The 52,273-nt window shown below is 47.6% G+C and carries 55 protein-coding genes and 1 pseudogene; 43 read left to right on the top strand and 13 right to left on the bottom strand.

Annotated elements, in window-relative coordinates; genetic code table 11:
• The first annotated feature begins 404 nt into the window (after positions 1-404).
• The 35 genes from PSI22_RS14420 (at position 405) to PSI22_RS14250 (ending at position 29,449) form a co-directional block, all read left to right on the top strand.
• Positions 405-701 (top strand): phage holin family protein, encoded by a 297-nt coding sequence (locus PSI22_RS14420; RefSeq protein ID WP_038256023.1) that lies wholly within the window; start codon positions 405-407, stop codon positions 699-701.
• Positions 698-1,132, top strand: coding sequence for a lysozyme (locus tag PSI22_RS14415; protein WP_273580346.1), 435 nt, complete (start codon positions 698-700; stop codon positions 1,130-1,132). Before PSI22_RS14420 ends, PSI22_RS14415 begins: the two co-directional genes overlap by 4 nt.
• Positions 1,129-1,593 (top strand): lysis protein, encoded by a 465-nt coding sequence (locus PSI22_RS14410; RefSeq protein ID WP_273580345.1) that lies wholly within the window; start codon positions 1,129-1,131, stop codon positions 1,591-1,593. Before PSI22_RS14415 ends, PSI22_RS14410 begins: the two co-directional genes overlap by 4 nt.
• Complete coding sequence (locus PSI22_RS14405) at positions 1,586-1,861, top strand: hypothetical protein (RefSeq protein WP_273580344.1); 276 nt, start codon at positions 1,586-1,588, stop codon at positions 1,859-1,861. The genes PSI22_RS14410 and PSI22_RS14405 overlap by 8 nt, the downstream gene beginning before the upstream one ends.
• Before the next feature lie 48 nt (positions 1,862-1,909).
• Positions 1,910-2,134: an Acb2/Tad1 domain-containing protein gene (locus tag PSI22_RS14400; RefSeq protein WP_273580343.1), complete on the top strand. Its 225-nt coding sequence runs from the start codon at positions 1,910-1,912 to the stop codon at positions 2,132-2,134.
• Between the two features lie 88 nt (positions 2,135-2,222).
• Entirely contained in the window at positions 2,223-2,792 is a 570-nt protein-coding gene (locus PSI22_RS14395; protein WP_273580342.1) for a terminase small subunit, read from the top strand.
• Positions 2,793-2,794: 2 nt separating this feature from the next.
• Entirely contained in the window at positions 2,795-4,414 is a 1,620-nt protein-coding gene (locus PSI22_RS14390) for a TerL protein (RefSeq protein WP_273580341.1), read from the top strand.
• Positions 4,414-6,093 carry a DUF1073 domain-containing protein gene (locus PSI22_RS14385; RefSeq protein ID WP_306310593.1) on the top strand — a complete coding sequence of 560 codons (1,680 nt, stop codon included), beginning with the start codon at positions 4,414-4,416 and terminating at the stop codon, positions 6,091-6,093. Before PSI22_RS14390 ends, PSI22_RS14385 begins: the two co-directional genes overlap by 1 nt.
• Positions 5,981-6,700: a phage head morphogenesis protein gene (locus PSI22_RS14380; RefSeq protein WP_370689034.1), complete on the top strand. Its 720-nt coding sequence runs from the start codon at positions 5,981-5,983 to the stop codon at positions 6,698-6,700. Before PSI22_RS14385 ends, PSI22_RS14380 begins: the two co-directional genes overlap by 113 nt.
• A 5-nt stretch (positions 6,701-6,705) precedes the next feature.
• Entirely contained in the window at positions 6,706-7,926 is a 1,221-nt protein-coding gene (locus tag PSI22_RS14375) for a DUF2213 domain-containing protein (protein ID WP_273580339.1), read from the top strand.
• A 4-nt stretch (positions 7,927-7,930) separates the two neighbouring features.
• Positions 7,931-8,422 (top strand): structural cement protein Gp24, encoded by a 492-nt coding sequence (locus PSI22_RS14370; RefSeq protein WP_273580338.1) that lies wholly within the window; start codon positions 7,931-7,933, stop codon positions 8,420-8,422.
• A gap of 8 nt (positions 8,423-8,430) precedes the next feature.
• Positions 8,431-9,369: a DUF2184 domain-containing protein gene (locus tag PSI22_RS14365; RefSeq protein WP_273580337.1), complete on the top strand. Its 939-nt coding sequence runs from the start codon at positions 8,431-8,433 to the stop codon at positions 9,367-9,369.
• Positions 9,370-9,780: an STY1053 family phage-associated protein gene (locus PSI22_RS14360; RefSeq protein WP_273580336.1), complete on the top strand. Its 411-nt coding sequence runs from the start codon at positions 9,370-9,372 to the stop codon at positions 9,778-9,780.
• On the top strand, positions 9,761-10,171 hold the full coding sequence (locus PSI22_RS14355) for a DUF4054 domain-containing protein (protein ID WP_273580335.1): 411 nt from the start codon (positions 9,761-9,763) through the stop codon (positions 10,169-10,171). The genes PSI22_RS14360 and PSI22_RS14355 overlap by 20 nt, the downstream gene beginning before the upstream one ends.
• Positions 10,168-10,659: a hypothetical protein gene (locus PSI22_RS14350; RefSeq protein WP_273580334.1), complete on the top strand. Its 492-nt coding sequence runs from the start codon at positions 10,168-10,170 to the stop codon at positions 10,657-10,659. Before PSI22_RS14355 ends, PSI22_RS14350 begins: the two co-directional genes overlap by 4 nt.
• A gap of 2 nt (positions 10,660-10,661) precedes the next feature.
• Complete coding sequence (locus PSI22_RS14345) at positions 10,662-11,042, top strand: head-tail adaptor (protein ID WP_273580333.1); 381 nt, start codon at positions 10,662-10,664, stop codon at positions 11,040-11,042.
• Positions 11,039-11,572 carry a phage neck terminator protein gene (locus PSI22_RS14340; protein WP_273580332.1) on the top strand — a complete coding sequence of 178 codons (534 nt, stop codon included), beginning with the start codon at positions 11,039-11,041 and terminating at the stop codon, positions 11,570-11,572. The genes PSI22_RS14345 and PSI22_RS14340 overlap by 4 nt, the downstream gene beginning before the upstream one ends.
• 5 nt (positions 11,573-11,577) lie before the next feature.
• The gene (locus PSI22_RS14335) at positions 11,578-13,044 is read left to right on the top strand and encodes a DUF3383 domain-containing protein (protein ID WP_273580331.1); all 1,467 of its coding nucleotides are present in this window, start codon (positions 11,578-11,580) and stop codon (positions 13,042-13,044) included.
• Positions 13,045-13,048: 4 nt separating this feature from the next.
• The gene (locus tag PSI22_RS14330; protein ID WP_038197873.1) at positions 13,049-13,489 is read left to right on the top strand and encodes a DUF3277 family protein; all 441 of its coding nucleotides are present in this window, start codon (positions 13,049-13,051) and stop codon (positions 13,487-13,489) included.
• Positions 13,489-13,932 carry a phage tail assembly chaperone gene (locus tag PSI22_RS14325; protein ID WP_273580330.1) on the top strand — a complete coding sequence of 148 codons (444 nt, stop codon included), beginning with the start codon at positions 13,489-13,491 and terminating at the stop codon, positions 13,930-13,932. Before PSI22_RS14330 ends, PSI22_RS14325 begins: the two co-directional genes overlap by 1 nt.
• 35 nt (positions 13,933-13,967) lie before the next feature.
• On the top strand, positions 13,968-14,114 hold the full coding sequence (locus PSI22_RS14320) for a DUF6889 family protein (RefSeq protein WP_230580775.1): 147 nt from the start codon (positions 13,968-13,970) through the stop codon (positions 14,112-14,114).
• Positions 14,104-16,299: a lytic transglycosylase gene (locus PSI22_RS14315; RefSeq protein ID WP_273580329.1), complete on the top strand. Its 2,196-nt coding sequence runs from the start codon at positions 14,104-14,106 to the stop codon at positions 16,297-16,299. The genes PSI22_RS14320 and PSI22_RS14315 overlap by 11 nt, the downstream gene beginning before the upstream one ends.
• Entirely contained in the window at positions 16,299-16,922 is a 624-nt protein-coding gene (locus PSI22_RS14310) for a phage baseplate protein (RefSeq protein ID WP_273580328.1), read from the top strand. Before PSI22_RS14315 ends, PSI22_RS14310 begins: the two co-directional genes overlap by 1 nt.
• Positions 16,919-17,218, top strand: coding sequence for a phage baseplate plug family protein (locus tag PSI22_RS14305; RefSeq protein ID WP_273580327.1), 300 nt, complete (start codon positions 16,919-16,921; stop codon positions 17,216-17,218). The genes PSI22_RS14310 and PSI22_RS14305 overlap by 4 nt, the downstream gene beginning before the upstream one ends.
• A 25-nt stretch (positions 17,219-17,243) precedes the next feature.
• On the top strand, positions 17,244-18,239 hold the full coding sequence (locus tag PSI22_RS14300; protein WP_273580326.1) for a hypothetical protein: 996 nt from the start codon (positions 17,244-17,246) through the stop codon (positions 18,237-18,239).
• A gap of 51 nt (positions 18,240-18,290) precedes the next feature.
• Positions 18,291-19,235: a phage protein gene (locus PSI22_RS14295; protein WP_273580325.1), complete on the top strand. Its 945-nt coding sequence runs from the start codon at positions 18,291-18,293 to the stop codon at positions 19,233-19,235.
• On the top strand, positions 19,232-19,987 hold the full coding sequence (locus PSI22_RS14290) for a Gp138 family membrane-puncturing spike protein (protein ID WP_273580324.1): 756 nt from the start codon (positions 19,232-19,234) through the stop codon (positions 19,985-19,987). Before PSI22_RS14295 ends, PSI22_RS14290 begins: the two co-directional genes overlap by 4 nt.
• Positions 19,987-20,334: a contractile injection system sheath initiator gene (locus PSI22_RS14285; RefSeq protein WP_273580323.1), complete on the top strand. Its 348-nt coding sequence runs from the start codon at positions 19,987-19,989 to the stop codon at positions 20,332-20,334. Before PSI22_RS14290 ends, PSI22_RS14285 begins: the two co-directional genes overlap by 1 nt.
• A gap of 3 nt (positions 20,335-20,337) precedes the next feature.
• A complete protein-coding gene (locus PSI22_RS14280; RefSeq protein WP_273580322.1) occupies positions 20,338-21,525 on the top strand; it encodes a baseplate J/gp47 family protein in 1,188 nt (395 codons plus the stop codon).
• Entirely contained in the window at positions 21,522-22,175 is a 654-nt protein-coding gene (locus PSI22_RS14275; RefSeq protein ID WP_273580321.1) for a DUF2612 domain-containing protein, read from the top strand. Before PSI22_RS14280 ends, PSI22_RS14275 begins: the two co-directional genes overlap by 4 nt.
• 7 nt (positions 22,176-22,182) lie before the next feature.
• Positions 22,183-23,475, top strand: a complete 1,293-nt coding sequence (locus PSI22_RS14270; RefSeq protein ID WP_273580320.1) for a tail fiber protein — start codon at positions 22,183-22,185, stop codon at positions 23,473-23,475.
• Positions 23,475-23,858, top strand: a complete 384-nt coding sequence (locus tag PSI22_RS14265; RefSeq protein ID WP_273580319.1) for a tail fiber assembly protein — start codon at positions 23,475-23,477, stop codon at positions 23,856-23,858. The genes PSI22_RS14270 and PSI22_RS14265 overlap by 1 nt, the downstream gene beginning before the upstream one ends.
• Positions 23,859-24,367: 509 nt before the next feature.
• Positions 24,368-25,630: a tyrosine-type recombinase/integrase gene (locus tag PSI22_RS14260; protein WP_273580318.1), complete on the top strand. Its 1,263-nt coding sequence runs from the start codon at positions 24,368-24,370 to the stop codon at positions 25,628-25,630.
• A gap of 319 nt (positions 25,631-25,949) precedes the next feature.
• Entirely contained in the window at positions 25,950-28,217 is a 2,268-nt protein-coding gene (locus PSI22_RS14255) for an AAA family ATPase (RefSeq protein ID WP_273580317.1), read from the top strand.
• 1,025 nt (positions 28,218-29,242) lie between these two features.
• The gene (locus PSI22_RS14250; protein WP_273580316.1) at positions 29,243-29,449 is read left to right on the top strand and encodes a helix-turn-helix transcriptional regulator; all 207 of its coding nucleotides are present in this window, start codon (positions 29,243-29,245) and stop codon (positions 29,447-29,449) included.
• Positions 29,450-29,593: 144 nt separating this feature from the next.
• Here the strand turns inward: PSI22_RS14250 and PSI22_RS14245 are convergent, their stop codons facing one another.
• Positions 29,594-29,767: a hypothetical protein gene (locus PSI22_RS14245; protein WP_169926620.1), complete on the bottom strand. Its 174-nt coding sequence runs from the start codon at positions 29,765-29,767 to the stop codon at positions 29,594-29,596.
• A 135-nt stretch (positions 29,768-29,902) separates the two neighbouring features.
• Here PSI22_RS14245 and PSI22_RS14240 point away from each other — a divergent pair, with 135 nt between their 5' ends.
• Positions 29,903-32,677: a DUF927 domain-containing protein gene (locus PSI22_RS14240; RefSeq protein ID WP_273580315.1), complete on the top strand. Its 2,775-nt coding sequence runs from the start codon at positions 29,903-29,905 to the stop codon at positions 32,675-32,677.
• A 452-nt stretch (positions 32,678-33,129) separates the two neighbouring features.
• On the opposite strand, the gene PSI22_RS14235 is transcribed toward PSI22_RS14240, so the two are convergent.
• The 7 genes from PSI22_RS14235 to PSI22_RS14205 form a co-directional block, all read right to left on the bottom strand.
• The gene (locus PSI22_RS14235; protein WP_099116254.1) at positions 33,130-33,393 is read right to left on the bottom strand and encodes a PAAR domain-containing protein; all 264 of its coding nucleotides are present in this window, start codon (positions 33,391-33,393) and stop codon (positions 33,130-33,132) included.
• A 120-nt stretch (positions 33,394-33,513) separates the two neighbouring features.
• Positions 33,514-34,308, bottom strand: a complete 795-nt coding sequence (locus PSI22_RS14230; RefSeq protein ID WP_273580314.1) for a hypothetical protein — start codon at positions 34,306-34,308, stop codon at positions 33,514-33,516.
• 22 nt (positions 34,309-34,330) lie between these two features.
• Positions 34,331-36,259, bottom strand: coding sequence for a lipase family protein (locus PSI22_RS14225; RefSeq protein WP_273580313.1), 1,929 nt, complete (start codon positions 36,257-36,259; stop codon positions 34,331-34,333).
• A complete protein-coding gene (locus PSI22_RS14220) occupies positions 36,259-37,059 on the bottom strand; it encodes a DUF4123 domain-containing protein (RefSeq protein WP_273580312.1) in 801 nt (266 codons plus the stop codon). Before PSI22_RS14220 ends, PSI22_RS14225 begins: the two co-directional genes overlap by 1 nt.
• A 5-nt stretch (positions 37,060-37,064) precedes the next feature.
• The gene (locus PSI22_RS14215; protein ID WP_273580311.1) at positions 37,065-39,065 is read right to left on the bottom strand and encodes a type VI secretion system Vgr family protein; all 2,001 of its coding nucleotides are present in this window, start codon (positions 39,063-39,065) and stop codon (positions 37,065-37,067) included.
• Between the two features lie 44 nt (positions 39,066-39,109).
• The gene (locus PSI22_RS14210) at positions 39,110-40,867 is read right to left on the bottom strand and encodes a type VI secretion system baseplate subunit TssF (RefSeq protein ID WP_273580310.1); all 1,758 of its coding nucleotides are present in this window, start codon (positions 40,865-40,867) and stop codon (positions 39,110-39,112) included.
• Positions 40,868-40,967: 100 nt separating this feature from the next.
• Positions 40,968-41,255: a hypothetical protein gene (locus PSI22_RS14205; RefSeq protein ID WP_273579405.1), complete on the bottom strand. Its 288-nt coding sequence runs from the start codon at positions 41,253-41,255 to the stop codon at positions 40,968-40,970.
• Positions 41,256-41,501: 246 nt separating this feature from the next.
• On the opposite strand from PSI22_RS14205, the gene PSI22_RS14200 reads away from it, so the two are divergent.
• From PSI22_RS14200 to qatD, 7 genes are all read left to right on the top strand, one after another.
• Positions 41,502-41,705, top strand: a complete 204-nt coding sequence (locus PSI22_RS14200) for a hypothetical protein (RefSeq protein ID WP_273580309.1) — start codon at positions 41,502-41,504, stop codon at positions 41,703-41,705.
• Positions 41,706-41,929: 224 nt separating this feature from the next.
• Positions 41,930-42,799 carry an integrase domain-containing protein gene (locus PSI22_RS14195; protein WP_273580308.1) on the top strand — a complete coding sequence of 290 codons (870 nt, stop codon included), beginning with the start codon at positions 41,930-41,932 and terminating at the stop codon, positions 42,797-42,799.
• A 256-nt stretch (positions 42,800-43,055) separates the two neighbouring features.
• Positions 43,056-43,322, top strand: a complete 267-nt coding sequence (locus tag PSI22_RS14190) for a helix-turn-helix domain-containing protein (protein ID WP_038222428.1) — start codon at positions 43,056-43,058, stop codon at positions 43,320-43,322.
• 477 nt (positions 43,323-43,799) lie between these two features.
• Entirely contained in the window at positions 43,800-45,728 is a 1,929-nt protein-coding gene (gene qatA / locus PSI22_RS14185) for a Qat anti-phage system ATPase QatA (protein WP_273580307.1), read from the top strand.
• A 2-nt stretch (positions 45,729-45,730) separates the two neighbouring features.
• Entirely contained in the window at positions 45,731-46,573 is an 843-nt protein-coding gene (gene qatB / locus PSI22_RS14180; protein WP_051862928.1) for a Qat anti-phage system associated protein QatB, read from the top strand.
• Positions 46,570-47,943, top strand: coding sequence for a Qat anti-phage system QueC-like protein QatC (gene qatC, locus PSI22_RS14175; protein ID WP_273580306.1), 1,374 nt, complete (start codon positions 46,570-46,572; stop codon positions 47,941-47,943). The genes qatB and qatC overlap by 4 nt, the downstream gene beginning before the upstream one ends.
• Complete coding sequence (gene qatD / locus PSI22_RS14170; protein WP_273580305.1) at positions 47,940-48,725, top strand: Qat anti-phage system TatD family nuclease QatD; 786 nt, start codon at positions 47,940-47,942, stop codon at positions 48,723-48,725. Before qatC ends, qatD begins: the two co-directional genes overlap by 4 nt.
• 884 nt (positions 48,726-49,609) lie before the next feature.
• On the opposite strand, the gene PSI22_RS14165 is transcribed toward qatD, so the two are convergent.
• The 5 genes and pseudogenes from PSI22_RS14165 to PSI22_RS14145 form a co-directional block, all read right to left on the bottom strand.
• Complete coding sequence (locus PSI22_RS14165) at positions 49,610-49,828, bottom strand: ogr/Delta-like zinc finger family protein (protein ID WP_038193906.1); 219 nt, start codon at positions 49,826-49,828, stop codon at positions 49,610-49,612.
• 175 nt (positions 49,829-50,003) lie between these two features.
• Complete coding sequence (locus tag PSI22_RS14160) at positions 50,004-50,186, bottom strand: hypothetical protein (protein WP_273580304.1); 183 nt, start codon at positions 50,184-50,186, stop codon at positions 50,004-50,006.
• Positions 50,187-50,406: 220 nt separating this feature from the next.
• Positions 50,407-51,510 (bottom strand): phage late control D family protein, encoded by a 1,104-nt coding sequence (locus PSI22_RS14155; protein ID WP_273580347.1) that lies wholly within the window; start codon positions 51,508-51,510, stop codon positions 50,407-50,409.
• 8 nt (positions 51,511-51,518) lie between these two features.
• Complete coding sequence (locus tag PSI22_RS14150; RefSeq protein ID WP_273580303.1) at positions 51,519-51,980, bottom strand: phage tail protein; 462 nt, start codon at positions 51,978-51,980, stop codon at positions 51,519-51,521.
• A gap of 2 nt (positions 51,981-51,982) precedes the next feature.
• Positions 51,983-52,273: pseudogene (locus PSI22_RS14145) on the bottom strand (phage tail tape measure protein); the annotation flags it as partial.

The raw sequence follows: 52,273 nt of genomic DNA, 5'->3' as shown, positions 1-52,273 counted from the left end.
TGGGCTAAATCCGTACAATTATCTATACCATTCGCTGACCGATCACAAACGTTAGAATCTCGCTAATACGGGGGTATATTGAGACGCAAACAGGGGTGATCGGTCAGCAAATGGTTTAGTACAGGTCACACTTCGGTGTGGCCTTTTTCATTTTAGGCTGCCAACTGCCGTGTAAGTGTTGGGTGGGTTGCTGGGTTACCTATTCCAGCCGACAGCAAACTCTCATAAATTGGCAGGATCACAATTTAACTCTTGAAAGCACGCAGGGTAATACCTGCTAAACGTTACGCATTGCGTATCTGCCGTCGCCAGTTCGGGGCGGCATTTCCTATTAACTCAACTCACAGGGGCGGCCATAGCTCACCCCACGGACGCCCATTGTTCAAATGGGGTGGAATATGAATATGCCAAACAAAGATCCGATTGAACTGTATCAATGGCTGATACTTCTGCTGCTTTCTGCATGGGGCGGAATAGTCCGCTACATCATCGATATAAAAACCAGCAACGCCCGTTGGAGTTGGATTGGGGCATTTGCCCAAGTAGTGGTTTCGGGATTTACCGGACTGATAGGCGGATTTATCAGTCTCGAAGCGGGGCTGAGTTTATACCTGATGTTCGTTAGTGCTGGCGTGTCCGGTGCAATGGGGAGCATCGCCCTAACCTATTTCTGGAACAGACTGACAGGTGAACAAAGATGAAAATCAGTAAAAACGGACTGGAATTCATTCAGCAATGGGAAGGCCTGAAACTGAAAGCCTATCCCGATCCCGCGACGGGTGGCATACCGTGGACGATTGGCTACGGGCATACACAAGGCGTTAAGAAAGGCGATGTGATTACTGATCAGCAGGCCGAAGCCTTCTTGCATGATGACCTCATACCTGCTTATGCCACACTGGAGCGATTAGTTAAAGTGCCACTGACTCAGGGCCAGTTTGACGCTCTGTGCTCCTTTATCTTCAATTGCGGCAGCGGTAATTTCTCCGGCTCTACTTTGTTGAAGAAAATCAATGCCGGTAATTATGCAGGTGCAGCGGCAGAGTTTCCCCGATGGAATAAAGCGGCTGGCAAGGTGATGAACGGTCTGACTCGGCGTAGGGCATCTGAGCAACAGATGTTTTTGTCATGAAACTCACATTAACCCACTACACGATCATGGCTCTGATAGTGATGACAGCGGTGGCCTATTATTACCGTTCTGAGTATGTGAAACAGAAAATCACCAACGACTATCAGTCCGATGAAATCCAGCAATTGACTGACCGTATCAACTACCAGAACACGCACATTGATATGCTGCATGAACTGGACACCAAACACACTCAGGAACTCGCCCATGCCAAGACTGAAATCGATACTCTTCGGGCTGATGTTGCCGCTGGTCGTCGCAAGTTGCGCATCAAAGCCGTCTGCCCCGTGTCTGAAACCGTTACCTCCCGCGGCATGGTCGATGCAACCACCGTCGAACTCTCTGGAGAAACTGGATCAACTGTTCTCGATATCCGAGAAGACATCATCAACGACCAGGCAAAATTAAGCTACTTGCAGGGTTATATGAATACCGAGTGTGGGAGAAAGAATAATGGCTAAGTTTCGAAAAAAACCAGTAGTTATTGAGGCATTTGAATTTAGGGGTGAGAGTAATTTAAACCCCAGCGTACCTGTATGGTTTGTTGATGCCGTTCTAAATGGTGAAATAAAGGCTGAGCCTGACCACATAATCATTCGCACATTGGAAGGTAATCATCGTGCTGACATTGGGGACTGGATTATCCAAGGGATAAAAGGAGAGTTATACCCGTGCAAGCCCGAGATCTTCGAGTTGACCTATGAGGCTATAGCACCGCAGAGCAAGTGATTCTGGGGTGGCAGGATTACATCAAAACGCAGTGTAAATGAGGTAAATATGTCACAAACATTTGGACAAAAAGCAGTGGGCTTATCTTTCAACCCATCAAACGATGATGCTGTCAGCCAGTGTAAGCAGATTTTTGCTGATGCTATAGATCAACTGGATGATTTGCGTAGCAGCACAGAATCAGCAGAAGTAAGACGATTGGCATCAATTGCGATTACAAAAGCGCAGGATGCACAGATGTGGTCAGTGAAAGCGATTACTTGGAAAGACTGATAATAAAGCCCCTACAACCCAGTAACTACAACAACACCCCATGCCATCAGTTAACGCTGGTGGCATTTTCTTTTTAAGGAACCTACCCATGACCAGAGAAAAAATGACGACAAAACAAAAAACGTTTTGTCGTGAATATCTGGTCGATTTAAACGCAACGCAGGCGGCAATCAGAGCAGGATACAGTGTTAAACGTGCCAGTGAGCTGGGCTATCAGTTGATGCAGAAAGCCCACGTGGTCGCGCTGATTGATGAGCTGAAACAGGCGCGCAACACGCAACTGGGCATTGATGCACACTATGTCCTCATGCGCCTCGTTGAAATCGATCAGATGGATGTGGCTGACATTCTGGAAGAAGACCTGAGCATCAAACCGCTCTCCAAATGGCCGGAATCATGGCGCCGTTACTTAAGCGGGTTCAATCTGGCTGAGATGTTCGAGGGTAGAGGAGACGAGCGCGACATGGTCGGCATTCTCAAGAAGATCAAATGGCCGGACAAAGTCAAGAACTTGGAATTGCTGGGCAAACACGTATCGGTGCAGGCATTCCGCGAGAATGTGAAGAACGAGCACACGGGAGCTGAAGGTGGGCCGATTGAGGTCGCCGGTCTGACAGCAGAACAGGCCGCCGACGCCTACAAGAAAATGATGAGGTGATCATGCCTGTTCCATTTCCGTTTGATTTTCGTAATCCCGATTACAACGCGGTGTTTGAATGGCGAATGGAGCGGTTACAACGCATTCGCCAGAATCCCTCGGTACTGCCCACTATGAGAGCATTTTATCGTGACAATCCCGGCCAGTTTATCATTGACTGGGGGATGACCGTAGACCCGCGTAACGTGGAGCGCGGTTTACCTTCTCGAATCCCGTTTATCCTGTTCCCCCGCCAAGAGGAATGGATAGCGTGGTTTATGGAGTGCTGGCGAACTCAAGAGCCGGGCATTACCGAGAAGACCCGTGACATGGGCATAAGCTGGCTGACTATCGGGACGGCCAGCACTATCTGTCTGTTCAATCGGGGTGTAGCGGCGGGCTTCGGCTCCCGTAAAGAAGAGTACGTGGATAAAATCGGCTCGCCCAAGTCCCTATTTGATAAGGCGAGGAACTTTATTAACCTGCTTCCCGCTGAATTCAGGGGTACATGGGACATTCGCAAACACGCACCCCATATGCGCATTCTATTTCCTGATACCGATTCAGTGATGACGGGTGAGGCAGGGGATGGCATCGGGCGCGGTGACCGTGCATCTTTTTACTTTGTGGACGAGGCGGCTTTCCTTGAACGCCCCGAGCTGGTGGATGCGTCATTGTCAGCCACAACTAACTGCCGTCAGGACGTTTCGACACCGAACGGCATGGCGAACTCGTTTGCCCAGCGGCGGCACAGCGGCAACATTGACGTATTTACGTTCCACTGGCGAGACGACCCGCGCAAAGACGATGCATGGTACGCCAAACAGGTGGAAAAACTTGATCCCGTCACACTGGCGCAGGAAGTCGATATCAACTACCAAGCGTCGGTAGAGGGAATTCTGATCCCCTCTGAATGGGTACAAGCGGCAATGGATGCCCATATCAAACTGGACATTCAGCCGACAGGTATTCGCCTGGGTGCGATGGACGTTGCGGACGAAGGCAAGGATAAAAACGCCTTTGCATGGCGTCACGGTTTTATGTTGCAAGGCATTGAAGAGTGGTCAGGTAAGGGCAGTGATATCTACGGCTCCGTCGAAAAGGTCTTCGGTTGGTGCACTCAATACCGGCTTGGCTCTTTCCGGTTCGACAGTGACGGACTCGGCGCAGGCGTACGCGGCGATGCCCGTATTATTAACGAACAGCGCACCGCACTCCGGCTGGATACTATTACCGCTACGCCATTTCGGGGCAGTGGTGCGGTATTCGATCCTGAAGGGGAAGCGGTACTGGGCGATGCATTTAGTGAGCCGCGATTGAATAAAGACTTTTTCGCTAATACCAAAGCGCAGGCGTGGTGGTCGCTACGAACACGCTTTCAGAAAACGTATCGGGCGGTTACGGAAGGGCATTTTTATGATCCGGATGAACTCATATCCATTTCTGGTGAAATGCCGCTGAAGGACAAATTAATCATTGAATTATCACAGCCTACCTATTCCGTGAATGGGGTTGGGAAAATTGTCGTGGATAAAAAACCGGACGGGACGAAAAGCCCGAACTTGGCGGATTCAGCCATGATCCTCTACGCCCCGATGGATATCTCAATGGAAATCTGGGAATTATTAGGACGAGGTTCTTAATGGCGAAAAATAACAAATTGCAGCCTACCGCGGACAGCTACGAGAACATGATGGCGCGTGTCGGGATGCACACGCCGAACCAGCACGCCGCCTCAACATACCGTCCAAACTGGACAAGCCGCAACCGGACGCTGATAGAAAATGCCTACCGTTCTTCGTGGATTATCGGTGCGGCGGTGGATTCGGTGGCCGACGACATGACCCGCAAGGGCATTCGGATCACGTCTGAGATAGACCCCAAAGCGCGGGGCGTTTTGGAATCCCTGTTTGACGAGCTGGAGCTGTGGGAAAACCTGAACAATATCATCAAATGGTCACGACTTTATGGTGGGGCATTGGGACTTATCCTGATTGAAGGGCAAGCGCCTTTTACCCCGTTACGGCCTGAAACCATCGGCAAAGGGAAATTCAAAGGGCTGCTATCCCTCGATCGCTGGCAGATTCAACCGGATTTGAATCGCCGTATCAAAGAAATCGGCAAGGATTTAGGTAAGCCTGAGTTTTACAACATCACGAACACCGGGCGAGGTATCCCCGCATGGAAAATCCATCACAGCCGGTTAATCCGATTTGACGGCGTCACATTGCCCTATCAGCAGGCGCAGACTGAAAACGAGTGGGGCATGTCGATTGTTGAGAGAATTTTCGACCGATTAACAGCATTCGACAGTGCGACCACAGGCGCGGCGCAGTTGGTTTATAAGGCGCACCTTCGTACTTACAGCATCGACAAACTGCGTGAAATCATTGCGATGGGGGGTGCCAGATTAGATGCGTTGCTCAAACACCTGGACATGATCCGTCAGTTCCAGAGCAACGAAGGTATGACACTGATGGATAAGAACGATGTGTTTGAAACCCACACCTATACCTTTAGTGGATTAGATAAAGTTTTGGCACAGTTTGCTGAGCAGATATCAGGGGCGGTGGGTATTCCACTGGTGCGGCTGTTCGGACAGTCGCCGCAAGGCTTTTCTACCGGTGATGCTGACCTGGCCAACTACTACGACAATATCGGTACCCAACAGGAGCGGCGATTACGCCAACCGCTAAGGCGATTGCTGGACGTGATGCACCGTTCGGAGTTCGGGCAAGAATTGCCGGAAGATTTTACATTTGAATTCAACCCGCTGTGGCAAATGTCTGACCTCGACCGCTCCACCATTGCTATGAATACCGTCAATGCCCTTAACGGGGCGCTGGATGGCGGCATGATGAAACTGAAAGCGGCTATGAACGACCTGCGGGAAATGGCGGACGTGACCGGCATCGGAAGCTCAATCTCTGATGAGGATATCAACAATGCGGAAGACGAAGCGCCGCCGCTCAGTGAGTTAGGCACTTCGCAGTCGAATACAGGCGAATTCACAGAATCAAACACTAACCTCAATGGTGCACAAATCTCCAGTATGGTTGAAATTGTCTCTTCCGTTGCAGCAGGTGAGTTACCCAGAGACACCGGAATACAAATGCTGGTCACGTCCTACCACATGGACAGCACAGAGGCTGAGAGAATAATGGGGAGTGTAGGTGATGGCTTCACGGCGAAATCGACAGAAGGCAGCGGTGACGACCCGCAAACAGTCTCGGCAGGCGGAAAACCGATATCGAACCAGTCTACGAAAGATAGCGCAGGCGGTCGGAAACATCGTCAAGGGATCTTACGATGGTTCAAATGACTCTGTCACTGAGATACTGGCCGCACTGGACAGCTACAGTGAGCTGATCATCCCGTGGGCGCAGCGGGTGGCACAGAATTTCGCGCTCGATATCAACCGGCAGGATGAAAAGCAGTGGCGCCAGCGTAGCCAGTTAATCAGCAGTGAACTGCGTAATCTGGTGGACAAGGCGCCCGTCGGGCAGGTGATGCGCTCTATTGTTGAAGAGCAAATCCAGTACATCAAATCACTGCCCATCGAGGCGGCGGATCGGGTGTATGACATTCATAACCGGGCAATCGAAACGGTGGTCACGGGCGGCAGGGCTGAACCTTTCGCGAAAGAAATTGCGGCGTCAGGTGAGGTGGCCGCGTCCAGAGCCAAACTGATCGCCCGCACCGAGGCAGGACGGGCGCAGACTGCACTGACACAGGCTAGGGCACAGTCCGTCGGTTCGGCAGGTTATATCTGGCGCACGGCAGAGGATGGTGACGTGCGGGGAGCACATCAAAAAATGGAAGGGCAATTTGTCGAGTGGGCCAAACCGCCGACACTGGATGGCCTGACAGGACACGCGGGCACATTGCCTAATTGCCGTTGCTACTGCGAAGTTGTCATACCGGACTAACTAATATGAAATATTTCTTTACTACGCGGCTGGGTAACACCCGTTACCAATTGTCCGACGGCTCCCTATTGTGTAAAGACGTTCCGATAGCGAGAACGGGTACGCAGCTTTATGCCGATTTCGAACTCCCTGATCTGGAGCCGGACACCGACGGCGAGGTTGTAGTGGAACGCTCACCTGAAGAGGTGTTCAGTGAAGCGACGCTGGCTTCGTTCGAGGGGATGACCGTCACTATCAAACATCCCGAGGATACCCAAGGCAATATCGTTTTTGTTGACCCTGATAATTGGCGAGAGCTGGCACACGGGCATGTACAAAACATCAGGCGGGGGGAGGGGGCGCAATCTGATCTGATGCTGGCCGATCTGGTTATTAAGGACACGGACGCTATTGCCGCCATCGACACCGGTTTTGATGAAGTGTCGTGCGGGTATGACGCCCAATATCGCCAGCTATCCCCCGGCAAAGCCGAACAATATCAAATCACAGGTAATCATGTGGCTCTGGTGCAAGATGGCCGAGCCGGAACACGTTGTTCAATTGGAGATAGTATGTCTAATACAGCACAAAATTGGTTCAAGCGCCTGAGAACGGCGGTTAAAACCAAAGACTCAGCGGCAATGGAAGAGGCGTTAAATAATGCTCCCGAGTCCGTTACAGGAGATGAGGGCACAGGCGAGTTGCCCAAGGCGATTAATATTAACATCAGTCCTCAACAACCGTTACCCAACAAAGATCCGGAGATGCCAAAGGGCGGTACGGGGGATGAGCAAATCCCGGCATGGGCGCAGGCCCTTATCGCACGTATAGATGCGATAGAGGGTAAAACAGCGGATAACGGCACTGACCCCAAAGGTACGGATAAACTGACAGGGGATTATGACGAAAAAGACGAGAAAGAGGAAAAAATCACGGGGGATGCGGCATATAAGGCTGAACTGATCGTACCCGGTATTAAGCTGGGTGATGCCAAACCAACAGCATTTAAACGTACGGTATTGGCGTCAGCAGATCAAAACATGGTACGCACCATTGTAGGCGATGCAGAAATTAAAAAGTTGCCTAAACATAGCGTTGATATGGCCTTTAATGCTGTGGCTGAGCTGGCGAAAGGCCGCAATACCGCACAGCACAACACCGGAGACGCCGCCCGTAAATCCTCTGGCAATTCCATTGCCGACCTGAACAAAGCCAACACCGAATTCTGGGCAAACAGGAGTAAATAACATCATGACAGTCTATTTAAAGCGGATGCCGTTAGGCATTGCCGGGGCTATTTCACGTCTACAGGATATGACGGTTGAACCTGTTTTACTGAAATCGGCGAATGCGTTTCCGGCTTATGGGCTGGTGGGCAAATACGACGGCGACTATTTTGTGCCGTTGGTCGAGGGGGATACGGCAGACAAGATACAGGGAATTTATGTTCGTCCCTATCCCACAACTAGCATGCCGGACAGGGTGCGCATTATCGGTGCAGATAACAATCTAACCGGGGATAACCTGAAACGCGGCTATATGACCGTGAAATTAGATGGCGATGCGTCCAGCATCAAAAAAGGTGCGCCAGTTTACGTGCGGGTGGGTAAGCCTGCTCCGACAAGTCCATTGGGTAGTTTCCTGAATGTGGCGATAGACGGTGAAACAGTCGTGCTCCCGAATGCCCAGTTTACAGGTTCGGGTGATGCTGATGGTAATGTTGAAATTTCTTACAAGATTTAAGGGACACTATGCAAACATATGACCAACAAACCATTGATAACAGTGGTACGTTTCTAATTGGCGAACTGGAACGCCTTGACCAGACCATTAACTTGCCCTTGGTGCAATACACGCACAGCCGTGATATCCAGTATCGTGAGGATGTGACCATTGCTGATGATATGGCAACATGGACGCATACCGATTTTGCGGCGGCAGGATCTGCCAACCCGAACGGTAAAAACTGGGTAAGCGGTAATTCGACAGCGCTGGCGGGTATCAGCGTGAACATTGACCGCGACGGGCACCCATTAACCTTGTGGGGAATGGAATTAGGCTGGACAATTATCGAATTGAACGCAGCGCAACAGGTAGGACGCCCTATCGATTCCCAGAAACACGACGGCATGCTGCTGAAATGGAACATGGACACCGACGAACAGGTCTACATGGGCGATTCAGGACTAGGGTTACAGGGGTTATTGAACCAAAAACGGGTCAATCTTATCAATGCCCGTAAACCGTGGGCGCAATCCACACCGGATGAAATTCGTGAAAGCATCAACCAGCTATTGAGTGATGCATGGGCACATTCCGGCTATACGATGGTGCCGACCGATCTGTTGATTTCGCCGGAGCAATTTGCGCTGCTTTCCTCCATTATTGTTTCCTCGGCGGGTAACCAATCGTTGTTAACGTATCTGAAAACTAACACCATTGCTTACCACCAGAATGGTATTCCGTTGGATATTCGCGCAGTGAAATGGGCGAAAGGGGCAGGGACAGCAGGAAAAGATCGCGCAATCGCGTACACCAATGACAAGAAATTCGTTCGGTTCCCCATGGTGCCGATGCAGAGCATCCCGATCCAGTATCGCGGCTTGTACCAGATGGTGACGTATTACGGCAAGTTAGGTGCGGTAGAAGCTGTCTATCGTGAAACGCTGAACTATATGGACGGTATCTAAATGAAAATCAGGGCACATACCGCATTCAAATTCACGCATGATAACGGTGAAACTCAGGAATTTGTGACAGGCGTTCATGAGGTCAGTGAAGACGTCGCTCAACACTGGTTTGTCCAGGCACATGCAGAGATTATCGGTGCAGTAGAGGATAGTGCGCAGGCTGATCACGAAACGGTTATTACCGAACTCCGCGCCGCAATTGTTGAGCTGACTCAACAATTGGCTGAACGTGATACCCAGACTATGGGGTTGAAACAGCAATTGGCTGAACGTGATACCCAGATTATGGAGTTGAAACAGCAATTGGAAGATCGAGACACCCAAATTGCTGAGCTGATGATATCGGGTGACCCGCAACCGACGGGCAATCAGACCGCTAACGGAGGTAAAAATGGGGGCAACAAGAAATAGGCAGATTCCCTCTATAGCTCAGTTCCGCACCGACTTTCCTCAGTTCGATGATACGCACAAATTCCCTGATGCCCAAATCCAGTTCCGGTTAAATCTGGCGGATAAACAGTTGGATGAAAACCGGCTGGGGGATATGTTCGGCTATCTGGTCGAGCTGATGGTCGCCCACTATATGGCTCTGTGGGCGGCAGACAGTCGATCGGTGGCAAGGGGGGGCGCAGGCGGGGCAAACAGTGGAGTGTTGTCGTCCAAAGCGGTGGATAAGGTGAGCGCCAGCTACGACACCGGCGCGACCTTGAACCCGAATGCGGGTTTCTGGAACAACACCCGCTATGGCTCCGAGTTCTACGAACTGTTGTTGATGTTTGGTGCGGGAGGTATTCAGCTATGAAAAGTGGCCTGAAAATACGGGTGGATAAAGCCAATGACATTCTGAAGGCGCTGAAAACCATTGGCAACCGTGACGTGCTGGTGGGGGTTCCCTCTGAAAACAGTAGTCGCGCTGATGTGCCGTTCGGCAACGCGGGGATCGGCTATATCAACGAATTCGGTTCCCCTGCCCAGAACATTCCGGCGCGGCCGCATCTTCGCCCCGGCATCCGTTCGGTGGAAGATAAGACCACAGAACAATTGAAAATTGCGGCAGAAGCGGTGCTGGAAGGTAAGCAGGATAAGGCCGAAAAAGCCCTGAACAAGGCCGGCATGCTGGCGGTAAACGGGGTTCAGCGTTACATGACGACGAATGATTTTGAACCGCTGGCCGACCCCACTGTTGCCGCCCGTGCCAAACGCGGGCGTAAGGGGGTGAAACCGCTGATCGATACGGGCGCGTACCGACGGTCGATTACCTACGTTGTCCGGGATAAATCGGAGGAATAACCATGCCGTTTTTAGATGTCACTGATGTGCTGTCTGACCCTGATTTCTGCGATACCTCACTGACAGTAAAGCGCCGCGCAACCAGTGTTGACAGCGACGGGTTCCCAACAACCACGGACACTATCAGCCCTTTTTCGGGCGTGGTGACAGTGGACAGATCAGTTGAAGCCCAGCTTCGTATGTCAGGGCAGGTGGTCACGGGCAGTATTCTGATTATCACCCCTGAGCGGCTGATAGCCGGGGAAACGGGGAGAGCCGGTGACATCGTCACCTATCAGAACCGTGAATACCTGGTGAAGTTGGTTGATCCCTACACGGCCTATGGTGCGGGCTTCGTGCAGGCGCATTGCGAATTGCTGCCATTTGATGGAGGTTCCCCATGAACACCTCAGAGCAGACAGGATGGCTAACGCCAGATACTGAGCCTGTCTACGATGAGTCATTGGAGCGGTTGCTCAGTCGCTGGCTGCAAGGCGTGTCAGGACTGAAAATCGTGAGGCCTCGCTGGACAGCGGTTCAGACTGTGCAGCCTCCTGCGGATGCAGACTGGTGCGGGTTCGGTATCACGGAAATACCCGCTGATGCCAATCCCGCCTACGCTAACCAGACCGACGAACACGGGGAATTGTGGCGACATGAAGAGTTTGAATGCATGGCGTCGTTTTATGGGCCAAAGAGCCAGCACTATGCCAGCCGGTTCCGTGACGGGGTCACTCTCGGCCAGAACAATGCTGAACTCAATCAGTCAGGTCTTTCGGTGATCAAGCAATCTCAGATCACTTCTTTTCCTGAACTTATTAATAACCAGTGGGTACGCCGCTATGACATCACGGTCACTCTGCGGCGCAAGGTTGTTCGTCGGTACGACATACGTGCCTTGACTGACGCACCAGTTAAATTCTTTGGAGACTAAACCCTATGCAGGGCTTACCTATTTCTAACATTGTTAACGTCAAGGTTAACATGGCACCCCGTGCAGCGCAGGCGCGTAGCTTCGGCTCGCTATTGATTGTCGGTGCCAGCAATGTAATTAATACGCACGAACGGTTACGTTATTACACCGATATTGACGGCGTGGGCGCGGATTTCGGCATGGATACCCCGGAGTATCAGGCCGCCGCACTGTACTACTCGCAGTCCCCTCAGCCCGTCGATCTGTATATTGGGCGTTGGGCAAAAGAGCAGGTGCTTGCAGCGTTGCGCGGGGCGGTACTGTCCAAGCCTGAACAGAGCATGAGTAAATTTACACTCATCACTGACGGCGCATTCAAGCTGACCATTGACGGTAAAGAAACCGTCATTACCGGTATCGATTTCAGTAAAGAAACCAACCTGAACGGTGTTGCAGAACGCGTGGCCGAAAAGCTGAAAAACGCTACCGTGCGCTGGGACAGTATTTCATCCCGCTTCACCGTCTCGCTGCAAACGTCAGGGAAAATGGGCTATATCACCCGTGCCGATAGTGGTTCCTATATCGGGGATATTCTGAAACTGGATGAATCATCCGGTGCGACAGTCATCGACCCGACACAGCCTGAGACCATTGCGGAGGCCGTAGCAGCGTTGGGATCAATGTCGGGTGCATGGTATGGACTGGTAATCGCGGACGGTTCACTGTCTGACAGTGATGTGCTCAGCGTGGCGCGGTATATCGAATCAGCGTCGGTATCACGTATTTATGGTCATACGGTCACCAAAACTGATGTACTCGACCCTGACGTAAGCACCGATATTGGCTCGCAGCTCAAAGGGGCGTTTTTAGGCCGCACTTTGTGGCAATACTCCGCACAACCTTATGCTATTGCCTCACTGTTTGGTCGTATGTTCACGGTGAATTTTCAGGGCAACAACACGACCATCACCCTGAAATTCAAACAGGAACCGGCTATCAGTGCAGAGTTGCTCACGTCAACACAGGCCAATGCCTTGAAAGTGAAATCAGGCAATGTCTTTGTCCATTACAACAACGACACCGCCATTATCCAAGAGGGTGTGATGGCAAACGGCACTTTCATTGACGAGCGTCACGGGCTGGACTGGCTACAGAACTACGTTCAGACCAATCTCTATAACCTGATGTATACCTCAACGACTAAAATTTCCCAGACCGATGAGGGCGTCACTCAGTTACTGATCAACGTCGAGCAGTCACTGTCGCAGGGTGTCACCAATGGGCTGATTGCGCCGGGAGTCTGGGGCGGGGATACGTTCGGGGCATTGAACCGGGGCGATATGCTGACCAAGGGATACTATACCTATGCCTCACCCATCGCCGAGCAAGTGCAGGCAGAGCGTGAGAAACGCAAAGCCCCGGTGATTCAATGTGCGATTAAGCTCGCGGGTGCCGTGCATTTCGCAGACGTCATTATTAACGTAAACAGGTGATCAGATGGCTACCTATTCATTTATGGATGTGTCCGCTTCAATAGCTGGCGTGGGGGGCATAGTGGATTTAGGGAATGGTGCGGCAGTCTCCGAAGAGGGGATCACCGTGGCAATGGCAGAAGCCAAAAACACCATGACCCTCAGCGCTGACGGCGAGGTGATGCACTCGTTACATGCGGGAAAATCCGGCACGATCACCGTGACGTTACTGAAAACCTCACCCGCGAATGCCAAGTTAATGCTGATGTATAACGCCCAACAGTTCTCTTCGGCGACATGGGGGAATAACGGCATCCTGATCCGTAACAAAGTATCCGGTGATACCACGGCGGCGCGTTCGGTGGCATTCCAGAAAATACCGGACATCGCTAACGCCAAAGTGGGCAATACAGTCAGTTGGGTTTTCGACTGCGGCAAAATCGACACTATTTTGGGGACATTCTGATGGAATTTGAAATTAACGGCAAAAAGTACCGGGCGGGCAAACTGGATGCCTTTCAGCAACAAGACTTAGCGGTGGCACTGATGCCGGTTGTTCCGTCATTGAAGCCTATCTGGGATAATCTGAAACCCTCGGGGGTGGATGAAAACGGCGAACCGATCTTCGATAAGGGAAGCATAGCGGACATTCTCACACCACTGGCGGATGCGGTGCGCACACTGGGTAAAGAGTCCCGCTATGAAATCAATGATATCTGCCTGTCGGTAGTCAGTCGTGAATCTGGCGGAGCGTGGTCAGGTATCTATACCGGTCAGCAACTGATGTTTGATGACATTAACGGACTGGATTTGCTGAAAATCGTGGGTCACGTCATCAAGGGTTCTCTGAGCAATTTTTTTCCCGCACTGCCAGAGAGCGGCGAGCCACCCCCGGTCAACCCAGCCTAGATTTAGAAACCCTCCCTCACGGGCGCTATTACCTGATGCGCCCGGTACGTAACGGTATGTGCAAATTCGAGTCATTAAAGAATGGCGATGTCGATCTGGCCGATATCGCCCTGATGAATGACACCTTGGACGTAGACGCCGAAAACGAAGCCTTGATAGCACGGTGGAAAGATGAGCAATAATGCAGAGACTATCCGCGACTTTTTGATCTCACTGGGTTTTGAGGTGGATGGCGCGGGTGAGAAGAAATTTAGCGCGATACTGGCAGGCGTCACCGGCAACGTTCTTAAATTAGGTGCCGCCGTGGAAGGTGCAGCGCTGGCGGTTGTGGGCTTTACGGCGCAGGTTGCCAGTGGACTGGATAAATTGTACTGGCAGGCACAACGTACAGGCGCTACAGCCGAGCAGATAAAAGCCCTTGGCTATGCGATGCATCAGGCGGGCGGCAGTGTCGAAGGGCTTAATTCGTCGCTGGAGGGTGTCGCCAGTTTTTTAAGGAATAATCCGGGGGGCGAAGGCTTCCTGCGCAACATGGGTATTCAGACCCGTGATACCAACGGCAAGCTGCGTGATACCGCTTCGCTGGTGGCCTTGGTCGGCGAACGGCTGTCAGCCATGCCACATTACCGGGCTAATCAGTATGCCAGTATCCTCGGCATTGATGAAAATACCCTGATGGCGATGCGTCGGGGGATTGGCGGTTATGCGTCTGATTATCAGCGGATAATGAAAACGATGGGCTATAACCCCACCGCCGCCGCCAAAAACGCCAATGCCTTCATGACTGAGTTCTATAAATTGAAAACGGTCATGGGGACGGCCAAAGACAAGATCGGCGGTGAGCTTGCCCGAGTATTGACGCCCAGTATCGAGAAACTCACCAGCCTGATACTGAAACATTGGCCAACCATTGAAAAGATCATTATATCGGTAGTGAAAGCTATCCTAGACCTGTCTGAAATGCTCGGTCAATTGGTCTATCGCGGAGCGAAAGGTATCCAAGACCTGATCGGCTGGTGGAAGAAATTAGACGAAGGCAGTAAAGACCTGATTAAAACGTTTGGTGCCATGCTTGCTGCATGGTGGGCGCTGAATGCCGGATTCCTCGCTTCTCCTATCGGCATCATCATGGCACTGGCGGCAGCGCTGTTTCTGTTATATGACGACTACCAGACATGGAAAGAAGGCGGTGAGTCGCTGATTGATTGGAGCAAATGGGAGCCGGCGATCAACTATGCGCTCAATGCACTGGGTGAACTAAAAGATATGTTTTCGGGTTTATGGGGGTCAGTTAAGGAACTGGGTAAGTCGTTTTCGGGTCTGTGGAAGTCACTGTCCCCGCTAATCGCTGAGTTTGGAAAGCTGATTGGCATAGACTTTAGCCGGTTCTCGGGTAAGGCTTTATTTGATAGCCTGATTAAGTCGATTAAGGACAGCATTACCTTTTTGACTTATCTGGTTGATGCCCTGAGACAGGTCATTGACGGTGACTTTAGTGGGGCGCTCTCCTCGCTTAAAAAAGCAGGGGGCGTCGTTTTAGATAGTGCGAAAAGCGGCATGGGTTTCGGGTTATATAATTGGGCAAACGACAAGGTAAATAAGTACCTGTTCCCTGAATGGTTAGGGGGTGCGCCATCCAAAGACAATAACCAGACAAGCGGCAATACTCGTGGGGAACGCAACAATAACCCTCTAAATATGGAATTTGCCGAACAAAAAGGGGCAACAGTAGAAGACCATCCTGAACAACGTTTCGCTAAATTCGGCACGGCTTATGAGGGGTTAGAACGCACCGCTTGGCAGTTGCGCCGCTATTTTAATGGGCTAACTGATAAAGTTCAGCGCCAATCCGTCGATTTAATTGTCAGTAAATGGGCACCTCCCGGTAAGAAAGATAATAACCGCACCGAAGAGTACATTCAAAGAGTAGCGAAGCGACTGGGTGTAGGCAGGCATGACCGTTTAGACTTAAATGACGATAATGTTATGTATGCGCTGATGAACGCTATGAGTCAAAATGAGATAGGAAAGCCGCTTCCTTACTCCAAGAACTTGATCATGGCTGCAATTGCGGGTGCACCCGCCCCGACAAAAGCATTGGCTAAAAACAGCAATTTCAACTTTGACCCACGGATGTTTGATAACGCGACAGCGAATATCAACAACATGCTGAGTCACACGGGTTACACGCCTAAGCGGTTGGAGTTATTAGCCAATAACCAACCCAATCAAACGACGATTGCACCAAATTATATCATCAGTGTGAATGGTGTTGATTCCCCGCACGAGGCTGCAGTACTAACAGGTGAATCCGTACAACGCGCCAACGCAATATTAGTGCGCAGTCTACAAACGAAGGTGAGCTAATGGATATTTTATCGACGTTATTTTCTCAGAATACGAGAAAGATTGAGATGATAGTACCAAGCGTGGTGATCTCTGAGAAGCACATGGACTCGACAGAGATTACCGAGCATCCGGTACAGTACGGTGCCTCAATTAGCGACCACGCCTATGACAAACCGTCAGAAGTGACAATGGAAATTGGCTTTGCGGGTGGTGGCTCGCTGATTGATGGCTTTGATACTTCGAAAATTAAGCTGTTTGATCTCGATACGGGGGCAACGTTAGGCAAAAGCCCCAAAGAGGTTTATGAGCAACTGCTTAAACTGAAAGCCTCCAAAGAGCCGTTCGATGTGATCACGGGGAAACGCCGATATAGAAACATGCTGATCCGTGCAATTGAAGTGACGACCGATAAAACGTCTGAAAACGTGCTTATGGTCACTTTGACATTACGCGAAGTGATTATTGTAGAACTTGCAACGGTCAAGGGTGTGAAAGTTCCACCAGAGAGAATGAAATACCCCTTAGATACCTCTCCTACCATTGATAAAGGTACTAAAACACCGATTGTCCCCAAGGAAAACAAAAGCCTAATGATACATGCTAAAGAGATTAGTAAGAAACTGTTGGAGCGTTTTAAATGAACATTGTCGAGGTTCCGTTACAGGCGGGAAACCAACAATTTGATATTCAACTAGGCGGCATTAACTACCGGATGCAGCTACAGTGGCGAGATTGCGCGGGGTGGATTTTAGATATCATGCAGACCAATAGTGAACCTATTGTGACAGGCATCCCATTAGTTTTCGGCGTGGATATTTTGGAACAGCATAGCTACTTGGGCTTTAATGGTTCGTTGGTTTTTTATTGCGATGATCTCAAAAATGAGACAAATAGGGAAGAGTTAGGTAGCAGCCAGCGGCTATACTTTGTGCAATAAATCACTTAGTACGTAGGGCTATAAATTGAAAAATATTATCTTTTGCTTGATTTTTTTTGCGATCTCAGGTTGTGCCGTAACTAAAGTACCTGAGAAAAAACCAGAAATTAATAATAATGCGTTAACGGCAATAGTTACAATTTTTACATTCTTTAACGAGGCTAAAAAGCACTATGATTCAGAAGAAAAATCGATACTTGCATGGAGTAAACTTAACAATGCAATGACGACGGAGGACGTTGTAAATATTATTAATGGCAGCAAAGAGCTTTCCGAGAAATCATCTGTCACATTTTATAGCATGTATTATCTGCTTAAGAGAGCTAACATGACTGATGACTGCTTAAAGGATGTGGAATGTATATTGAGGGCGCTTGCATCTAGTGGGGCTGATGTGCTGCAATTTGGTGATCTCGACTTCATGGCGGAGTATAAAGCCGACAATAACACGTTCAAATTTAAGCATTATGACCCTGAAAAAATCAAACCTTTGATGCATGATTTTGCTAGTGATTTAGTGAAGATGCAAGAAGATATGGAAAAGCAGGAAATAGAGGAGAACTCAAAGCTGCCAGATACACAGCCTTTTGAATTTAAGTACACCAATGACAAGTATGTGAACGCCGCTCTTGCATTAATAAACGCTGCTAAATTAGAAAAACATAATATTAGAGATAAGAATGGTAATAAAACTAAGGAATACAGGAAACCCACGATTTATGGGAAACCTTTCTTTGGAGACCTTTATTTATACCCACGTGCGTTACTTAAGCAAGCTAGGTCATGCGAAAAAGCGTCTGCATATGTGAGAGCGAATATAGATAATGCATGTAAAAGTGCAATAGTTGCCGGAGTTAAAGATTGGATAGGTACGGCAAGAGATCCTAACATATCAGACGTTGCTTGGAGGGCGGCTGCTAATAATGCCATTATAGGGGATAGTATAATGTTCTCTCACTGGGCAGGTATGGCTAGGGTTCATCAAAAAAGCCTAAATGAAACAGGTCGTATCAGCTTTTAAGTTAATGAAAGAAGCCCCATCACGGGGCTTTTTCTTTTATACGAGGTCAACATGTCAAAACAATGGCTTCGCGAGTGCAGCCTGATTGTTGCTGATGAGCAAGGTGAAGGTATTGATCTTTCCGAGCTGAAAATCAAATTCAATATTACCCGCCCCAGCTTCAAGTTTCCCGCGACGGGCATTTTCAAAATCTATAACCTGAACGATGAGACACGGGAGAAAGTCCGCAAGAACGAATATAAGATTATTAAATTCTCAGCAGGCTATCGCGGAAACTCAGGACAGATATTTTTCGGTCAAATCCAGTACACCTATACAGGGCGAGACAGCCCGACTGATACCTATGTCGTCATACAGGCACAAGACGGCGACCAGCCCTATAACGACGCAGTAGTCAATATCACGATATCATCCGGGTACACGCAGGAAGATGTGGACAGGCTACTGATGCGGGATATTGAGAAATACGGGATTCACGCCGGATTACGGCCAGAGTTCCAAAAGACCGTCGCCCCACGAGGCAAAGTCTTCTTCGGAATGCATAGAGACGAGTTATCTAATCTGGCTAAACAGAACGGCGCTGATTGGCGCTATGAAGACGGGCAATGTCACATTATCCCCAAGCGCACCTACCTCACCGAGGCGGTGGTACTGACCTATAAAACCGGGTTAATTGGGATGCCAGAGCAGACCATCGGCGGCGGGATCAATGTTAAATGTCTCATCAATCCTAAAATCAGACCGGGAACCTTAATCCGTCTGGATAACAAGTCGATTAATATGGCGGGGAAATCTACGGGGGTTATCGCCTCTGGCAACAGTGATAAAGAGATGCCTGCGCCCATTGACGCCGACGGCGACTATGTGGTTATCAACGTCAACTATTTCGGTGATACCCGTGAAAACACGTGGTACATGGAATTGATCTGTGTGGCCAAGAGCGACCAGACATTACTGAACCAATCAGCACTACAGGCAGATGTGAGGCAACAATGATCACTCACCATGAACGAGTTAACCAGCCCGAAACGCCGTTTCTGGTCATGCAGGCGGCGATCAGTTCCGGGCTATACGTGGCCTTACCTTGTATTATTCAGTCATTTAATGCCGATGCGGTGACAGTGACTGCACAACCGGCGATACGCTGGAAAGTCACGAACAGCGACGGACTCACGGAATCGGTCGCGCTCCCCTTGCTGGTGGACGTGCCTGTCATTTTCCCGCGCGGGGGTGGCGTAACGCTGACATTTCCTGTTAAAGCCGGTGATGAATGTCTGGTGATTTTCGCTGACCGTTGCATTGATTACTGGTGGCAGAACGGCGGCGTTCAGGAACCTGTAGACCCGCGCCAGCATAATTTATCAGATGGGTTTGCGATTGTGGGGCCTCAGTCACAGGCAAAGAAAATCAGCGGTATCAGTACCAGCGCCGCCCAACTGCGCACAGACGACGGCGCAGCGTACATCGAACTGTCTCCGAGCAGTCATAACATCACGGTCAAAACTCCCGGCAAGCTGACCGCAACGGCGGATAGCGGAACTGAAATCACTTCACCCGAGATTGTGCTCAATGGCAATGTGACCATCAACGGCAACTTGTCACAGGGTATGGGTGCCAGTGGTGGCATGGCGACAATGAACGGCCCCATTAATGTGAAAAATGATGTGATAGCGGGTGGCGTTAGCCAGATGAAACACAAGCATGGCGGCGTTGAAACAGGCGGCGGAATTACCGGAGAGCCACAATAATGCGATACCGACGAGAGGACAACAACGGCGATTACAGTTTCGGGCAGGGTGATAGTACCTTTCTGACCAACTCACCCGAAGCAGTCGCACAGGCCGTTAAAACGCGGCTCAACTTATGGCGGGGGGATTGGTTTCTGGATACGGCAGAGGGGACGCCCTATCGAGAGGTAGTATTAGATAAAAGCTATGCCAGTGCAATGGCACTTCGCGAGCGCATTCTCGGTACTGAGGGGGTGACTGAAATTATCTCACTCAATGCTAAACGTGATCCCGACACCCGAAAGATCACTATCACCGCCACTATTAACACCCGCTACGGCAAAACCACAGTAACCAGCGAACGGTAAATTATGCTTAATCTAGACACCTTAGGGCTTGCGGCCAAAATCACCGCGAGCGGCATCACTGCGCCTGATTACCCGACAATACTGGAACGGCTCACCGGGTATTTTCGTCAGATTTACGGCGAAGATGCTTATCTGGAGCCGGACAGTAAAGACGGTCAGATGATCGCTATTTATGCACTGGCACTTCATGACGCCAATAACATAGTCATTGAGTCCTATAATACCTACAGCCCGCGTACATCCAGCGGGGCTGCACTCTCTAATAACGTCGCCATTAACGGATTGTCACGCCATGCAGCCACCCGCTCGACGGCCGATGTCACCCTAGTGGGTCAGGTCGGCACGGTGGTTAAAAACGGTCTCGTGCGTGACCGGAACAACCATCCGTGGACGTTGCCCGATACCGTTACGATAGGTACGCAGGGTACAGTAACCGTCACGGCGACCTGTCAAAAACTGGGGGCGATCACCGCCGCACCGGGCGACATTTATATCATCGGCACCCCGACACGGGGCTGGCAGAGTGTCACTAATTCGCATAGCGCCACGGCGGGCGCACCCATTGAACCGGACGGCGCATTACGCATACGCCAACATAAATCGGTCGCACTGCCATCACGAACGGTACTTGATGGCATGCACGGCGCAATCAGTTTGATACCGGGCGTTGTTCGTTTACGCGGGTTTGAGAATGATACCCATAAAACTGACATCAACGGTATTCCGCCGCACTCGGTTGCCATGATCGTCGATGGCGGGGACGCGACTGAAATCGCTAAAACTATTGCCCTGAAAAAAACGCCCGGCTCAGGGACGTTTGGCGACACAACGATTAATGTTCGCAATCATTATGGATTGTCAACGCCAGTCCGGTTCTCGCGCCCCGTTGACGTGTCAGTTTATGTCGAATTGAACATCACGGCGTTTGAGGGCTACACCACGCTGGTGGGGGACAGGATCAAAGCGGCGATAGCTCAGTACATTAACACTATTGTTATTGGCGATAACGTTTATCTGGCACGGCTCTATTCCCCTGCCAACTTGCCCGGCGATGAGGAAGGGAAGACCTACGACATTAACACATTGAGAATTGGCCGATCAGTACATGCACTGGCGGAGTCCAATTTAAAAATCGCCTTTAACGAGGCACCCGTTTGTAACATTGACAACATTAATGTGGTGGTGACATGAGGCGGGACTATCTGAAACTCATTACCGCCCAGCATCGCCCAGCACCTAAATTTGTTAACCACATTGACCTCATCACCCGCACGCTCTCAGACATCGCCACAGTTGCCCAGACCCTGAATACTGAATTTTCCATCGACCACGGGGTCGGTGTGCAATTGGATGCCGTCGGGGAATGGATTGGGCTGTCGCGCTACGTGCGGGTACCTATTGTTGGCGTGTATTTCTCGCTGGACATGGAAGAAATCGGTTTCGATCGGGGGAGTTGGCGGCGTCGCTTTGACAGTGACACCGGATTTACGGAACTGGACGACGAAACCTATCGCACGTTGCTGAGGGTAAAAATTCAGGCTAACCACTGGGATGGAACCAGCGAAATGCTGGAGGCCATTTATCAGCAAATCTTGCCGGACAGTAATACCAAAATATTGTTTATCGATAATCAGGACATGACGATGGATGTATTTTTAACCGGGGGTGTCGTTCCTGAGGTGATTAAGGCCGTGATCAGGCAAGGCTATCTGAACGTCAAACCTGAGGCGGTTCGGGTTAACAACTATATCAATTCTGCCCGCAATGGGCTGTTTGGCTTTGATATCAATAATGAATTTGTCGCCGGTTTTGGTACAGGCGGCTGGGCTGTAAAACTGTGAGGATATTATGGCAAAAAATGAATTTCTCCCGTTCGGCATCGCAGACGGGGCGAATGTAGTACCAAACGAGGAGTACGGCAAACTGGCCGCACGGACTAACGGGTTTAGTTCAGGGGTGGCTAAGTCGCAGGAATTGAATAAGGTTTGGCGGCAGGCATCAGTGATTGCGAGTGTCGTTGCTCAGTTTATCGCGGAAACCAACAATCAAGACGTGCTTGATGATGGTAACACGGCAGCGTTGCGAGCCGGGCTGCTAAATGCATTGAGGGCAACGGTAGGCGCTAATATCCCTGTAGCATCTCAGACTACGGCAGGTATTGCCAAACTGAGCAATGCCACTAACAGTAACAGTGAGATGGATGCTGCGACACCAAGAGCAGTGAAGGCAACATATGATCTGGCTAATACCGCAAATCAGAATGCCGGAAACGCTATCACCAATGCGGCCAATGCGAATACCAATGCTAATTCTCGTCTGGAGAAAAACCAGAACGGCGCAGACATTCCGAACAAGCCGAAATTTGTAGAAAACCTCGGTTTAACGGGAACGGTAGATTTAGCGGAAAATGCCTATCCGAAAACAGGCGGACAAATTACAGGGAAGGTTTATGCTGACAACGATATTGAAGCCAAAGGGTGGGTTGGGGCTACCACACTGCACGATCGCCATAAAGATGGGCGATGGTCGCGGGCGTACAGCGAGGCGTTCCCGCCGACAGCGGCAGTGGTTGGCGCCTATTCGATTAAAGAAGCGAATGACCGTTATGCGCTGAAAAAATCCAATGAGTCAATTACATGCGGTGAATTGATTGTGAAATCATCGCATGACTATTCACCAGTAAAATGGGTCAGAACAGATGGCTCATTCATTCTGCTGACGCCAAATCCACCAAATAGTGAAAGCCCTTTCACTATTTATGAAAGGACGGCGGATAATAAAACGATCCGGTCTTTTGATGCCCCAAAAAAATCGGGGGAAATGGCGACCGTTCAACAGTTGCTGGGTATCGGTCAGAACTGGACCGATGTGACATCAATCCGCGAAAATAGGTCGTCTTATAAAAACTCGACGGATAAACCTATCGTTGTTTACATTGAGTCAAACGGAACGGGGACATCACAGGCGTTCAGTATTGATATCACTGTTAGTGGGTTCCGTGTGGCGTATCGCTGGACTTCTACCGATGAGGTGATTTCGCTGTCTGCAATAGTTCCACCGGGAGAAACATATCGTGTCCAGGGGGGATGGGGGTCATCGGCAGAATGGGCCGTCATCACTAAATGGATGGAGCTGCGCTAATGAACACAGAAATTATTGACCAAAAGTTTTTCAAAGATGCTGATAATAATGTTTTTTGCATTGATATCATGCCGATGAATAAAGACACGTGGAGATATGAAATCCGGGAGAATTGGAACGCGATCAGTAAAAAAGAGGCTGGTGCCATCCTCAATCCCCCACCCACACCAGAGCAGCTACAGCAGAATGCAGAGCATGAGAAACGATATTTGCTGAGGGCGGCCAAAGAGAAAATTGATATCTGCCAAGATGCAGTCGATTTGAATATCGCCACCGATGCCGAGAAATCCGCACTAACCGAATGGCGTAAATACCGGGTGCTACTCAATCGGGTGGATTGTACTACCGCACCCGATGTCAAATGGCCGGAACAGCCGAAGTGAATACGGGGGCTGCGCGCCCCTATCTTCATTCAATAGTCAATAGGGGAGATTAGCGGGTAGTTGGGTGGATTGGGGAAATTGTGGGCAGATGTTGGGGTCGGTGTGGGCGGATGTTGGAAGGTAGGATACTGACTTTATTATGCTAAGGGACTTATAGTCCCTTCTGTTTTTCTTCACGATATTGCCTTTTTCTTATCTGTAACCTTTTGAATTAATTGGTCTGTAAAAACAGCTTATATAGTGAAAATGTTAACTAAGTGATTGATAAATTGAGATATAACTCATGTTTTAAAATCCCTCGGCTTTATGGCTGTGCGGGTTCAAGTCCCGCTCTGGGCACCAAATATAAGTTTACTAACGTCTACACTAGTAAACTAACTCCTAGAAAGACCTGATAAATCAATCAGGTCTTTTCTTTTTAGGTCTACTTTAGTCCATTGCAATCAATATGCACCACGGGGCATAATCTGGGGCACCTACACTTCTATTTTTAAATATGCCCCTAAAAAATGAAACTAAACGCACGGCAAATCGAAGCAGCAAAACCCAAAGAAAAAACCTACAAACTCGCTGATGGTGGCGGACTCTATCTGGAGATCACATCACGCGGCTCTAAATACTGGCGTATGAAGTATCGCCGCCCTACCGATAAGAAAGAAGACCGACTGGCTTTTGGTGTCTATCCAATGATCTCTTTAGCCGATGCTCGCGCCAAACGAGATGAAGCAAAAAAGCTAATTGCTCAGGGTATTGATCCCAAAGCCGAGAAAAAAGACGCACATGCTGGGACAAAAGGAAAACATACCTTTGAAAAAGTTGCCCGTGACTGGCACGCCAGCAATAAACGTTGGAGTGAAGATCACGGCAACCGCATTCTACGCAGCCTTGAACATTATATATTCCCGCATATTGGCAGGCTTGATATTTCCACTTTACGGACAAGCCAACTTTTAGCGCCGATCAAAACCGTTGATGCTGATGGAAAACATGATATTGCCCAGCGATTACAGCAACGTATCACTTCCATCATGCGTTATGCCGTCCAAAATGATATCCTTGAATTCAACCCAGCTAATGATATGGCTGGCGCACTTTCTACTGTTAAATCTAAACATCACCCCGCCCTGCCCCACGAACGTTTACCTGAATTTTTGAGCCGACTTTCTCGCTATCGTGGACGCCTAATCACCCGTATCGCGGTGGAACTGACTTTATTAACGTTCGTCCGTTCCAGTGAATTGAGATTTGCGCGTTGGGAAGAACTCGACATTGAAAATGCAGTCTGGAAAATCCCGGCTACAAGAAAAACCATTGAAGGCGTTAAGTTTTCCGAACGAGGCATGAAAATGAAGACGGAGCATATTGTGCCGTTGAGTCGCCAGGCTGTCGTTTTGTTCAAATCATTACGCGAGCTGAGCGGTGATTGTGAAGTCATGTTCCCTAACGATCACGATCCACAAAAGGTCATGAGTGAAAGCACGGTTAATAATGCCCTTCGTGGCATGGGATACGACACCAAAACCGATGTTTGCGGGCATGGGTTCCGAACAATGGCACGTGGTGCAATGGGAGAATCAGGATTATGGAACGATGACGCCATCGAACGCCAGTTAAGCCATGTGGAAAGAAAAAACGTCAGAGCCGCCTATATTCACACCTCTAAACATCTGGATGAACGGCGACTGATGGTGCAATGGTGGGCCGATTATCTGGATGCCAACCGCGAAAAACATATCACGCCGTATGATTTTGCTAAGAAACGCCGGAAGTAACATTTATTAATACTTCTAATATACTGAATAAAAGATGATTTTTTAGACTTTGTTGGCACTACCAACAAAGTCTGCTTTTTATACAACCCATAGTTGTATTAATTCATCTTTAATCTGATAATAGATGGATTAATACATTTTAATGATCAAGGTAATGCCGATTCCTATTGTACCTATCAATGAGCAAAAGGAATACGAAGTTATTTCAGAAAAGGTAGCAACGTTGATTGAAAACTAGTGCGAAGACAACGAGGCTACCAGCAACAATTTCTTATCGATCAGAAAAAAAGCCTTTTCAGGCTAATTCTGAGGAGAAGACATGATCGACGAAATCAAAATCAGTTCACCGCTAGCTACCTACCAGATTCCAGCAAGACTCGCTGATCTCCGCCGCATCAATTATATTTTTGGTGCGAACGGTACCGGTAAGACGACCATTAGTCGTGTAATTGCTCAAGCACATGGCCATGAGCATTGCCAACTTCAATGGCAAGGCGGCATAGAGCTTGAGCGGATGGTATATAACAGGGATTTCGTTGATCGAAACTTTAATCAGGACGGTCCTCTACAGGGTGTTTTTACCTTGGGTGAAAATCAGATTGAAGCTGAGCGCGAAATCACTCGTTTAAAGTCTGAAATAGCTAAAGTAAGTGACCGAATATCAAGCCTTAATATCCAATTAGATGGTTCGTATGAACACACCGGTAAAAGAAAAGACCTCGAAGACCTCGAACATGCACTGCGTGAAAAATGCTGGAAGCAGAAACAACTACATGACGCCTATTTTCAACCTGCATTCAGTAAGCTACGAAACAACGCCGAGAATTTTAAAGCAAAGGTGTTAGCTGAGCAGGTATCGAATACGGCTGAATTACTAATGCTGGAAGAGCTGAAACAAAAAGCACAGACTATTTTTTCAGATAGCATTGAACGTACCACACTGCTTGAAAATTTGTTAGCCGATGATCTTGTCATCATTGAGGGAAATCTATTACTGCAAAAAGTGATTGTCGGGAGCCAGGACATTGAAATTGCAGCTCTTATCAACCTTCTGGGTAACAGTGATTGGGTAAAACAAGGTCGTAAGTATCACGAGCAGAACCAAGGGACATGCCCTTTCTGCCAACAGCCAACGGATGATCATTTCTCCAATAATCTCGCGGCATTCTTTAGCGAAGCCTATGATAACGACATACAATCGCTAAAGGAGTTGAAAACGAACTACCATAAGGCAGGCGATCGGTTGACAGCTGCTATACAGCGTAACGTGGAAATTAATAACCCGTTCCTAAACATAGGTCTGTTTAATGCAGAAGCCCAAACGCTTGTTGAACGACTAAAAGTCAATCAATCCAAATTGGTAAACAAACTTGATGAACCAAGCCGAAAAATGGAGCTGGAATCAGTTCAACCCTTGCTCACAACGTTGCAGTCCTTAGTGATAGAAGCCAATGAAGCGACAATCCGTCATAATCAAACTATAGCTAATATTCAAACGGAGAAGCCGACGTTAACTTCTCAAGTCTGGCGTTATGTATTAAATGAATTAACGGACGACTTGCAGCAATATCATCAAGCTAAGGATCGTCTGACAAAAACCATTCAGGGCATGGAGAAAAGCCTGCGGGAAGAGAACATACGGCTTCAAGATCTACAAAATCAAGTAAAAGAGCTGGAAAAACAAACTACATCCATTCAACCAACTATTTCAGCAATCAACGATCTACTACAGAAATTCGGTTTCCATTCCTTTTCTATCGCTGAGGCCGACGAAGGCTGTCACTATCGGATAATTCGTGCAAACGGTGTAGATGCAGGCAGTTCACTGAGTGAAGGCGAAAAAACATTTATCACCTTTTTGTACTTTTACTACCTCATCAAAGGGTCTCAAGCCCCCTCAGGCATTACAACAAATCGAGTAATCGTGTTTGACGATCCCATATCTTCGTTAGACAGCGATATTCTTTATATCGTTAGCAGTCTTATTAAAAATGTGATGGAAGAGACAAAAAGACAGAGTTCTTCGATCAAACAGGTATTTATACTGACTCATAACGTCTATTTTCACAAAGAGATCAGCTTCAATAAGAGCAAACCAACCGGTAGCGTACTCAATGAGGAAAGTTTCTGGATGGTAAAAAAGCTACAGCATGGCTCAGTTGTTGAGCGTTATGAAACTAATCCAATCCGTTCAGCCTATGAACTTCTATGGGAAAACGTGAAACCAGAAAACATTTCCAGTGTTAGCCTGCAAAATACATTACGCCGTATATTGGAAAACTACTTCACCATGTGGGGTGGAATGAGTAAAGATGAAATCTGTACACTCTTCGAAGGGCGTGACAAGTTGCTTTGCCAATCTCTATTTTCTTGGGTCAACGATGGCTCTCACTCAATTCATGACGACCTGTATATCAACCATGGTGAGCGAACCAATGAAGCATATCTTCGTGTATTTCAAAGCATCTTCGATAAAGCAGGTCAAATCGGTCACTACAACATGATGACAGGAGCTACCATCGAAGAGCTGCATGATCACTCTGGTGCTGAAGATACGGTTGTAGGGTCTGAATTGGGAGCAACATGATGTACTTACCTCCGCTAATTTCATAACACTTGTACATCCAATTAATCGAATCTTAATAATAAGTAGAGTATGGTTCATGATAATGAACCCGCAAATGCGAGAAGATATGCTTTGAACACAAGTTTCTCCGTCAAATAAACATTAGAGTTAACAACATAAAAGGATCTGTTGCAAATGCCTCCCACTACTCAACTTGTACTCTCTGGAACTGTTCATCCTTCGAAGATACCCCTTGCGAATATTGGTGATGTAGCAATTCATCCGGGGCTGGTAGAACGCCATTTATTGATGCAACTATATTTGATGGCATGTCATGGCGAAATTTGGATCTGAATGGATTTGGCTTTAGCAAAAACAGTAGGAATTTTGATCGCCCGCAAAATATAGGGCCTATCATGCGTAAAATCCAAATAAAAATAATTAGTTGCAAAGGCTCATTAGTTTATTACGACCATCCCATCGGAAGTAAAAAGCGGAAATATATCTATCAGGGTATGACATTTCCTTCATTTACATAACGTAAATTCTGCTCCTCGCCGACTTTCAGCTTTAGCCGTACCTTCTCTACAGAATACTGCCAGATAGAGTAATGGATAAATCCGCCATAGTATAATAAGCATCATATGGTGATATTTTATATTCTGATCTTGTCAATAATTTATTTTACCTTTCTTTTGATTGAAATTTACGCAAAAGATGTTTTTTTAAACTTTGTTGCCCAAGACAACAAAGACTATTTGTTATACAAAAAATAAATAATTAAAGCTCCACGCTCTGCATAAATAATATATTCCCTTATTTTTCAATTCATTAATAAAAAGCATTCATTATACATATGATTGCTTTTTAATCTTCTGTGCCCGTGGCACGCAGGACTGTTTTTCATACAGTCAATACCGCCGCATTTAATTTTACGAATTGCATAAAGAGTTTACGCTTTCAATTAAACGGAATTTTTAAATAATCCTCTGTCATCAAATAACGTCTACCAAGGCATTTCAAGGACTCGATAACAGGGGGTATACATGCCAACAATGACAACATCTAAAGAAAGTCTTATTCGCCTGCCAGAAGTTCAGCGCAGAACGGGCTACAGCAAGGCATGGATCTACAGGCTGATTAAAGAAGATAAGTTCCCGAAACAAGTCAAAATCGGCTCTCGTTCAGTTGCTTTTGTTGAATCAGAAATTGATGGCTGGGTAGATCAGCGGATTGCTGAGTCTCGTACCTGATAACGTACTGACCTGAGTTTTGGTGCATTAATTCACAGTGCAGGCAATCCACCCATTAAGAGATATATAAATCTTGCAATTGTTATTTAAACGAAAAAAGGATAGCGACATGGGAGCTATCCTCCTGATGAACTATCGGTTGGTTCAACCTTTGGGTTCAATGCTGCGTGATTGGAGTTCTTTACGGAGTATGCGCTTGATCCATGTAGCAAGAGAAGCATCACCATCGGCTTTTGCTTGCTCTTCAAGTTGTTGTCTGAATTCTTCCGTCAATCTCATTTGGTATTGGGGAGATCGTTTTTCTTTTTGTGTTGACATGGTAATTATCCAAAGTTATTTTAAATTACATGGTAATGACCATTTTAATTCTGATTATCAAATAAAACAACGCCCCGTAGTGCTCGCAACACTTACAGGGCGTCTGACCAATAACCGTTATTAGGAGTAACGATAATGGCTGATACACAGCATAACCAAACTCGCCTTAAATTTACATCTTTGGATAAAACAGGCGAACAAAAACCGCTCGAATTTATCCAAACCGTGAAGCAATCCGCTATGTACTATTGGGAAAATTTGTTGCCTGCTTGTGGCATTGAGATCCCAGCAAAGGGTAAACATAGCGCTTGCCCTGTCTGCGGCGGCACCGATCGTTTTCACTTTATTGATGACCACCATCACGGCAACTGGCACTGTCGCCAGTGTGATCTTCCGAACTACGGAGATGGATTGGATTTAGTAGCGAAAACCAACCGTATCTCAGTTCTTGAGGCTGCTAAGATTGTTGCTAACGTACTGGCATTACCTTTGCCAGAATCCAAACCAGCCAAAGAAATCACTTATCCAGTACAGCCGATTGCCGACAGAGTCGCGGCACTGATGGCTCAAACTATTGCTGGGCCATCTCCCTATCTGGCGACAAAGGGACTACAACACCATAATCAGCGTTTACTGGAAGATGGTTCCCTATTATTGGCACTGACAGCGTTAGATAAAAAGGTCACTGGTGCACAGATCATTAAACCTGACGGTGAGAAAAAATTACTGTCTGGCAGCCGGAAGAAAGGCGCGTTTATTACTGTATCAGAACTGGAAAAAAATCCCGACACGGTAATCATTACCGAGGGTTATGCCACGGCACTGACGGTTAGCCAACTCTATAAAGGCACTGTTCTGGCGGCGCTGGATGCTGGCAATTTGCTCTATGTCGCTAAAGCCATTAGGGAACGTTGGCCGGGCACGAAAATTATTCTGGCAGCAGATAATGACTGGCATCATCCCGACGAACTGGATAAGAACGGCAGACCAAAGGTAAATATCGGCAAGATTTCAGCAGAAAAAGCAGCCCTTGCAGTGAATGGTTGGGTTACGTTGCCACCAACGGAATACAAAGCTGATTGGGATGATTATCGTCAGCAACATGGTATTGAGGCCGCAAAGCAAGCATTCAGTAATGGGTTATATCAGGCGGCAGGGAATGTAGCAGTGCCAAACTCTGTAACCACTCATTCAGATGAATACCAAGAGAAAGAATACGATCCGCTAAAACCTCATATCGATATCCGCAAGAATGGAATTTACTGGGTTGAACCGAAAGAACAAGGTGGCGAAATCGTCGAAGTTGAAAAATGGCTGAGCGATTACATGGAAATCGTTGGCATTGGCAATGATGGCAGCGAAGGTTATCTCATTATTAAGCTACGTCAGGAAGGCACAGGAAAATGTATTGTTGAGGCACTTCCCCGCCGTGAAATCGGGATGCCGGTTGGTTGGGCTAGATTACGTTCACGAGGAATGAACATCACCGTAAAAAACAGTCTGTTGCCTGTTTTGGCTGAACATCTGCAACGCAGCGGCGATCGCCGTGAATGGGTTGTGACACAAAAAGCAGGCTGGCATTGTGGGGCTTATGTGATGCCGGACGGTGAGATTATCGGTCAGCCCTATATGCCTGTCGCGTTCAGTGGCGGCACATCTGCCATTGCCGGTTATGTGGTCAGGGGAAGCGCCGAACAGTGGAAAACACACGTTGCATCATTACTGCAAGGCAACCGCTCAATGATGCTGGGCGTACTGGTGGGATTGTCTGCCCCACTTAATTCACTGACAGGCGGGAGCTGCTTCGGTGTGCATTTATTCGCCCAATCCTCCGCAGGGAAAACCACCACCGTTGAGGCGGCCAGCAGCTTATACGGTGATCCCGAAGAATTGAAGTTATCATGGCATGGTACTAACCACGGTTTAAACAACGAAGCCGCCGCCCGTAATGATGGTTTCATGCCCATTGACGAAATCGGGCAAAGTTCGAACCCGAAAGAAGTCGCTAACAGTGCCTACAGTTTGTTTAACGGTGTCGGTAAAATTCAGGGAAAACGGGAAGGTGGAAACCGTGCAGTGATCCGCTGGAAGATTGCTGCCCTTTCGACAGGCGAAGAAGATTTAGAAACGTTTCTGATAAAAGGCGGGATCACCCCAAAAGCCGGGCAGCTTGTCAGGCTGCTCAGTGTGCCCTTTATTGATACGGAATGTTTCAATGGCTATGAAGACGGCGATTTCCACGCAAGAGCCATCAAACGTGAATCCAAACGCTATTGTGGTGCAGTGGGTCGGGCATGGATTCAGTGGTTGTCTGAGAATCAGGAGCAAGCAATCGACATGACCGCTCGTAAAGAAAAAGAATGGCTTGATGGCCTGCCAGAAGAAGCCTCAGCCCAAGTCAAGCGCGTTGCCGTTCGTTTCGCGTTACTGGATGCCGTTGGAGAGCTGGCAACCCATATCACTGGCTGGAGTAAAGAAGCGAGTCACGCCGCGATAAAACAAAGTTTCGATGACTGGTTAGCCGATTTTGGTATCGGAAATCGGGAAAAATATCAGGTAATAGCGCGAACTCGTGACTTTATCCAGAAATACGGGCTGTCACGCTTCCAGCCTTATACCTACGGCAGGCCAAACGGTGATATTGATACCTCACACGCCATGAGAATTAGCGATCTTGCCGGATATCTGGTGCATAACCGCCGTCATGATGGACAGGCGGAATATCACATTATTCCCAGTGTATTTGAAGCAGAGATATTGCAGGGATTACAGAAGAAATCCGGCTTTGAAGCCTTAGAAGAGGCCGGAATGTTGGTTAAAGCGGAGAAAGACCGTTTTATCAGCAAAACCATTTCGGTGAATGGTACTCAGGGGCGGTTTGTGGTGCTGATTTTCAGGGACGAAGATTAACCTCACGTAGGAGAAAAAAACGTTGGGATAACGGGATATTGGGATAAGAGAGATTTATTTTAATAAATATCAGTTAGTTACATTTATTTAAAATATACCGTGTTATCCCGCTCTATCCCGTAACGTAGAGTGATTACAAATAAAGCGATATTGTGACAGTGGAGGTTATCCCGGAAAATATTTTTCTCTGGTAGGTTGTAATTAATTGAATTTAAATGATTTTAAAATGGTAACGCCATGTCGCGGGATAGACTGGGATAATATGGGATAGAGTAACGCAATGAAATATATAATAAATATGTCATTTACCCCGTTATCCCGTGAAAATCTGTGCAGTTATATAAAGATAATCGATAATAACGGTTATGTTTTTTCAGCTCTCCGAGTTACCGGGTTAATGTATTAGCCCGGTAGCTCGGAGAAGACAAGCGCAGCGCGTCAGTGTGGTTCTATTAAGCGAGAAACTCTTTCTGACTGGAAATCAGTTTAGCGCCACACTCTGTGTGCATTCCCTCTACTGCAATAGCTTTCCCATTATTCTTTAAATTCTCACTGCCTTCGACAATAGGAAAAACTCCCTCGCATTTAGGACATTCGACTAAATCCGTTTCTCCGGCAACGGGAATACCTTTGTAAGTATAACCACCCACAGCAGTAATTACTTTACCACCGTGATCGGTTGTGTCGTTTAATAAAATAACGGCTTTGTTTGCCATATTTTAACCTTATACCTGAAACATTCGGTTATCAATGATTGATATCAGCCACCAGATCAGTAACTCTAAATAAATCATAGGAGGTTCTGATCTTGAGGTGGTTTTAATAAATATTTATAACTATTCCCATTGTGATGTATTATTTATTTTCCAATAATCAATGGAATCCCTATCCGAATCAACCTTACCATCTGGATATTCAACTCTGGACGGTTCGTCACCAGCAGGAATAATGATCTTGGGCATTTTAGTTTCATCTAAAATAGGTTTATAAGTGATTTTCCACTCGCTTCCATCTATGAGCCTTAACCCAAAATATGTTAACCCACCAGATTTACCATACAAACCTATTTGGTTAGGAATATCGTAATCTTTTCTTAAAAAAGGGTAAATGGTTGGTCGATAATCAATCGTATTTAGCATTTCCTTCATACTTTCAGGTTTTTTTGCTCCATTAATAAACACCTTTATACCAGTTCCAGTGTAGGGAATAGCTTTTTTCATTATATGTTCAACATTTATATACGAAAGAGATATTGTAATAGTATCGATTCTCCATTGACACCATCCACCTCCATATGAAGGTATTTTCTCCTTAAAGTAACCTGTCTTTGGATCAACTAAGATATTAAATTTGTTCCAATGATGATTAGGTTCATGATAAAGAGTACCACCCGCGGTATGATGAGCAGAAAGACATTTAACTGAGGTATAACCTCCTCTTAAGCTCGGTTTGGTATTTGGTGGAGCAATGCCTTCAACCGTTATCCATTTATTTTCCCGGGGTGGAAAGAATGGGTTAGCATTATTTCTATAAGAATGCCAAGATTCAGAGATCATACTCGATAAAAAGTCACACCCTGTCAAACATAGAGTTAGCGGTAATAATGTTAGTGGCATAAATTTTATTGCCATTTCTATGAGCCCTCATCATTTTTTATCGTTTTTCAAAATAACGTTGCAAGGCTACTAAGCCTATTTTATCATTTCGAGTAACTTCTAGCGTACTTGCTAGCTGATTATCTATCTCCATTAAAAAATAGTGTTTTCTAATCTTTTTTCTATCCAACATTGCCCGAATGGAGGTTGGTTCACTTTCTAAAAATGATAAATCTTCATGAGGCCTTTGAGTTTTTTTATCTAGGGGAAGGGAACATAATTCCCTTAATCTTTGATCAATATACTTTGAGTATAAGGTACTACTATGATCTAGAGCTCCTAATCCTCCTTTATCAATAGAGTTTTCATTATTATATGGGTATAAAGAACTTATTTCTTGCTGCCTAAACTGATCTGTCTTCGACTGTGCTTGTTGCTCGATAAATTCGACAGTGTCTTTTTGAGTTTTTTCATTTAGTGATGGTAGTAAGTACAGTTTAGGTTTTGATTCTAAATAAGACGAAACATAAAAATAAACTAACTTGCCATGGTGTAAAAAAGGATCATCATTTTTGCTAAATAATTTAAAACCTTTTGCAACAAGTCTTCCTGCCAAAATCGATGGATACCATTTTGAGGCTTCTTCCGCAATAGGGCTATCGAATAATTCAATTAAGATGCCAGAAGGAGTAGCGCCTATTTGAAATGCAATATTATCCATATCCTTGTTGAAGGGTACAGAAGGAACAGTATCATTTTCATTGACATGGCGGTAGTGAGTAATATCAGCAAGCTCTTGAACCGCCATTTGGGTGAATGTACGTGGCATACCGTAAGTATAAAGGCAAGGATTATGTGCTTTTAGTTGTGCGCTATGAATTAAAGCAAGCGCACCACCTAAACTATGGCCACAGACAAATAATTTTCTTCCCTTCACTAATTTAATAATATGATCAAATATACCTATTGTCTTATCAAGCTGTAGAACCTTTGATTGATTTATAAGATGAAAACCTTCCCAAAAACCTTTATGTATTTTCCCATTTTCGATAAAACCACTACATATTCCTTTGGGAGTACAGCCTAGCTCTAGTGGCTGGAATGTTAAATCTGTTATAGCATCTGTTCCACTTTCAGTACCACGCCATCCAATGATAATTTCTTTCTTATTTACCACATAAAAAAGTTGAGTATCTCCTTTAGGAATTGTTTGTTTTTTTGAATCAACGAATACTATTTCTGTATAACGTTCGCTAAATGGGACATCATAAACAATAGGGGAAAAAGACTGGTCGTTGATCCGATAAGGTGAGCGTGACAAATCAAGTAGCTGTTTACTAAAAAAGTGAGTTACTGAACCGAGATAGCTTTCATCATCGTTAGAATAGGTTAATATGCTCATGAGTGAGAGATTATAGGCATTAACCAGTGAATAATCTTTTTGATGATGCAACAACAAAGACCATGCCCTAAATGGACACACTTCAATAACATAGCGATATTCACCGACATATGATGGATAAACTTCAAGACCTCGTGGTTCACTATCAGGAAAATGGTAACTTGGAAGAGGCTTTTCTCCTTTCCATTTTTCAATAACTGGAAATTTATCAACTAATTCTCCAATTTTTGCATAACGATATTGGCGACCTGATTCCTGACTCTCTTTAAAAACGAGGGAAATAGCTTTCATGGCTTCAGGAGAGCGCGTGTATTCACTGTTACGCTTCAGTCTGAGTGGGCGTTTTTCCATTTCATCGGCAAGTTCTTGCCCACTAAGAAATAAACGTAAAGGAGAAGCCAATAATTGTTCTTCCCGGATCATACCATTTCCGTCTGTTGTTCCTTTACGCGTGATTTTTCTATTTTTTAATGTATAGGGCATATTGGCTATGGGTTTATTATGTTCATCGACAAGCTGAATTTCTATTTTGTTCTTTAACATAGCCTGACAATCATGACAATAAATCGAATTTTCATTACTCATCAATCTTTCTCCTGTTCTTTTTCTTGTACCATCGCCAACAGATAATCCTGACCAGAGATTTTCTCAACGTATTGGCCCGCTTCAATTCTTTGCTGCAACCACTGTTCTATTCGTAGTTCCAGACTACCCACAGGTTGATCCAGTTGTTTCGCCATCTCACCGTGGTTTTCCCATAAATCATCATAAAGTGAACTGCTTAACACTTTCAGGCCGTAAGAGGATCGCAGCCAGACTGTCAGCAGGTGTTCTCCCAGAGTAAACGGGATTTTACTGTTACCTTCACCACAGGCTTCGGGACGGCAAAACCACATCGGCTGTGGTGTGTCGATCATCAGTTCTGTCACCGGTGATAACATCAGAGACCAGTCGCTGACCGTGAAAGCGGGCACCATCGCACCGAAAACGCGGGCGTCCATGATGCGAAACAGCACCTGTTCGCCATTCATCATCACTAACTGGCGGTGTTGCCAGTGAACAAGCTGCTTCTGCCACGACATAGTGCTGCGGTACGCCCAGCCCCAACTGTTATCACTGAGTGCGTGACTATCCAGCATCTCTCCTATCTGGAATAACTGGCTGAACTTGGCTTGTACCAGCCACGGGCTTTGTTTCAGCATCTTTTGCATCGGCGTACCACTGTATAGCGGAAACGCTGCCTCCACCCAGTCATTCAGGTAAAAATGTTCCACCGGATTGGGTGTTGCCAGCGAATTGAGGATAAAGAATACCGGAGCATCATTGGGCTTATTCAGCCATGCCTGCCAGCTTGTTGTAGTTTCTGTCATCGTTTCTTCCGTCATTATGATTATTCCTTTTTGGCGGGCTTAATCACTGGGCTGGCATCTTGCTGAGCCAGTAACGGGCAGTATGGGTGAGCCGGAAATTCCACCATTGGCAATGACTCCACGCCTTCCGGTAATTGCAGCGAAACCCCGCGCCCACTGCCGCCTGAACCCTGCCCGACATTAATCGGTGAGCAGAGAATGCCGCCCGGTGTGACTTTGAGAAAACTACCGCCCACTTTCAGCGTGATTTCTGCGGCGGCTTCCAGCACCACTTTACCGCCGCTTTTCAGGTGGATTTCCTGCCCGCTGTCAATGACGGTCGCATCCCCGGTCTGGGTATGCTGGCTGCCGGCAATCCGGTGGGACACATCGCCTTCGGTGGTAATTTTGCGTGAACCGGCGACCTGATGATGGTCATCGGCGCGGATATCGTGGTAACGGTTGTTATCGATGCGGCTCTTCTGGTCATGCTTGATATGCCAGTAGGCATCATTTTCGATATGTGCAGTCAGGTCTTTCTGGCCGTGGAGATAGATTTCTTCGCTGTCTTTCGCATCCTCAAAGCGCAGTTCGTTAAATCCTTTGCCTTTGTGGGTCTTGGTCTTAAAGGTAGTACGGGTTTTTTGGGCCGGTAAATCCAGTGGCGGGCGGTTCAGGCCGTTGTAAACACAGCCGGTGACGATGGGGCGGTCGATATCGCCGTTCAGGTAAGAGATAATCACTTCCTGCCCGATACGCGGTATCGCCATAAAACCAAAACCATTACCGTTCCAGCCCTGAGCCACGCGGACCCAGCACGAGGCACCATCATCGGGTTGGTCATAGCGGTCCCAGTGGAAATGCACTTTAATCGCACCGTCTTTATTGACGAAGATTTCTTCCCCTTTCGGGCCGACCACGGTGGCAGTTTCATCGCCATCTGCCAGCGGTTTGTAGTGGAAAGGCGGACGATAATCATCCAGACCGGAAATAAAACTGAACTGGTTGGAAAGTGTGGTGCCTTCACCGGCATCATTTCCCAATGCCTGCGGGCAGCGCCCGTGATGGCTGATACCGACCACCTGCCAGCGAACATTAAGCAGTTTATGGGGATGATTTTTTATCTCGAAGATTTTACCCGGCATCAGTTTGATGCAGTTACTGCTGCCGCTGCCAGTCTGTTTCTGGTTGTCCAGTGCTTCCTGCCGGTATTTTAAAAATGGGATGGCGGCGGCATCTTTCTGGAAGCGTCCGTAACTTTCAAACACGGTGTAAGGGGTCTGGCTGCCGAAGTCGCGAAAGCCTTCGCTGCTGTGCATATGGGAGAGGTGATAGCGCGGGTTTTCCGGGTTGAAATCTTTGTGCAAACTGCGTTGCGGACTCATGCCGACGCCTAACCGTACCTGATAAATCGTATCTACCCCGTGTGCGGTTTCCGGCTGGGGCTGGTATTGCAGCGGCAAGCCAGCGGTCATGCCGAGGTGACTATCGCTGAAAAACAGCGTTTCATCCTCAAACCAGAAACTGATACCTTCTTCCGCCGCCAAGCGGCAGAAAAATGCATAATCGGATTCCCGTTTCTGGGTCACATATTCCCGCTCCTGATGCACATCGTAGAGCTTTGAATCGGCTTTCACCCGATGTTTTTTCAGCAGGCTGTTTAAAATGGCCGGCGCATTTTGCCGGTGATAAATCCGGCTGTCCTGATTGAGCGTCAAACGCCAGCAGGCAGGGCGGACGGTGACGGAATAGATTGTCTTATTACCATCGGTGCCCACCCAGTCCGCATGGGAGATGATGCCGGTGATTTTGCGCTGCTCCGTTTCACCATAAAAAACCTGCAACACCGCTTCCTGCATCAGCAGCGAGGCCAAATCAATTTCCGCCTGTGGTTTAAAGGGGTTCGGGTTGCCCGTTCTGACCAGCGTCAGATTGAGGGTAAAGAGTTCGGATAATCCTTCCTGTAGAGAAAACTCCCCCACAGCAAAAGTGTCTTCCGGCACACCGGCGATGTGGCAAACAAAGCGTAATCCACTTTTCATGTTAATGTTTTCCTTATGGTTGACGTCATGCGTTCCTTAATCGGTTACATGGCCGGGCGTAATCCATCGACATGCCAGAACTGCCATAGCACCTTGTGACTGTCCGGGGTGAAAATTTGCAGCATGACAAACGAAGATTGGGTGATAAAACAAGCCAGTGCCTGATTGATTAACCGGCAGAAGCGATACATTTCTCCCTGATTACGATAACAATCAGGGTTCAACGTCAGTGAGAGTAAATGCCCGCGAATGGGGCACCCCCGCCGCATCCGGTCAGTCAGACGCTCTTCCACCTGTACAATGCCGTCAATGTGTTGGCGGAACTGGCGGCTCAGCGGACGGTTGGTCTCACTATGCGGGTCAAACAACCGGAGAAACTGTTTCAGGCTGTCGGGGGCAAACAGCATCATCGGTGGGCTGGAAAGACAGGAGAGCAGCGGCCAGCCGTTATTTTCCTGTAACAATGGCGGATAATCAGTGGTGACCGGCGTGATATTGTGGACGCTGAGATGAGACGGCGAATTTTCCTGCGTGACCGTAATCGTACCTTGTTTCAGTGTCAGTGCCTGTTCATGGTAGCCAGTGAAATAACACGAAACCTCAATGGCAGGTAAGTTGTTTGCCGGTTTCCCCATCAAATCAAAAAAGTGCAATCGGTGCTGTATTCTGCCCAGAAAATCCTGCTCAGTCTGGAGCTGGTAGTAAAACGTGTCGGGCTGTGCATCGTCATCGAAAAAACGCCCGGCGGGAACAAACTGCTCAATCGGCAGCCAGTGATAAGGCGTGCCACGCTGCTCACTGTCTTCGGGCTGCACCACCACCTGAACTTCCCGCAGCCGGTACAAGCACACCGATCCGCCTAATGGCAGCGGATAGCGGTGATTACCGGCTTCCAACCGGACAGGCGGGCTGGCCTGGTTTTCCAGATGGATCGCCGGCACACAACCCAACAAAAATGCCCCCTCGACATCCTCCAGTGGCAATTCACCCTCGAAACGAAAAACCAGTTCAAACGTGCCATCGTCATTCAGCGGGACTTTTGCGCAACTGCTGCTGATATCCAGCGTGACAAAGTTATAAAGCGCCGGCAACGCATAATATTCCACCAACGGTTGCAGGCCGGAATAGGGACTTTTGGCGGTGGGCAGCAACGGTTCGTCAAGCAAGCCATGCCAGCCATCAGGAAAACTTTTCATTGTTCGCCGCTCACCCTGTGTGTTCAGACTGATATCACAGATATGTTGATCCAGCCACAGGCTGAGCTGGGCGGCGCGCTCCGTATCGGTGCCAAGGAAAAAAGATAAGGCTCCGCTTTGCCAGAAAGAAGACGCCGAACCGGTTTGGCATAGTGTCAGGATGATTTCACTGTGAGTGCCCGTTTTCCTGACTGCGTGCTCCTGGACAATCAACGGTTCAATATGCAAAGGACGGCAGGTTTTAAAGTTGATCAACTGCCCGTTAAGGCTGGCAGACACCGATGTACTGATCGGGATCTCGGCAGTGCCCTGATGTTCATCATCCGTGGGCGTAAATTGTACTATTGTCGTCGGTGGAATAGGAGACAGGGCTAACGGCCAGATACGGGAGAGAATGCCGTGAACAATTTCGGGAAAATTATCCTCCAGCTTGTCCCGCAGATTGGCAATCAAAAACGCAAAGGCTTCGAAAACACGGGCAATATCAGGGTCATGAGAGGAAACCAGAAACTCAGCCAGATGCGGTGACTCTTTCGCGATGTGCTCTGCCAGCTCTCGCAGGTAAGCGCGCTCTTTTAGATAAAGCGATTCTTTGTTGTTTTTCATTGAATTTAACTTGTGTTTTATCAATTAGGCTTCGGTATCATGCTGAATCTCAGCGAGATAAAATGCATAGCTGAACAGCAAAGCACATTTATTCTACACATTAATCAATCAAATTAATTAACGAATTAAATCCAGTTTTTGGCTGGTGTTGGCAGAATATAGGGGGATCATCGGAATATGCACGGTAATTCAGGCAAAAATCAGGCTGGCAGGAATAGTTAATGGTTTGACTCTCGCCTGTCTGACCGTTAATATCTTTCTCTACAAAAATGATCCCTCGCCTGTCAGGATCGCCTTCGGGTGGCGAATGAAAACTCCCGTAGCCTGCAAGGGAGAGCAAGCATTGCGGTACATCTGCCCACCTTTGGAAGCAGATATTGTCAGACATAAACCCCTAGTCTGGTAATGAAGGTTTCTTAAACTAAAAATACGCCCAAAAGGTGTTTTTATCTTGTTGCCGAAGGGTGTTGAACGTGGGTTCATACACTGACTTTTCAAATCAACATAAATCCTGTTTATCTTCAATGAACAACAGGATGGCTTTTGCGCATCCGTTCATACTTTTATCTATCCCTGTCTGAATGATTCAACAGACAATTTTTTTACCGCTAAACCATTAACGCATGACTACCGTTTGACATTGAATCTGGCGGCGTTTTGCTGTACCCGTTGGTATTTCAACGCTTGCATAGCCTTTGCTGATTGTTCGAAAACTCAAGGCGTCACTTTTTGCGGTTTACCGCTGAAAGTGACGCCGCAGCCAAAAAACAACACAACTCTGACAGGCTCAGGCCTGCTTAACCGCGCAGTGAATCTGACACTGCATTTTATAGATTGAAAAAGGAGAACCTGACGATATTGAGGCTGGCTTTTAGCCGGTGGGGATGACCTGTTCATACAGGCGGCAGTACCGCGTACTCAACCGATACCCCGCAATACCTCAACTTGCGTTCACTCTGGCGCACAGATATCCGTCAAGGGCAAGGCAGGCATTTTCTGTTTTGCCGCACTGTCGCGCGCCAGAGATTGCATGTTGTCAGGTATAAGTAGCGGGAGAAACTGATGGGTCGATTGATTAAAGAATTAAAATTTTTTGCCCGGCAGGGTGGTGGCAGTCATAAAACTTGCCATGACCGCATTCGGATTGCAGGACGTTTGGGGGCATTGTTATTGAGCCTGAATATTCAGGTGAAAAGCCTCAGTTATTTGAAAGCCAAACATGTGGAACAGTACGTTGATACCCGTTTATCCCAGGGGATAGCCAAGCGAACGGTGCAAAATGAAATGTCTGCGCTGCGTAATATTTTTCGTATGGCAGGCCGAGAAAAACTGGAGACCTCGCCGCGTTTGAGTAATCAGGCATTGGGATTAAGCGGAACCAGCCGCGCCGGAACGAAGCAGGCGATCCCTGATGCCACGTTTCAGGTTGTTTATCAGAAGGCGCTTGAACGTGATGCCGGATTTGCCGTCACATTGAAACTCGCCCGATTGCTGGGGTTACGTTCTCAGGAAGCGGTACAATGCAGTGCTTCATTGAAAAACTGGCGAAAACAATTAGAACAACTAGAGCCGAAACTGCATATTGTTTTTGGTACAAAAGGCAGTAGGCCAAGGCAAACCCGTGTATTGAATGTTGCAGCCGTGAAAGAGGCAGTAGATCAGGCCATTGCTATTGCAGAACAACGTGGCGGCAGATTGATTGATAAACCGGATCTCAAGCAAGCCATGAACTATTGGCGGACACATACCACAAGGATTGGTTTAACAGGTCGCCACTCTCCTCATAGTTTACGCTATGCCTGGGCACAGGATGCTTTGCGTTTTTACCAACAATATGGTTTTAGCCGTCAGGAAGCACGAGCACTGGTTTCAATGGATTTAGGGCACGGTGATGGGCGCGGGCGTTATGTTGAACGGGTTTATAGTCGTTAAACTTAGTCGTTCAGTTATTGAGTCTGATAAAACAATCAGTTAAAGTATTCCTGCCATTAGCAAAATCTAGTGGTAAGGTTTCGCAGCCTTAAAGACACTCCACTGGTAGGATGTTTCTACCAGTGTGCCTGTTATCGCCTTTTCAATGGTGGTTCAGGCGGGGGAGACTTCGGTCTCGCCGGACGAGTGTCCCGGTACTGCGAACCCCGTCTGAATCACCACCATCAATGATCAATTAATGGAAGGGGTAGCAGGAATGAATAACAACGCTAGAAATGACTGGCATCAGGCCGATATTATCGCTGCATTACGTAAACGCGGTACAACCTTAGCAGCTCTCTCCCGTGAGACGGGACTCAGTTCATCAACATTAGCAAATGCACTCAGTAGACAGTGGCCTAAAGGTGAATGGATCATTGCTAACTATCTCGGAATCCATCCCTCAGAAATCTGGCCTAGTCGGTATTTTGATAGCTATGGCCGATTAATTGAGCGTAAAGTTCGTAATAAACCACAGGAATAACCCACGTTAATTTGCAGTCGACTCAGTAAAAATTATAACTTTTTATATAAAGCCCTGAGCATGAAATGGTAGTTCAATCTGATCATTTTTAAGTCTCATGGCTTTTTCGTTTTGGCATATTATCTTGAAAAGATATAACTATTGAAGCAGGCTAACCCCCCATCCGGAACACTGGTCACGAGGCATAAAAAATTGGCAAAGGGTAGAAACAGTGACGTTAAATATCGAACGAGAAAAACGTGTTGCTTAATCTGATGAATGATGGCAACTATGTTGACAATTGCCGCAGCCATTTTAGGACTTTTTTCCCAGTCTTAACTCATACATTAAGTCAACTACATTTTCTTTTTGTAGAAATATTTTATCTTTATACCTATCAAAATTGGAATATTGACCATTAAGTTAGTCAAGGTAGTATTTAGGTAAATCAAGAATGATTGTTACGATGCAGGTATGTGGCACTCAGGAGAGAAGCACATGTTTTTGAACGATCAGGAAACAGCAACAGACCTTTTGTATTACGAAGCGATCTCCCGAACGGTGGTTAAACTCATCGATCAGACCCCTGATGCACCTATTACTATCGGCGTACATGGTGACTGGGGGGCGGGTAAGTCCAGCGTTCTGAAGATGCTGGAGGCGTCGTATAAAGGGGAAGATAAAACACTCTGCCTTTGGTTCAACGGATGGACGTTTGAAGGTTTTGAGGATGCCAAGACGGTCATCATCGAAACCTTGGTTGAAGAACTTATGCAAGCCCGTCCGGGGTGTACTAAAGTGGCTGAGGCCGCAAAAAAGGTGCTGCGCCGGGTCGACTGGTTGAAAATAGCACGTAAGGCTGGAGGCTTAGCCTTTACCGCATTTACCGGCATCCCGACGATGGATCAGCTTAAAAGTGTCTATGAATTTGCCACCGATATGCTGAGAAATCCGCAGGATAATATATCTGTAGAGGATATGAAGAAATTTGCTGGCATGGCCGGTGATTTTATCAAAGAAGCGGATACCGATGTGGAGACTCTCCCCAAACACATCCATGCTTTCCGCGAAGAATTCGAAGCTCTTCTCGAGGCCGCCAAAATCGACAAGCTGGTGGTCATTGTTGATGATCTGGACCGTTGCCTGCCAAAAACGGCCATAGCCACGCTTGAGGCGATCCGTTTATTTCTTTTTGTTAAAAAAACGGCATTCGTTATCGGTGCGGATGAGGCAATGATCGAATATGCAGTGCGCGAACATTTCCCAGACCTTCCTCAAAGTACCGGACCCCAGGCCTATGCACGCAATTATCTGGAAAAGCTGATACAGGTACCATTCCGGATACCGACATTGGGTAGTGCAGAAACCCGCGTTTACACCACGCTTCTGCTTGCCGAAAATGCTCTCGGATCAAAGCATGAGCATTTTCTCAACCTGCTCGGTAAAGCCCGTGAGGAAATGAAGCGTCCTTGGATTAGTGGTGGGCTTGATAGAAGTGTGGTACTTGAGACACTAGGTGAACAGATATCAGATGAAATTGAGCAGGCACTATTGATCAGCGCACACGTGACACCACTCCTCAGTAAAGGTACTCGGGGTAACCCACGCCAAATAAAACGGTTCCTCAATTCGATGTTGTTGCGGCAGGCTATCGCCGACGAGCGCGGGTTTGGCGAAGACATTAAACGTCCAGTGCTGGCGAAGGTAATGCTAGCTGAGCGTTTTTACCCTGCCTTCTATGAGCAGATTGTCCGACAGGCAAGCACCCATAAGGATGGGAAACCGGCTACACTGGCATTGTTTGAACAACAGGTCAGGGAGAGCAAATTAAAACATCAACCTTCCGATTGTGAGGATGCTACGCTTGAGCATCCCGAAATAGCTGAGTGGTTGAAAAATGAGTGGGCAGTGGGTTGGGCTGGGATTGAACCATCGCTTGCTGGTGAGGACTTACGTCCTTACGTATTCGTTACGCGGGATAAGCAAAGCTCGTTTTCGCTGTCGCTTACCTCCAGCCATCTGGCAGCACTAATTGATAAACTCATGGGTGCAAAACTAGCCGTGGCTCGTTTGAAAATCGAACTTGAAAAACTCACACCTCCAGAGGTGGATGAGGTATTTGAAACGTTGAGCGAGAAGGTACTCCAGGAGGATAGCTTCAGTAAAAAACCAGATGGCATTGATGGAATTCAGTTTTTGGTGCAGACACTCCCCCAAACACAGCGGCAGCTGATTGAATTTATACGTCGCATCCCGCTCCCGAAAAAGGGTGGTGCTTGGCTAGCCTCAACCTTTATGCAGTGTTTCGCAGATGAAACTCATGAAGGGGAGTTCCGGTCAATTCTTCAAAGCTGGGTAGAACAGCAGGATAATTCAAGGTTAAGCAATACAGCAAAAGCAATACTTGATGTGGCAGGGAAAAAATAAGAATGGGAACATCAAAAGCCTATGGGGGCCCCATCAATGGCCTAGTCCCAACCTTCGTGGACAACCCACCGGAGCCTACTTTGCCACTCCCGTCTGTAGGCCCGGGAGATGGTAATCCTCAGGATGGATTGTCAGAGTCACCTGCTGTGCCACAAGATTCAAATGGCGCAGGGCCGCTTAGCACACCGAAAGGCAATTTTACCCGCTACGTGCGCTCAGGAAGCCGTAGCGCACTTGGCAAGGCTATTGCCAGTTATGTGCGAAACGGAACAGGAGGCGCGAGCAGGGCCAGCCGCCGAATGGGATCTTCTCGCGTTGTAGCGAGTGGGTTACTTAGTATTGTTCGTGATTTCAGGCAGGAAGGAGCTGCCCAGGCCTTACAGCGCTTTAACCTCAGTAATCTGGCTGGACAACCAGCGGCAGGCGTCTTCGTGTCGCTGGTTGAATTTTTATGTCCACCCGGTGGCTCAGTCGATGAGGGAGTAGCCCGGCAGGCAATGCTTGATACCATTGCTGACATGTCTGATACCGGTATGGAAAGTTTCGATGCGTTAACACCCGAGCAGCTTCAAGAAATATTTATCAGTTTCGTAGTTCATTCCATAGAGGGACGGATTATGACCGATATAGGTAAGAACGGCATCAAGCTGCCTGATGATGTCGATACTATTGGGGAAATTCAGGAAACTCTACACGATTTTATTGATGGTGCTACCCGCATTCAACTGAAAGATGAGTTGAGGGATGTTTCAGGGCTTTCAGGTAGCGCAATCGACAACAAGGTCGAACGGATTTATGAGGTGGCATTCGAACTGATTGCCAGCGAGGGAGAAAGATCAGAATGAGTCACCACACAATCATAGCGAGACTTGGCGCAGGCGATACTGCACAACCTGTGCTTAGCCGACTGGAAACCCAAATAACTCAAATTAATTTTCTGAAAGATAACGGGCAGCTGGGTTTTGGCCTTGGGCAGGCTCTGACAGGCTTAAGCGAGCTTGGACTCACGCCATCGGAAACCTCCGTTGATCTCGCCCTTCTCTCGGCCATTGTCACCGCTGCAGATACACGGATATCCCGCAACCGCAATGCCCAGGATCTGTGGACTCGGGAGATAGCCCTCTATGTCCCCGTTGCTGAACCGGCATTATGGAGCAGACAGACAGGTTTGCTCAGCAAACTTCTTAATTTCCTCACAGGTGATCGATGGTCGCTGCATTTCCACGAACGGCCAGAGATTGAAGGGGAGATCGTTAGAGCATCAACTAAACCGCGCACATTAAACCCTACCTCTATTTGCCTCTTTTCAGGTGGGCTGGACAGTTTTATTGGTGCGATTGACCTCCTCTCCCAGGGAGGTAGCCCTCTTTTTATCAGCCATTATTGGGATTCTATCACCAGTAAATATCAACGAGAGTGCTCAGATATTTTGTCGGACCGTTATAATCAGACATTTGGACATGTTCGTGCGCGCGTTGGATTTAGGAAAGAGACTATTGAAGGAGATGAGGGAGAAAATACATTACGTGGCCGATCTTTTCTCTTTTTCTCCCTTGCTGCCATGGCTGCAGACGCTGCTGGCGGACCGATGGTAATAAACGTGCCAGAAAACGGTCTTATATCTCTCAATGTACCTCTTGATCCGTTACGAGTGGGATCGCTGAGCACACGAACAACGCATCCGTACTATATGGCCCGCTACAATGAACTACTCCATAACTTGGGTATAGACGCGTGTCTGGATAATCCTTACGCCTTCATAACGAAGGGGGAGATGGCCGAACAGTGCCGTGATCAAGCATTTCTTCGTCAAAACGCTGCGAACACAATGTCATGCTCGTCGCCACAAAGTACTCGGTGGGAACCGGATTTGAATGAAGAACAGTCGATACACTGTGGCCGGTGCGTACCGTGCCTAATAAGACGCGCATCTTTATATACGGCCTTCGGTGCAGACAATACGCCTTATCGTATCCCGGACCTTGCTGTACGAGTACTAGACTGTAGCAAGGCTGAAGGCGAGCATGTCCGAGCCTTTCAGTTCTCTCTGGTACGGCTGGCACGTTCGCCCGAACGCGCTAAATTCGATATTCATAAACCGGGCCCCTTAAACGATTACCCTGACCGTATTGCCGATTATGAGGGTGTGTATGTTCGAGGGATGGAAGAAGTTCGCCGACTGCTAGTCGGTGTAACAACAAGACCTTTATCATGATTCCTACTAAACAAAAAATTTCCCCACGATGGGTCGACTTTCACTGCCACCTTGACCTGTACCCTGATCATGAGGCGCTTATCGCCGAATGTGAGCGGGCTCGTGTCGCCACTCTTGCGGTGACAACAACCCCTAAGGCTTGGTTTAGAAATTGGGAGTTGACAGTGGATTCGCCGTTCGTACGGGTTGGACTGGGTCTGCATCCGCAACTTGTCTCAGAACGGGAGGGGGAATTAGCATTGCTTGAGCGCTACCTGCCTTCTGCACGCTATGTGGGTGAGATCGGACTTGATGCTGGTCCCCGTTTTTATAGAAGCTTCGAGGCCCAAGAGCGCGTGTTTACGCGTATTCTTCATGCCTGCGCGGAGCAGGGGAATAAAATCCTCAGCATCCACAGCGTGCGCGCTGCAACAAAAGTTTTAGGCCATCTGGAGAAAAGCAACCTTCTCGAAAACGGTCAGGCTATTCTCCACTGGTTTACAGGAACGGCTGCAGAGGCCCGGCGAGCCGCTGAGCTTGGATGTTACTTCTCCGTTAACGAGGAGATGCTGCAATCAGCTAAACATCGCAAACTCATCGGCAGTCTCCCACTGAACAGGCTGCTAACCGAGACCGATGGACCATTTGTCCAGAGTAAAGGCACTGCTGTTCGTCCCCGAGATGTTCACCGTGCTGTCAATGAAATTGCTCTACTCCATAACATCTCTAACGAGATTGCGGCATCAGTAATTCTCAACAATCTCAAAAGACTGGTAACAACAGGTAGTTCAGTGTTGCGCTAAGTCAGTCATTTTTCGTTTCTATTCTCTTATTCCCCACAATTTTGCTACACGAGCTATTTCGGTAATCAATATCGATTAAATGAACGATAAACATGCCATTACTTTTACAACTAGAAAACTTGGTGGCATGTTTCTTCTTGGTACTACAGCCGTAACGGCTCTATGATCAGGCTTTCTCTCTGGCGACGTAAAAGACATTGTTGCGCGCTATATTAATGCCGTCGCCACGAAAAATAATGAATTGAAAAGCGGGCTATTCCAGATACATAAAGAAACGTAAGATCGTTAGCAGGCAATCGTCACAGTCTGTCAAAAGCTGAAGCTACTGTATGATGTGTGAATAACAGCTATTATTTGTGATCTATTTCATAAAAATAATAAATTCTAATATGAAGCCCTGAGCATAAAATGACATCTTGGTTTGACCATTTTTGGGCCTCATTGCTTTTTTGAGTTAACGTAATAATAAAACATATAAAAATAGTAAAATCAGAAAGATACAGTAATTTAGGAAGCATAAAATTCTAGGGGCATTTATAGGGGCATAAAATTGATACATAAAAATAAATAAATTATATTCAATTGGTTATATTAATTTACTAGTCCCGCCCTGGCACCATATAAAAACTTGCTTAAGTATCAGCGGGTTAGCGTTAAGAAAGAGCCACCTTTAAGGTGGCTTTTTTGTTTTCTGTGATTACATAAAAGTGGCGATTTGGCAGCAGATTGGCAGCGCTTTGGCGACACTGTATAAATACACACTATCTATTCGATGCTTGTTTTCTTTCAGACATCCCCGCAGAAAAAAATATTTTTCACATAAAAAAAGCACACCAGATTGAATCACAATGTGCTTTTGTTGATTATTTATTCAGTCTCACTAATTAAAAAGACATCACAGTTTGCTGACCACTGGCAGGATGGGGCGGAGCGGCTTCAATCAGGGTCGGTTTAGTCACGTACCGGACAAAGGTTTCATGGCTGACGAACGTCGCGCCACAATTGATATTCTGGCACTGGTTGTAACGTTCTTTGGTTTGCGGCGTGTGTTCAAAACTGCTGCGGGTGTGGGCAACATGATAGCAAAGGGGGCATTTCATCATAATATGAGTGCCTTATTGAAAAGGACTGCCAGCTCTGTTAGGCAATGGCGCGATTATAGCAAACCAGGCGGCGATGTCTTTTTCTTTCCTCAACATTCATTAAAGCAAAATATATCTCACATAAAAAAGCACACTTGATTGAATCATAGTGTGCCTTTGTGATTGTTTATCTTATTTAATCTTGACGGGTCATTACATCAGAGACATTACGCAGATCTTTCTTTTCTTTATCTGTTTGATGAATAATGGCGGCGGTGACACCATTAAAAAACAGTATCTTCCACGCTTTTGCCAATAACGTAAAAGCAATTTCTATCCTATCAAGAGGTTTTTTTGCACTCATGACTAACAATAACATGATAACCACCCAGATCAATGCACAGGGTTTGATTATACAAGAATTAGCCGATGAACTGGATGAGTGTGGCATTTCATACAATAGAAGCCCAATAAAAGAAATTGACGCCGCAAACCCAGAGGATTTAATGAAGGTATATGAATATATCAAGTCTATCGAAATAGAAAGACAATAGACTTTTTAATTAAATAACTGCCTAATTTCTTAACAAATTAGGCAGTCAGGCGCTCATGTCAGCATCAGAAATTTTCACTTCCAGCTCTAAGGATGAGATCAGGCCGCTGTCATTCAAGGTATGGGTGACGGTGACCAGCGTCCAGTCTGCCGCGTCAATCTGGGGCTTGAAGCCGCTGACCTGCACTTTCATTTCGGGAAACAGTTCCGGCCGTCCCTTTGCCAGTTGAATAGAAAATGAGGCGACACCGCGCTGGATTTTCTCCCACTCGGCCTTAGCTGCCCGCTCGGCATTGGATTTATACGCGTAGGTATGTTTCAGCACCAGGACATTGCCCTCACTGCCGGCCAGATAATCCCCTTTTTTTTCGTCTTTTTTCTGCGGATTGGCCTTGCTGGGTTTGCGTCGCCTGCGCTTGACGGTGACATTTTCTTTTTTCTTCGGTTCACGGGTGTTCAGCCAACTGGCCGAAACCCCGGTGTAAGCCCCGCGGTCAGCCAGCGAAAAGCGATAGCCGTCCCCCGACTGGCGGGTAAGGATGACCGCAGGCAGGGCTTGACCGCTGGCCGCTTTGTTTTGCCCTTGCCGGATAAACAGCAGACAGCCGTTCTTGACCGTGGCAATGGCACCTTCCTGTTTTGCCAGCCGGGTTAAGAAACTGCCGTCGGATTCGTTGGTCTGATCAATATGGCTGAGGTTAATCTCAGCCAGCGTTTTGTCTATCTCCGGTTGCAGGTTGTTACGCTGAGCCAGGGTGCGCACAATGTCACTGACCGTTTTCTGGTGATAGGACTCTTCGCGGCTGATATTGAGTGTTGCCCGGAAGTCAGCGCTGCGGGCGCGGATCGTTATTTTATCCGGTGCACCACTGTATTCGATTTCATCCACGATAAACTTACCTTTGTGGATCAGCGGCTCACCCTGCCAGCCCAGATGCAAAGACAGCTCTATCCCCCGACGGGGCAGGGATAACTGCCCGTCGCTGTCGTCCAGCTCAATATCGAGCTGGTCAGTCTCAAAGCCGCGGTTGTCGGCCAGATTCAGCGAAATCAACCGGTTCTGGATAAGGGCATTGATATTTTTATCATCGGCACTGAGCACATAGACGGGGGTGTTGGTGCTGCCCGTGAGACAGTCTATTTTGGGCATCTTCGGCATCAGAATAATCCCTTGAGTTTGTTGGCCACGTTCGTTGTCAGGTCAGACAGTTGGCTGTGCAGATCGCCGAACATCTCACCCAGATTTTCATCCACGCGGCGCAGGGTGACGGTAAAGTCAATCTTGCGGGCGGCACCGTCGGCAAAAAATTCACTCTTGGTCTGGTCGATACTCTCAATGATAAACATGCCGTAAATCGCGCCGCTGCCATCCAGAAATGACCAGGCCTTGCCGCTGTCGGCCATCAGTTCCAGCGCCAGCAGTGACAGGCGGCCGCCGGAAATTTCCGGGTACAGGGTGCCGGACAGGGTGAGGGTGTCATTGTTCGGCCCCATAAACTGGAACGCCGGGCGGGTGCCAACCCGATTGTTGAATCCAAAGCGCCATGACTGCTGATGTTGCAAACTCTGGTAGGGCGTAGTTTTCAGCATAAAGACGAATAAACCGAGTGCGGCCATCATGATTAATAATCCTCCCTGTCGGAAAATGTACTGCGGGCGCGGGCGCGTTGTTGTTGTTCACGGCGATCCAGTTCGAGTGCGACAGCCCGCGCGATATCCTGTGCCGACTGCGCCGGCGTGGCATGGATATGAATTTCATAGGCAGAATGATGCTTGCCCTGAATTTGGTTGGTGACTGATACGGAGGAATGTTGATATTCGGCGGCCGGCAGGCTGTGCGGATGCAGCGGCGCATTGGCATTGACCGAAGCCGCCGCCCCCATTGAGAGTGCCGCCATCGCTGCCAGTGCCGC

This window comes from Xenorhabdus aichiensis (assembly GCF_028598775.1).
Classification (GTDB): domain Bacteria; phylum Pseudomonadota; class Gammaproteobacteria; order Enterobacterales; family Enterobacteriaceae; genus Xenorhabdus; species Xenorhabdus bovienii.
The sequence above is the reverse complement of the archived record's forward strand: the minus strand, read 5'-3'. Positions and strand labels throughout refer to the sequence as shown.

Coding starts and splice junctions, on each gene's coding strand:
- PSI22_RS14265 (WP_273580319.1), top strand. CDS start 23,475: ATGAACACAGAAATTATTGACCAAAAGTTTTTCAAAGATGCTGATAAT.
- PSI22_RS14410 (WP_273580345.1), top strand. CDS start 1,129: ATGAAACTCACATTAACCCACTACACGATCATGGCTCTGATAGTGATG.
- PSI22_RS14165 (WP_038193906.1), bottom strand. CDS start 49,828: ATGATGAAATGCCCCCTTTGCTATCATGTTGCCCACACCCGCAGCAGT.
- PSI22_RS14255 (WP_273580317.1), top strand. CDS start 25,950: ATGATCGACGAAATCAAAATCAGTTCACCGCTAGCTACCTACCAGATT.
- PSI22_RS14210 (WP_273580310.1), bottom strand. CDS start 40,867: ATGAAAAACAACAAAGAATCGCTTTATCTAAAAGAGCGCGCTTACCTG.
- PSI22_RS14215 (WP_273580311.1), bottom strand. CDS start 39,065: ATGAAAAGTGGATTACGCTTTGTTTGCCACATCGCCGGTGTGCCGGAA.
- PSI22_RS14310 (WP_273580328.1), top strand. CDS start 16,299: ATGGATATTTTATCGACGTTATTTTCTCAGAATACGAGAAAGATTGAG.
- PSI22_RS14350 (WP_273580334.1), top strand. CDS start 10,168: ATGAAAAGTGGCCTGAAAATACGGGTGGATAAAGCCAATGACATTCTG.
- qatA (WP_273580307.1), top strand. CDS start 43,800: ATGTTTTTGAACGATCAGGAAACAGCAACAGACCTTTTGTATTACGAA.
- PSI22_RS14155 (WP_273580347.1), bottom strand. CDS start 51,510: ATGCCCAAAATAGACTGTCTCACGGGCAGCACCAACACCCCCGTCTAT.
- PSI22_RS14220 (WP_273580312.1), bottom strand. CDS start 37,059: ATGACGGAAGAAACGATGACAGAAACTACAACAAGCTGGCAGGCATGG.
- PSI22_RS14225 (WP_273580313.1), bottom strand. CDS start 36,259: ATGAGTAATGAAAATTCGATTTATTGTCATGATTGTCAGGCTATGTTA.
- PSI22_RS14365 (WP_273580337.1), top strand. CDS start 8,431: ATGCAAACATATGACCAACAAACCATTGATAACAGTGGTACGTTTCTA.
- PSI22_RS14370 (WP_273580338.1), top strand. CDS start 7,931: ATGACAGTCTATTTAAAGCGGATGCCGTTAGGCATTGCCGGGGCTATT.
- PSI22_RS14330 (WP_038197873.1), top strand. CDS start 13,049: ATGGCTACCTATTCATTTATGGATGTGTCCGCTTCAATAGCTGGCGTG.
- PSI22_RS14235 (WP_099116254.1), bottom strand. CDS start 33,393: ATGGCAAACAAAGCCGTTATTTTATTAAACGACACAACCGATCACGGT.
- PSI22_RS14375 (WP_273580339.1), top strand. CDS start 6,706: ATGAAATATTTCTTTACTACGCGGCTGGGTAACACCCGTTACCAATTG.
- PSI22_RS14360 (WP_273580336.1), top strand. CDS start 9,370: ATGAAAATCAGGGCACATACCGCATTCAAATTCACGCATGATAACGGT.
- PSI22_RS14275 (WP_273580321.1), top strand. CDS start 21,522: ATGAGGCGGGACTATCTGAAACTCATTACCGCCCAGCATCGCCCAGCA.
- PSI22_RS14385 (WP_306310593.1), top strand. CDS start 4,414: ATGGCGAAAAATAACAAATTGCAGCCTACCGCGGACAGCTACGAGAAC.
- PSI22_RS14230 (WP_273580314.1), bottom strand. CDS start 34,308: ATGGCAATAAAATTTATGCCACTAACATTATTACCGCTAACTCTATGT.
- PSI22_RS14270 (WP_273580320.1), top strand. CDS start 22,183: ATGGCAAAAAATGAATTTCTCCCGTTCGGCATCGCAGACGGGGCGAAT.
- PSI22_RS14285 (WP_273580323.1), top strand. CDS start 19,987: ATGCGATACCGACGAGAGGACAACAACGGCGATTACAGTTTCGGGCAG.
- PSI22_RS14400 (WP_273580343.1), top strand. CDS start 1,910: ATGTCACAAACATTTGGACAAAAAGCAGTGGGCTTATCTTTCAACCCA.
- PSI22_RS14190 (WP_038222428.1), top strand. CDS start 43,056: ATGAATAACAACGCTAGAAATGACTGGCATCAGGCCGATATTATCGCT.
- PSI22_RS14415 (WP_273580346.1), top strand. CDS start 698: ATGAAAATCAGTAAAAACGGACTGGAATTCATTCAGCAATGGGAAGGC.
- PSI22_RS14340 (WP_273580332.1), top strand. CDS start 11,039: ATGAACACCTCAGAGCAGACAGGATGGCTAACGCCAGATACTGAGCCT.
- PSI22_RS14325 (WP_273580330.1), top strand. CDS start 13,489: ATGGAATTTGAAATTAACGGCAAAAAGTACCGGGCGGGCAAACTGGAT.
- PSI22_RS14315 (WP_273580329.1), top strand. CDS start 14,104: ATGAGCAATAATGCAGAGACTATCCGCGACTTTTTGATCTCACTGGGT.
- PSI22_RS14345 (WP_273580333.1), top strand. CDS start 10,662: ATGCCGTTTTTAGATGTCACTGATGTGCTGTCTGACCCTGATTTCTGC.
- qatD (WP_273580305.1), top strand. CDS start 47,940: ATGATTCCTACTAAACAAAAAATTTCCCCACGATGGGTCGACTTTCAC.
- PSI22_RS14395 (WP_273580342.1), top strand. CDS start 2,223: ATGACCAGAGAAAAAATGACGACAAAACAAAAAACGTTTTGTCGTGAA.
- PSI22_RS14390 (WP_273580341.1), top strand. CDS start 2,795: ATGCCTGTTCCATTTCCGTTTGATTTTCGTAATCCCGATTACAACGCG.
- PSI22_RS14420 (WP_038256023.1), top strand. CDS start 405: ATGCCAAACAAAGATCCGATTGAACTGTATCAATGGCTGATACTTCTG.
- PSI22_RS14250 (WP_273580316.1), top strand. CDS start 29,243: ATGCCAACAATGACAACATCTAAAGAAAGTCTTATTCGCCTGCCAGAA.
- PSI22_RS14405 (WP_273580344.1), top strand. CDS start 1,586: ATGGCTAAGTTTCGAAAAAAACCAGTAGTTATTGAGGCATTTGAATTT.
- qatB (WP_051862928.1), top strand. CDS start 45,731: ATGGGAACATCAAAAGCCTATGGGGGCCCCATCAATGGCCTAGTCCCA.
- PSI22_RS14150 (WP_273580303.1), bottom strand. CDS start 51,980: ATGATGGCCGCACTCGGTTTATTCGTCTTTATGCTGAAAACTACGCCC.
- PSI22_RS14160 (WP_273580304.1), bottom strand. CDS start 50,186: ATGTTATTGTTAGTCATGAGTGCAAAAAAACCTCTTGATAGGATAGAA.
- PSI22_RS14205 (WP_273579405.1), bottom strand. CDS start 41,255: ATGTCTGACAATATCTGCTTCCAAAGGTGGGCAGATGTACCGCAATGC.
- qatC (WP_273580306.1), top strand. CDS start 46,570: ATGAGTCACCACACAATCATAGCGAGACTTGGCGCAGGCGATACTGCA.
- PSI22_RS14245 (WP_169926620.1), bottom strand. CDS start 29,767: ATGTCAACACAAAAAGAAAAACGATCTCCCCAATACCAAATGAGATTG.
- PSI22_RS14305 (WP_273580327.1), top strand. CDS start 16,919: ATGAACATTGTCGAGGTTCCGTTACAGGCGGGAAACCAACAATTTGAT.
- PSI22_RS14295 (WP_273580325.1), top strand. CDS start 18,291: ATGTCAAAACAATGGCTTCGCGAGTGCAGCCTGATTGTTGCTGATGAG.
- PSI22_RS14355 (WP_273580335.1), top strand. CDS start 9,761: ATGGGGGCAACAAGAAATAGGCAGATTCCCTCTATAGCTCAGTTCCGC.
- PSI22_RS14320 (WP_230580775.1), top strand. CDS start 13,968: ATGCGCCCGGTACGTAACGGTATGTGCAAATTCGAGTCATTAAAGAAT.
- PSI22_RS14335 (WP_273580331.1), top strand. CDS start 11,578: ATGCAGGGCTTACCTATTTCTAACATTGTTAACGTCAAGGTTAACATG.
- PSI22_RS14195 (WP_273580308.1), top strand. CDS start 41,930: ATGGGTCGATTGATTAAAGAATTAAAATTTTTTGCCCGGCAGGGTGGT.
- PSI22_RS14260 (WP_273580318.1), top strand. CDS start 24,368: ATGAAACTAAACGCACGGCAAATCGAAGCAGCAAAACCCAAAGAAAAA.
- PSI22_RS14280 (WP_273580322.1), top strand. CDS start 20,338: ATGCTTAATCTAGACACCTTAGGGCTTGCGGCCAAAATCACCGCGAGC.
- PSI22_RS14290 (WP_273580324.1), top strand. CDS start 19,232: ATGATCACTCACCATGAACGAGTTAACCAGCCCGAAACGCCGTTTCTG.
- PSI22_RS14240 (WP_273580315.1), top strand. CDS start 29,903: ATGGCTGATACACAGCATAACCAAACTCGCCTTAAATTTACATCTTTG.